The sequence below is a fragment of the Aquimarina addita genome (assembly GCF_039539305.1).
GTDB lineage: Bacteria > Bacteroidota > Bacteroidia > Flavobacteriales > Flavobacteriaceae > Aquimarina > Aquimarina addita.
On sequence record NZ_BAABCW010000004.1, the window covers coordinates 173,015 to 230,685 of the forward strand.

At 31.7% G+C, this 57,671-nt stretch carries 51 protein-coding genes (2 of these 51 running past the window's edge); 31 read left to right on the plus strand and 20 right to left on the minus strand.

Features of this window, described 5'->3' with window-relative positions; all coding sequences use genetic code 11:
- Nucleotides 1-1,365, plus strand: partial view of an alpha-ketoacid dehydrogenase subunit alpha/beta gene (locus ABD816_RS07340; RefSeq protein ID WP_344926033.1) — the 3' portion only. Its footprint begins 1,050 nt before the window's first position; 1,365 of the gene's 2,415 nt are visible here — the last part of the coding sequence; its start codon lies beyond the left edge, outside the window; its stop codon occupies nt 1,363-1,365.
- Nucleotides 1,366-1,531: 166 nt separating this feature from the next.
- On the opposite strand, the gene ABD816_RS07345 is transcribed toward ABD816_RS07340, so the two are convergent.
- From ABD816_RS07345 to ABD816_RS07355, 3 genes are all read right to left on the minus strand, one after another.
- Nucleotides 1,532-2,152 (minus strand): hypothetical protein, encoded by a 621-nt coding sequence (locus tag ABD816_RS07345; protein WP_344926034.1) that lies wholly within the window; start codon nt 2,150-2,152, stop codon nt 1,532-1,534.
- A 172-nt stretch (nt 2,153-2,324) separates the two neighbouring features.
- Complete coding sequence (locus tag ABD816_RS07350) at nt 2,325-3,128, minus strand: hypothetical protein (RefSeq protein ID WP_344926036.1); 804 nt, start codon at nt 3,126-3,128, stop codon at nt 2,325-2,327.
- Nucleotides 3,129-3,153: 25 nt separating this feature from the next.
- Nucleotides 3,154-3,996 carry a 1,4-dihydroxy-2-naphthoyl-CoA synthase gene (locus ABD816_RS07355; protein WP_344926038.1) on the minus strand — a complete coding sequence of 281 codons (843 nt, stop codon included), beginning with the start codon at nt 3,994-3,996 and terminating at the stop codon, nt 3,154-3,156.
- A gap of 250 nt (nt 3,997-4,246) precedes the next feature.
- Between ABD816_RS07355 and ABD816_RS07360 the strand changes: the two genes are divergently transcribed.
- Nucleotides 4,247-4,750 carry a hypothetical protein gene (locus ABD816_RS07360; protein WP_344926039.1) on the plus strand — a complete coding sequence of 168 codons (504 nt, stop codon included), beginning with the start codon at nt 4,247-4,249 and terminating at the stop codon, nt 4,748-4,750.
- A gap of 27 nt (nt 4,751-4,777) precedes the next feature.
- Here the strand turns inward: ABD816_RS07360 and ABD816_RS07365 are convergent, their stop codons facing one another.
- The 3 genes from ABD816_RS07365 to ABD816_RS07375 form a co-directional block, all read right to left on the minus strand.
- Entirely contained in the window at nt 4,778-5,617 is an 840-nt protein-coding gene (locus ABD816_RS07365) for a CvfB family protein (protein ID WP_344926040.1), read from the minus strand.
- A gap of 118 nt (nt 5,618-5,735) precedes the next feature.
- The gene (locus ABD816_RS07370) at nt 5,736-6,434 is read right to left on the minus strand and encodes a LytR/AlgR family response regulator transcription factor (RefSeq protein WP_344926041.1); all 699 of its coding nucleotides are present in this window, start codon (nt 6,432-6,434) and stop codon (nt 5,736-5,738) included.
- Entirely contained in the window at nt 6,431-7,240 is an 810-nt protein-coding gene (locus ABD816_RS07375) for a sensor histidine kinase (RefSeq protein WP_344926043.1), read from the minus strand. The genes ABD816_RS07370 and ABD816_RS07375 overlap by 4 nt, the downstream gene beginning before the upstream one ends.
- Before the next feature lie 463 nt (nt 7,241-7,703).
- Here ABD816_RS07375 and ABD816_RS07380 point away from each other — a divergent pair, with 463 nt between their 5' ends.
- On the plus strand, nt 7,704-10,094 hold the full coding sequence (locus ABD816_RS07380; RefSeq protein WP_344926045.1) for a TonB-dependent receptor domain-containing protein: 2,391 nt from the start codon (nt 7,704-7,706) through the stop codon (nt 10,092-10,094).
- Nucleotides 10,095-10,154: 60 nt separating this feature from the next.
- Here the strand turns inward: ABD816_RS07380 and ABD816_RS07385 are convergent, their stop codons facing one another.
- From ABD816_RS07385 to ABD816_RS07400, 4 genes are all read right to left on the minus strand, one after another.
- Entirely contained in the window at nt 10,155-10,496 is a 342-nt protein-coding gene (locus ABD816_RS07385) for a DUF2853 family protein (RefSeq protein ID WP_344926047.1), read from the minus strand.
- 98 nt (nt 10,497-10,594) lie between these two features.
- Entirely contained in the window at nt 10,595-12,319 is a 1,725-nt protein-coding gene (gene menD / locus ABD816_RS07390) for a 2-succinyl-5-enolpyruvyl-6-hydroxy-3-cyclohexene-1-carboxylic-acid synthase (RefSeq protein WP_344926048.1), read from the minus strand.
- A gap of 55 nt (nt 12,320-12,374) precedes the next feature.
- Nucleotides 12,375-13,469: a chorismate-binding protein gene (locus ABD816_RS07395; protein WP_344926050.1), complete on the minus strand. Its 1,095-nt coding sequence runs from the start codon at nt 13,467-13,469 to the stop codon at nt 12,375-12,377.
- A 1-nt stretch (nt 13,470) separates the two neighbouring features.
- Nucleotides 13,471-13,896 (minus strand): PaaI family thioesterase, encoded by a 426-nt coding sequence (locus ABD816_RS07400; RefSeq protein ID WP_344926052.1) that lies wholly within the window; start codon nt 13,894-13,896, stop codon nt 13,471-13,473.
- Between the two features lie 85 nt (nt 13,897-13,981).
- On the opposite strand from ABD816_RS07400, the gene ABD816_RS07405 reads away from it, so the two are divergent.
- The 4 genes from ABD816_RS07405 (at nt 13,982) to ABD816_RS07420 (ending at nt 16,533) form a co-directional block, all read left to right on the plus strand.
- Complete coding sequence (locus tag ABD816_RS07405) at nt 13,982-14,542, plus strand: TetR/AcrR family transcriptional regulator (RefSeq protein ID WP_344926053.1); 561 nt, start codon at nt 13,982-13,984, stop codon at nt 14,540-14,542.
- A gap of 3 nt (nt 14,543-14,545) precedes the next feature.
- Nucleotides 14,546-15,394 (plus strand): alpha/beta hydrolase family protein, encoded by an 849-nt coding sequence (locus ABD816_RS07410; protein WP_344926055.1) that lies wholly within the window; start codon nt 14,546-14,548, stop codon nt 15,392-15,394.
- Between the two features lie 12 nt (nt 15,395-15,406).
- Nucleotides 15,407-16,033, plus strand: coding sequence for an alpha/beta hydrolase (locus ABD816_RS07415; protein WP_344926057.1), 627 nt, complete (start codon nt 15,407-15,409; stop codon nt 16,031-16,033).
- 146 nt (nt 16,034-16,179) lie between these two features.
- A complete protein-coding gene (locus tag ABD816_RS07420; RefSeq protein ID WP_344926058.1) occupies nt 16,180-16,533 on the plus strand; it encodes a 7(1) septoil knot domain-containing protein in 354 nt (117 codons plus the stop codon).
- Nucleotides 16,534-16,682: 149 nt separating this feature from the next.
- Here the strand turns inward: ABD816_RS07420 and ABD816_RS07425 are convergent, their stop codons facing one another.
- Both ABD816_RS07425 and ABD816_RS07430 read right to left on the minus strand, forming a co-directional pair.
- Nucleotides 16,683-18,536, minus strand: a complete 1,854-nt coding sequence (locus ABD816_RS07425; RefSeq protein WP_344926059.1) for a toxin-antitoxin system YwqK family antitoxin — start codon at nt 18,534-18,536, stop codon at nt 16,683-16,685.
- A 78-nt stretch (nt 18,537-18,614) separates the two neighbouring features.
- Complete coding sequence (locus ABD816_RS07430; protein ID WP_344926061.1) at nt 18,615-19,262, minus strand: DUF2459 domain-containing protein; 648 nt, start codon at nt 19,260-19,262, stop codon at nt 18,615-18,617.
- A 334-nt stretch (nt 19,263-19,596) separates the two neighbouring features.
- On the opposite strand from ABD816_RS07430, the gene ABD816_RS07435 reads away from it, so the two are divergent.
- The gene (locus ABD816_RS07435; RefSeq protein WP_344926063.1) at nt 19,597-20,424 is read left to right on the plus strand and encodes an energy transducer TonB; all 828 of its coding nucleotides are present in this window, start codon (nt 19,597-19,599) and stop codon (nt 20,422-20,424) included.
- A 72-nt stretch (nt 20,425-20,496) separates the two neighbouring features.
- On the opposite strand, the gene ABD816_RS07440 is transcribed toward ABD816_RS07435, so the two are convergent.
- Both ABD816_RS07440 and ABD816_RS07445 read right to left on the minus strand, forming a co-directional pair.
- Nucleotides 20,497-21,192, minus strand: a complete 696-nt coding sequence (locus ABD816_RS07440) for a cyclase family protein (RefSeq protein WP_344926065.1) — start codon at nt 21,190-21,192, stop codon at nt 20,497-20,499.
- Between the two features lie 28 nt (nt 21,193-21,220).
- Complete coding sequence (locus ABD816_RS07445) at nt 21,221-24,223, minus strand: hypothetical protein (protein ID WP_344926067.1); 3,003 nt, start codon at nt 24,221-24,223, stop codon at nt 21,221-21,223.
- Between the two features lie 222 nt (nt 24,224-24,445).
- Here ABD816_RS07445 and ABD816_RS07450 point away from each other — a divergent pair, with 222 nt between their 5' ends.
- Both ABD816_RS07450 and ABD816_RS07455 read left to right on the plus strand, forming a co-directional pair.
- Nucleotides 24,446-26,059, plus strand: a complete 1,614-nt coding sequence (locus ABD816_RS07450; RefSeq protein WP_344926069.1) for a PhoX family protein — start codon at nt 24,446-24,448, stop codon at nt 26,057-26,059.
- Between the two features lie 44 nt (nt 26,060-26,103).
- Nucleotides 26,104-27,987 carry a cytochrome-c peroxidase gene (locus tag ABD816_RS07455; RefSeq protein ID WP_344926070.1) on the plus strand — a complete coding sequence of 628 codons (1,884 nt, stop codon included), beginning with the start codon at nt 26,104-26,106 and terminating at the stop codon, nt 27,985-27,987.
- Nucleotides 27,988-28,050: 63 nt separating this feature from the next.
- On the opposite strand, the gene ABD816_RS07460 is transcribed toward ABD816_RS07455, so the two are convergent.
- Nucleotides 28,051-28,821 carry a T9SS type A sorting domain-containing protein gene (locus ABD816_RS07460; RefSeq protein ID WP_344926072.1) on the minus strand — a complete coding sequence of 257 codons (771 nt, stop codon included), beginning with the start codon at nt 28,819-28,821 and terminating at the stop codon, nt 28,051-28,053.
- Nucleotides 28,822-29,112: 291 nt separating this feature from the next.
- Here ABD816_RS07460 and ABD816_RS07465 point away from each other — a divergent pair, with 291 nt between their 5' ends.
- Complete coding sequence (locus ABD816_RS07465) at nt 29,113-30,315, plus strand: sensor histidine kinase (RefSeq protein ID WP_344926074.1); 1,203 nt, start codon at nt 29,113-29,115, stop codon at nt 30,313-30,315.
- A 139-nt stretch (nt 30,316-30,454) separates the two neighbouring features.
- On the opposite strand, the gene ABD816_RS07470 is transcribed toward ABD816_RS07465, so the two are convergent.
- Together ABD816_RS07470 and ABD816_RS07475 are read right to left on the minus strand one after the other, a co-directional pair.
- Entirely contained in the window at nt 30,455-32,005 is a 1,551-nt protein-coding gene (locus ABD816_RS07470; protein ID WP_344926077.1) for an NAD(P)/FAD-dependent oxidoreductase, read from the minus strand.
- A gap of 169 nt (nt 32,006-32,174) precedes the next feature.
- Complete coding sequence (locus ABD816_RS07475; RefSeq protein ID WP_344926184.1) at nt 32,175-32,903, minus strand: NYN domain-containing protein; 729 nt, start codon at nt 32,901-32,903, stop codon at nt 32,175-32,177.
- Between the two features lie 136 nt (nt 32,904-33,039).
- Between ABD816_RS07475 and ABD816_RS07480 the strand changes: the two genes are divergently transcribed.
- Nucleotides 33,040-33,555, plus strand: coding sequence for a porin family protein (locus ABD816_RS07480; protein WP_344926078.1), 516 nt, complete (start codon nt 33,040-33,042; stop codon nt 33,553-33,555).
- Between the two features lie 235 nt (nt 33,556-33,790).
- Here ABD816_RS07480 and ABD816_RS07485 read toward each other — a convergent pair whose 3' ends face one another.
- Nucleotides 33,791-35,035 (minus strand): DEAD/DEAH box helicase, encoded by a 1,245-nt coding sequence (locus ABD816_RS07485; protein WP_344926079.1) that lies wholly within the window; start codon nt 35,033-35,035, stop codon nt 33,791-33,793.
- A gap of 626 nt (nt 35,036-35,661) precedes the next feature.
- Between ABD816_RS07485 and ABD816_RS07490 the strand changes: the two genes are divergently transcribed.
- The 5 genes from ABD816_RS07490 (at nt 35,662) to ABD816_RS07510 (ending at nt 40,147) form a co-directional block, all read left to right on the plus strand.
- A complete protein-coding gene (locus tag ABD816_RS07490; protein WP_344926080.1) occupies nt 35,662-35,934 on the plus strand; it encodes a hypothetical protein in 273 nt (90 codons plus the stop codon).
- 153 nt (nt 35,935-36,087) lie between these two features.
- The gene (locus tag ABD816_RS07495; RefSeq protein ID WP_344926081.1) at nt 36,088-36,468 is read left to right on the plus strand and encodes a hypothetical protein; all 381 of its coding nucleotides are present in this window, start codon (nt 36,088-36,090) and stop codon (nt 36,466-36,468) included.
- A 152-nt stretch (nt 36,469-36,620) separates the two neighbouring features.
- Nucleotides 36,621-38,546, plus strand: coding sequence for a BatA domain-containing protein (locus tag ABD816_RS07500; protein WP_344926083.1), 1,926 nt, complete (start codon nt 36,621-36,623; stop codon nt 38,544-38,546).
- The gene (locus tag ABD816_RS07505) at nt 38,543-39,796 is read left to right on the plus strand and encodes a dihydroorotase (protein WP_344926085.1); all 1,254 of its coding nucleotides are present in this window, start codon (nt 38,543-38,545) and stop codon (nt 39,794-39,796) included. The genes ABD816_RS07500 and ABD816_RS07505 overlap by 4 nt, the downstream gene beginning before the upstream one ends.
- A gap of 15 nt (nt 39,797-39,811) precedes the next feature.
- The gene (locus ABD816_RS07510; RefSeq protein ID WP_344926087.1) at nt 39,812-40,147 is read left to right on the plus strand and encodes a magnetosome magnetite crystal formation protein family; all 336 of its coding nucleotides are present in this window, start codon (nt 39,812-39,814) and stop codon (nt 40,145-40,147) included.
- A 115-nt stretch (nt 40,148-40,262) separates the two neighbouring features.
- Here the strand turns inward: ABD816_RS07510 and ABD816_RS07515 are convergent, their stop codons facing one another.
- Both ABD816_RS07515 and ABD816_RS07520 read right to left on the minus strand, forming a co-directional pair.
- The gene (locus tag ABD816_RS07515; RefSeq protein WP_344926088.1) at nt 40,263-41,132 is read right to left on the minus strand and encodes a type IV pili methyl-accepting chemotaxis transducer N-terminal domain-containing protein; all 870 of its coding nucleotides are present in this window, start codon (nt 41,130-41,132) and stop codon (nt 40,263-40,265) included.
- A gap of 20 nt (nt 41,133-41,152) precedes the next feature.
- Nucleotides 41,153-41,509 carry a hypothetical protein gene (locus tag ABD816_RS07520; RefSeq protein ID WP_344926089.1) on the minus strand — a complete coding sequence of 119 codons (357 nt, stop codon included), beginning with the start codon at nt 41,507-41,509 and terminating at the stop codon, nt 41,153-41,155.
- 396 nt (nt 41,510-41,905) lie between these two features.
- Here ABD816_RS07520 and ABD816_RS07525 point away from each other — a divergent pair, with 396 nt between their 5' ends.
- The 14 genes from ABD816_RS07525 to ABD816_RS07590 all read left to right on the plus strand — a co-directional run.
- Nucleotides 41,906-42,700, plus strand: coding sequence for a hypothetical protein (locus tag ABD816_RS07525; protein WP_344926090.1), 795 nt, complete (start codon nt 41,906-41,908; stop codon nt 42,698-42,700).
- Between the two features lie 5 nt (nt 42,701-42,705).
- Nucleotides 42,706-43,365 (plus strand): alpha/beta hydrolase, encoded by a 660-nt coding sequence (locus tag ABD816_RS07530; RefSeq protein WP_344926091.1) that lies wholly within the window; start codon nt 42,706-42,708, stop codon nt 43,363-43,365.
- Between the two features lie 430 nt (nt 43,366-43,795).
- Nucleotides 43,796-47,992: a cellulase family glycosylhydrolase gene (locus tag ABD816_RS07535; RefSeq protein ID WP_344926093.1), complete on the plus strand. Its 4,197-nt coding sequence runs from the start codon at nt 43,796-43,798 to the stop codon at nt 47,990-47,992.
- A gap of 293 nt (nt 47,993-48,285) precedes the next feature.
- Nucleotides 48,286-50,202 (plus strand): polysaccharide lyase, encoded by a 1,917-nt coding sequence (locus ABD816_RS07540; RefSeq protein ID WP_344926096.1) that lies wholly within the window; start codon nt 48,286-48,288, stop codon nt 50,200-50,202.
- 91 nt (nt 50,203-50,293) lie between these two features.
- Complete coding sequence (locus tag ABD816_RS07545) at nt 50,294-52,105, plus strand: Ig-like domain-containing protein (protein WP_344926097.1); 1,812 nt, start codon at nt 50,294-50,296, stop codon at nt 52,103-52,105.
- Between the two features lie 385 nt (nt 52,106-52,490).
- The gene (locus ABD816_RS07550; protein WP_344926098.1) at nt 52,491-53,387 is read left to right on the plus strand and encodes a polysaccharide lyase family 7 protein; all 897 of its coding nucleotides are present in this window, start codon (nt 52,491-52,493) and stop codon (nt 53,385-53,387) included.
- 310 nt (nt 53,388-53,697) lie between these two features.
- Nucleotides 53,698-54,069 carry a hypothetical protein gene (locus tag ABD816_RS07555; RefSeq protein WP_344926099.1) on the plus strand — a complete coding sequence of 124 codons (372 nt, stop codon included), beginning with the start codon at nt 53,698-53,700 and terminating at the stop codon, nt 54,067-54,069.
- Nucleotides 54,070-54,245: 176 nt separating this feature from the next.
- On the plus strand, nt 54,246-54,659 hold the full coding sequence (locus tag ABD816_RS07560) for a DUF2071 domain-containing protein (protein WP_344926100.1): 414 nt from the start codon (nt 54,246-54,248) through the stop codon (nt 54,657-54,659).
- 53 nt (nt 54,660-54,712) lie between these two features.
- The gene (locus tag ABD816_RS07565; RefSeq protein ID WP_344926102.1) at nt 54,713-54,985 is read left to right on the plus strand and encodes a hypothetical protein; all 273 of its coding nucleotides are present in this window, start codon (nt 54,713-54,715) and stop codon (nt 54,983-54,985) included.
- A gap of 313 nt (nt 54,986-55,298) precedes the next feature.
- Nucleotides 55,299-56,024, plus strand: a complete 726-nt coding sequence (locus tag ABD816_RS07570) for an AraC family transcriptional regulator (protein WP_344926103.1) — start codon at nt 55,299-55,301, stop codon at nt 56,022-56,024.
- 173 nt (nt 56,025-56,197) lie between these two features.
- Nucleotides 56,198-56,602, plus strand: coding sequence for a VOC family protein (locus ABD816_RS07575; protein WP_344926105.1), 405 nt, complete (start codon nt 56,198-56,200; stop codon nt 56,600-56,602).
- Between the two features lie 260 nt (nt 56,603-56,862).
- Nucleotides 56,863-57,129, plus strand: coding sequence for a helix-turn-helix domain-containing protein (locus ABD816_RS07580; RefSeq protein WP_344926107.1), 267 nt, complete (start codon nt 56,863-56,865; stop codon nt 57,127-57,129).
- A 49-nt stretch (nt 57,130-57,178) separates the two neighbouring features.
- Nucleotides 57,179-57,340: an SRPBCC family protein gene (locus ABD816_RS07585; protein WP_344926109.1), complete on the plus strand. Its 162-nt coding sequence runs from the start codon at nt 57,179-57,181 to the stop codon at nt 57,338-57,340.
- A gap of 88 nt (nt 57,341-57,428) precedes the next feature.
- Nucleotides 57,429-57,671 carry the start of a DUF6503 family protein gene (locus ABD816_RS07590; protein WP_344926110.1) on the plus strand. The gene runs 489 nt beyond the window's last position, so the window shows 243 of its 732 coding nt (coding positions 1-243); the start codon lies at nt 57,429-57,431; its stop codon lies off the right edge, out of view.

Consider the following 57,671-nt stretch of genomic DNA (forward strand, 5'->3'; position numbering starts at 1 on the left):
AAAAATAACGCATGGAATGAGTATATAACAGAAATTAAGAAAGAGCAACAACAAGCACTTGCCATATTAAAAGAAGTAGAACGTAAAAGTGAGAATAAAAATTTTATAGCTACCTTAATTAAAACTCTGGCAGACAAAACAGAACCTATTCGCAAAGATATACTTGAAGCAACCAGAAAATCACTACGTTATATCACTAAAGAAAATTATCCAGAAAAAGTCGCATTGCAAAATTGGGTAAATGAATATATAGCTGAAGTACAACCAAAATATAGTGATCATTTGTATAATGATTTTGAAAATAAAGTCACAAATATTAAAGAGGTTTTACCAAAATATGAGCAACAGGCTGACATAGTAGATGGTCGTGTAATTCTTAGAGATAATTTTGAGCATATATTCAAAAGAATTCCTGAGTCCCTAATTTTTGGAGAAGATAGTGGTAAAATTGGTGATGTTAATCAAGGTCTAGAAGGTCTACAAGAAAAATTTGGAGATATCAGAGTTGCTGATACAGGTATTAGAGAAGCTACAATTATTGGACAAGGAATTGGACTAGCAATGCGTGGTCTAAGACCTATTGCAGAAATTCAGTATCTTGATTATATTTTATATTGCTTACAAGGGTTAAGCGATGATTTAGCTACCTTAAGATACAGAACTTTTGCCAAACAAAAAGCTCCCCTGATTATAAGAACAAGAGGACATCGATTAGAAGGTATCTGGCATTCTGGTTCACAGATGGGTGGTTTGATCCATTTATTAAGAGGAATTCATATTCTGGTTCCTAGAAATATGACAAAAGCAGCTGGGTTCTATAATACATTATTGGATAGTGATGAACCTGCGATTGTAGTTGAATGTCTTAACGGATATCGTCTAAAAGAAAAAATGCCTGTAAACCTATCAGAAATAAGAACTCCGGTAGGTGTAGTAGAAACCATAAAAGAAGGAAGCGATATTACACTTATTTCTTATGGATCTACACTACGTATAGTAGAGCAGGCTGCAATAGAATTATTATCTGTGGGTATTAAATCAGAAGTAATTGATATACAATCACTTATACCTTTTGATACACAACATGATATTGCTAGGAGTATTGCTAAAACAAATCGTGTATTAATTATTGATGAAGATGTTCCCGGAGGTGCTACAGGTTACATACTACATAAACTAATTGATGAACAAAACATATATAAACATCTTGATAGTGAACCACAAACTCTAAGTGCACAACCACACCGTCCGGCTTTTGGTACGGATGGAGATTACTTTAGCAAACCTTCTACGGAAGATGTTTTTGAAAAAGTTTATGAGATTATGCATGAAGTAAATCCTACAACTTATCCTAAACTTAGATAAACCAGGTCATTTAGAGATGGATCAATGATTGATTGTATTAATATGTACCAATCTTTTTATAATGTTAGATCTAATGGGTCAATTAAAAAGGTAGAATAAATATTAATAACTCATAATATGTTAAATCAATTATTATATACATCATATAGTTTAAAGATATTTGTCTCTAAAAGGGATCTTCAATTTTTATACGATTTCCATCTTTATAAGAAACAACAAAAATATTCTTATCAATAACTCCCGATCGAATAATTATTTTTCTGAATTCTTGTGCTTCTGGTAATGTTTCAAAAATACCTAAACTGAGCTTGTAATAAGATGAATCACTATAAATTCTTGTATTTGTAAATTTCTCAGAAATTAACGATATATTATCTTTACTAAACGACTGAATCTGAACTGAATACACAGTGTCTTTTTTGATTAGACTTCTATATAGATATAAGTCTTTAATTTCCTTAAGATTAATTTTATTTTTCTGTAAATCATTCAATTGAATTTTTAAAGTATCAATTTCTGATCTAAATAATTTACTTTTTTGACGTTCAAAGTTATATTGTTCTTTTAGGCTAGAATTTTGAGTATTAAATAGTATGTATCCTAAAAGAATAAGCGTACTAAGCAGCAAAAAGGAACTAAGAATCTTAAAAAAGAACTTAGATGCCCTATTCTTTTTTAAGTAATAGGATTTTTCATTCAGAATATTCTCTAACTTTATTTGCTCTGACTCTGCTTTCTCTATTTGCTCGTGTAATGATAAAAGATCTTCATTCTTAATATCAGGCATTTAAATAGATTTTTTTTAGATTATTTCCAGTTAATTACATTTTATTTGTGTTTCCTTAATTACTGAGTTTTCTCCTATTTCCCTTCTACTTTTAAAGATACTCTTTTAAACTATTATTTCACAACTTTAACAAACTTATAAATAGTAAAACCTAATAATAAATCAATAGAAATTATGGTAATTTTTGTTGTTTTATATGGTAGACAATTCCATTATGAATTCCTAGAACCATGACCGGATTATCAGCTATGATTTTTTGAAATGCTTTTAATGGAAATCCTTTGGAAATTTGGTTCACACCTTGAATTTTTACTTTATCGTCTAATTCTAAACGAACTATTTGTGAAGTAGGATTATGAATGAAATAATTATCGTATAAAAAATAAAGTGTATCTCCTTCTTTATCAATATCATACTCAGCTTTACCTAATTGTTTTGCTTTTTCCACAGCTTTTTTACCTTCAGCGTATTCTATCAAATCTGCCTCAATAAAGATTACATCACCAGATCTGAATACATTCTTTACATAGCTATGTGTTAGACTAAACTTTGTTTTCTTAGTATTTGTACCTGATGTGTCAGTAGTTATTGCATTTAGATTGTCATCAGATATTTTATTAGAAAGTGTATCACTGATCGTTATGAATTCATTTCTATAATTTTCGATATCTGATTTTAGCTTCGTTAATTCGTTTTGCAAAGAATCATTCATAGCTTTCATACGTGCTGCTTCGTCAATCGTTTCCTCATGTACATCAGTAGCAACAGCATCATTATTTTTATTCAAATAATACATGCCGCCTGCCATAGCAACAATAATGGTAATAAAAAAGATCATAAAAATAAGACTATTCCTCTTACTCTTTTTTAATTCTTTGGAGATAGAAACTAGATTTTGTTCCAGTTTTTGTTGTTTTATCCCGGATTTTTCAATCCTATATTGTACCGATACAAGTTCATCTTCTTTATTTTTCATGAGTACTTAATTTATTGATCTCATATTAAGGGATCCACTTTATATCCTTAAAATTAGGTTTCCTTTTTTCCAGAAAAGCATTTCTACCTTCTTTAGCTTCTTCTGTCATATATGCCAAGCGCGTGGCCTCTCCAGCAAAAACTTGTTGTCCCACCATACCATCATCTGTGAGATTCATAGAGAATTTCAGCATTTTTATTGAAGTAGGTGATTTTTCTAAGATTTCCTGTGCCCATTGATATGCAGTTTCTTCTAATTCTTCATGCGGAATTACAGCATTAACCATTCCCATCTCATACGCATCCTGAGCTGAGTAATTTCTACCCAAAAAGAAAATTTCACGAGCTTTTTTCTGCCCTACCATTTTAGCTAAATAAGCAGATCCATACCCACCATCAAAACTTGTAACATCTGCATCGGTTTGCTTAAAAATCGCATGCTCTTTACTAGCTAATGTGAGGTCACATACTACGTGCAAACTATGTCCTCCTCCTACCGCCCATCCGGGTACGACAGCTATTACAACCTTTGGCATAAACCTAATCAATCGTTGTACTTCTAAGATATTTAATCGATGCATCCCATCCTCACCTACATATCCCTGATGACCTCTTGCTTTCTGATCTCCACCACTACAAAAACTATATACACCATCTTTAGTAGATGGTCCTTCTCCGGTTAATATTACTACTCCTATAGAAGTATCCTCCTGTGCATCATAAAATGCTTCATACAACTCACTCGTTGTTCTTGGTCTAAATGCATTACGGACATTAGGTCTGTTAAAAGCGATACGAGCCACTCCATCAGATTTTTTATAAGTAATATCTTTATATTCTTTTACAGTTTTCCAGTTTATTGAACTCATTATATTTTATTTAGTCAATCAAAAATAATATAATATATGGAATCAACCTATAGCAAGCAGCATAGTTATAAGATTAAACAGACATTACTACAAATTGATCTAATCTGGAAAACTTCTTGTCAAAACAAAAATTTATATTGATTACTTCTTTATGTAAAGTTAATTGATGATACATTATTTACTATTTCATTTTATTTTAACGCTGCATTTGCACGATTTTTGATACTTTTATTGCAAATTGATTAAATATATGGGTAGATTTTTTTTTGGGATACTTGTTATAGGTTTAGTTTCTGTAAGTTTTGGGCAGGAAAAGTTTCAGAACACAATCGAAAATAAGGAAATAGATACAAATATATCTGATGACAATTTACAGTATTCTATACCTACTTTTGAAATTACTCCTTCTCTATCCTATCTTAGACAGATAACTCCTCAAAATTATCAATTAATGGAAATAAACCTTGATATTGATCTACGAAAAAAGGAACATCGAAATAATACACCCTTACTACAATTACCAGAAAATAAATTTGTGCAATCTGAGTATCCTAACACCTTAACTGTGGCGCCAAAAACAAAAAGCAGTAGTTTTCAGATTACTGGTCGTGGTGGTTACAGTAATAACATCTATTCTACAAGAAACAGATATAGCAACTCATCAACAAATAATAATGGTATACAAAATAATGCGTATCAAGATGCCAGTCTGCATACAAGATTTTACAATCCTTTTATAGGACTTCCTTATTAATAACCATAATAAAGACAAATCAAAAAGTTAATGATCATTTACTAATCTGATCCCATCTTGTTCTATAACAATCTTCTTCTCTTTATATAAAGAACCAATTGCTTTTTTGAAACTTTTCTTACTTAATTGAAAAACTTCTTTGATATCATCCGGGGCAGATTTATCATTAAGATCAATAAAGCCTCCATTAGCTTCTAATTCGTTTAAAATTTGCTGTGCATTTGGCTCTATACCTCTATAACCATGACGTTGTAAAGTAAGATCAATTTTACCGTCTGGTCGTACTTTTTTCACAAAGCCTTTTACCTTATCTCCAACTGTTATTTTCTGGAAAATCTCATCTTCATACACCAATCCAAGATACTTTTGGTTTACAATCATATTCCATCCAAAAGGAGATGGATGTGACGCTATTAACGCTACTTCATCATATGATGATAATAATACTAATGAATTATCAAGAAAAGTATTAGTTTTACTTGATGCTACAAGTCTATTTGTCTTTTCATCCACATAAATATATACCAGATACCAACTCCCTACCCTCATTTTTGAAGCTTGCTCCTTAAAAGGGACAAAAAGTTCTTTCTCTAATCCCCAATCTAAAAAAGCCCCTATATCAGAAACATTGGTACATTTTAAATAAGCAAAAGAATTGACAGTAGCATAAGGCTCCAGATTTGTTGCTACAATTCGTTCTTCACTATCGAGATATAAAAACACCTTTAAGAGATCTCTAATTTTAAATTCATCCGGAACGTATTTGTTGGGCAATAATACTTCATTACCATCCTCATCACTTAGATAGACCCCCTGATCTCTCTCTCTTACCACTTCTAACGTATTATATTCACCAAGCTTAAGCATTTCTTTTATTTTTTCGCAAAGATACTTCTTTACCTCGGTTTAATAAGATCGTTTTGCATTCTAAATTTTAATTTTGAAAAAATGCTTTCTCATTTTGTAAAAAACCCAAAATGCTTATTCAATTTAGTTTTTGCTCAATAAGAATTTTATACGACTCTCCGATAGGTATTTCTAATACTCCTATTTCAATATCATGCTTTGTGTAAGCAGTTATTTTATCCATATTAATTATATATGATCGATGTGTTCTTATAAATCTTTGATCAAGTATCTCCAGAAAATTAGTAAGACTGTATTTCACTACATGGATTTCATTTTCGGTAATAATCTTAATATAATCTTTCACGCTTTCTACATATAATATTTCATCATAAAAAACTTTTACCTGCTTTCTGTCTTTTCTAACAAAAATAAAATTGTTTTCAACTTCTTTGATCTTTTCATATACTTTTACTCCAACCTGCTTCTGTGCTACAAATTTTTCTATTGCCTTAAAGAAACGTGCAAAGGAAATAGGTTTTAAAAGGTAATCCACAGCATTCAATTCAAAACCTTCTAAAGCAAAGTCCCTATATGCTGTAATAAAAATAACTTTAGGTCTATTAATTAGGTTTTTGAAAAAATCAGTCCCTTTTAATACCGGCATTTCGATATCTAAGAAAAGTAAATCTATTTTTTCATTTTTTAATACTTTACTAGCTTCAATAGCACTCTCACAGGAGGCTACTAATTCAAAATCATCGAGTTGAGATAAATGATTTTCTATAAGCCCTCTTGCCAGCCCTTCATCATCAACAATTACACACTTATATTTCATGCATACCTTAATTTTAGCATTACTTCAAAACTATCTTCATTTTCAAGAACCTGTAAATCATAAGCATTAGAATACAATAACTCTAATTGCTGCTTCACATTTTTAATCCCTAAAGATGCATCTTTTTTTTGTTGATTCCCCACACCATTCTTTGGTTTTGAATTAAAGATAGAAAATACAATATATGAATCTTTTAATGTCATAGAAATAATAATGGTACATTGTTTCAATTCCTGACTAACCCCATGCTTAAATGCATTCTCTACAAAGGTCAATAAGATTAAAGGCGCTATTGTAACCTCTTGATCAATATGATGATCAAAGGTAATAAACGCTCTTTTCCCATACCTTACTTTTTCTAATGATAAATAATTCTCTATCAGCTGAATTTCTTTATGTATGGGTACATAAGTGTCATCACAACGATACAGCATATAATCCAAAATATCCGATAATCGCTCAATAACTTCTGGAGTTTTATCTGACTTATCCAATGCTAATGCATACAAATTATTTAATGTATTAAATAAAAAATGTGGATTCAATTGATTTTTTAATGCGGTAAGTTCTGCTACCTTTTTTTGCTCATTAAGTTTTAAAAAATTTTGTTGATTCTTATAAAATTGAAACATTAATAGTAATGCAGTAGGAGTGAGATATAGAATACATTTACTTAAAAAAACCGAAAATCGTGTGGTCCGTGTCCATAAAGAATCTTGCGCATACTGTTTTTGAGTATCATTATAAAAATCAAAGTATTGAATATCAAAATAATACATTTTTACAGTATTGTATAGGGTAAACATAATTATCAAAAGTATTACAAGCAAAAAGATAAAAAGAATTGGTTTCTTTTTATTAAAAAACATGGGTATTAATATATGAATACAGGTATATGCAGTAATTATCTGCACTATTACAATAAGTCCATAAGATTTAAATAAGTGCCAATAATCAGCATAAAACCTGGTATAATCATAAACCGACAACACAAAATACAAGAATACCAATATCCAAAAAGATAGGTGTTTAAAAAATGAGGATTTAAGATATTGAAGAATCATATAAGTCGCATCAAACGCTAAAAATAATCTATAAAATCTAACCTCTAATTTTTTATCGACTAAATCCGTAAAGCGGACTATGAATCCCTGAGAAACAAATGATAAATACATTAAAAGCTATCTGTATTCGTAAATATGGAGTTGGTCTACTTTCTTACAATCTTAGCATATTCAGAGATATTTTTGAAAAAAAATTAATCTATATATGTGTAGTCTAGTAAAGTTTATAATCACTGTTTTTCTTTTAATTATCTCACAAGTTTCTCATGGACAATCTATTCATTCAATTTCCGGACGTATTATCAATCATCAAAACGATCTCTTACCTGGTAATGCTCTTATTATTTCATCTAAAGATTCAACAATCACTAAAGGAACCAGTTTTTTTGAAGGAACCTTTAAGTTATCCAACTTAAAGCAAGAACAATTACTATTAAAACTAACTTCTATGGGATATAAGGATACTCTTATTAATATATCATACAAGGGAATTCCTGATATTGATTTGGGTACTATTAATATGGAGGTATCATCAGATCAACTTGAAGAAGTTATCTTAATTTCTAATACTCCATTATATAAAACAAAAACTGATGGTACTATAAAAGTCAATGTAGAAAACACAGTATTAGCTACCAGTAATTCTGTAGAAGAAATTCTATCTCGATCTCCCGGTCTTATAGTAGATGATGAAGGTATCTCTGTTATAGGAAAAGGAGTTGCTATTATATATGTAAACGGACAACGTATTCTGAATGAACAACTAGCTAATATACAAGCTTCAGAAATCAAAAATATTGAAATAATATCTAGTCCATCCGCAAAATATGATGCAGAAGGACAAGCTGTTATTAATATTAGCACCATCAAAACGGCTACTGAAGGCGTCAAAGGTATATTAAGTCAAAATATCAGTACTTCTGACTTTGCTCCTCCTGAGGCAAATACAGTTTTTAGTTTAGACTACAGAAAGCAAAACCTATCGCTAATGGGAAATTATGGGTTACAATTAGGAACCAATAGATTTATTCTAAATACAACTAGAAATCGTTCTGCAGAAGGAGATCTCTTCAATTCTGACATAACAACTGATTGGGAGCGAAAACGCACATATTTTGCAAACTATGGTACAGGTATACAGTATTATTTTGGAAAAGATAGTTATGTATCGATGGCATATAATGGAGTAACAAACGATTTAGGCGGGACAGAATCCAGCAATAATACAATCAATACCAATCAAGAATCAGAACAGTTCGCTAGTATCGTTCATAAAAATGATCTCACTACTCAACATGCATTCATCTTGAATTACTTACAAACTATCGACACACTTGGTTCTTCCCTATATGTTGGAGGTCAATATTCTCTTTATAACACAAAAACAGATGATTTTATTAACGAAACGTCTATAATAAATGATCAAACCTTTAACCGATCATTAAAAAATATTGTTGACCAAGATATTCCTATCCATAGTATACAATTGGATTACACCAAGGTATTTGCAAAACAAAATCAATTAGAAACAGGAATTAAATATGGACAGGTAAACAATACATCAGCTTCGCAATTTTTAATATCCGAAGATACCGATGGATTTATTATAAATGAAAATTTATCCAGAGATTTTGAATATAATGAAAAGATATATGCAGCATACATAAGTTATAAAAAGAATATTGCAGACAAAATTAATTACAATCTGGGGGTACGTAGCGAGTATACTAGCTATACATTGAATACAGGTTATACGAATCAAAATTTAATAGAAAATGATTATTTTAATATATTTCCAAATTTTTCTATGGGAATACCTCTAAAGGAAAATTATTCTTTATTTACCTCTTATTCTTCTAGAATTGCCAGACCTAGATATCAATCTTTAAATCCTTCCATTATTTATCAAGATGCTTTTACCTCTATACAGGGCAATCCGAATATTGTTCCTGAAAAGATTCACGCTTTAGAGATAGGAGTTAACCTGAAAAAATTGACGATAAAATTGGGATATAACCACACTATTGACCCTATTACCGGAGGAGCTGTGCAAGGAGAAGATCCTAAAAGCTATATTCTACAACGGCTAAACAGTGATAGAGAACACGATTATTATAGTAGTATACATATACCTTTTAAAACCAATTGGTGGACCTCAATGAACACGATAACCGCCAGCTATAAAAAACTAATCGACACCCAATCCTCATTTGGTTTCAAAGAAACAAAACCACAGGCATACGTATATACAAATAATAAATTTACAATATATAAAGATCTAAAATTACAGCTTATAGCCTGGTATCTTAGTAATCGGTATGATGGTATATATTTTAGAAAAAATCAAGGAGAAATTACTATAGGGCTGGAAAAAAACTTGTTACATAAAACTTTAAAACTTCAGGTAATTGCTAATGATATATTTCATACCAATAAGCCAGATGGCAACTATCAACTGGGAGAAACATCCATTCTCTTTGATAGAATTTATAACACACAATATTTTAGATTTGTGGCCACTTATAATTTTGGGAAGCTAAAAAAAACCAACTATCAGCATAAATCATCAGGAGCAGAAGAACAGGATCGGTTATAATAAAAAATGGTGTTTGCTTTAATATATAGCAAACACCATTTTTATGATACATTTTTAATCCTATTTATAAACAGATTCTTTCTTAAAATGCTTAGCTAAAAGGTAATATACAACAGCTCTATACTTACTGCGATTAGACTTACCATATTTTTCCATTACTGAAGATATTGCTTCATCTAGTTTTGGTCCATCAGAAAGCCCCAATTTTTTAATCAAAAAATTATTTTTTACTGTATCTAATTCTGCTTGATCACCTCCAGATACAGTGGAAGCATCTTTATTATAAATAGAGGGTCCGCAACCAATAGTAACCTTTGTTAAAAAGTCCATATCTGGTGTTTCACCTATCTTATCTTTGATATCAGCAGCATACTTGGTTATCAAATCATCTCTTTTGCTCATAATTTTTTTTAAGTTTTTAGTTAATTTTTTATTCTATCTCAAATATAACATATTTAATAATGAATATTTGACTTAAAAATTATATAATAATTGAATATTTAGACAAAATGTTTAAAATAATCGATCAAAACACTGTCGTTATCTTTTCTGGGTGTAAAAATCTCAACTAACTGTGGCGAATTACTATCAGAATATAATGCTGTAATAGCCATTTTTACTTGTTCTTCATTTTCTGCAGCAGTATATTTTATACCATACATTTCACATAATTGTATAGCCGTTAATGCATGTTTGGTTTCAAAGTAAGTACTAAACTTTTCGCTCTCTTCTTTGCCTGGTAAAATTCTAAAAATACCTCCACCTCTATTATTTATTACAATAATTTTAAAATTAGATGGAATATGATCATTCCATAATCCATTACTATCGTAAAAAAAACTTAAATCACCTGTAATCAATGTCGTTGGCAATCCCGAAGCGACTGCTGCACCTATAGCAGTAGATGTACTACCATCAATACCACTAGTACCTCTATTACAAAAAACACGAAAAGTAGCATTTAGAGAAAATAACTGCGCATAACGCACAGTAGAGCTATTACTCAACTGTATAGATTGATGATCTGGTATTAAACCAAAAATAATTTCAAATGCTTTTAAATCTGTAAACCCAATAGTTTCTACATACTGAGTATGCATTACTCTCCTTTGATCTCTTACTTCAATCCAATTAGTTTTATAATTAGTATTTATCTTTTTTGTATTTGGTAAAAATTCAGAAAAAAAAGAATTTGGTTTCATTTTTATATGTTCTGTTAGACAGAAATAAGTATCATAAGCTTTCTTTTCGTCAATATGCCAATGTGTAACGGGTCTGTATTTTCTTAAAAAAGATTTGATCCTTTTAGAAACCACCATTCCTCCCAGAGTTAATAAAATATCTGGTTGTAACTTATCAAACGCTGTATCTGATAATGGAGATATTAATTGGTCTATGCAGTTAATATGTGTACTATGATGAATATTAGAAGTGGTTTCTGTTAATACTAAAACTGAGGGATCTAATGCTAACTCATCTACCCACTTCTGATCAATGGTTTCTGGAAAATTGACTCCAATAAGAATTATTTTTCGAGTAGCCTGATTCCATTCTGCGATCATGCTATCATATAATTTATCAGAAATTCTATGCTCAATATATTCTACCGGAATATTTTTAGGAACCACTGTAGGCACTTCAACTTTATCATATAGTGGTTCATAAAAAGGAACATTAATATGTACCGGACCTTTTTGTTCTATTGCAGTATTCAATGCCAGATTAATTTCACGCTCATTATGCTTCTGTGATTCATGTTGTTTTTGTCTAACCTTATCATCTTCAATCGTTGATTGCGGAACCATTTCAGAATATAAGTTGGCAGAATATAAGATATGATTCTCAAACACATTTTTCTGACGAATTGTTTGTCCATCACCAATATCAATACGTTCTATAGGTCTGTCGGCACTTAGAACGACTATAGGAATATCGCTATAAAATGCTTCTGAAATAGCAGGGTAATAGTTTAATAAAGCACTACCTGATGTGCAGACAATGGCAACAGGTTGATGTAATTGTTGCGCAATGCCAAGTGCAAAAAACGCTGCACAGCGCTCATCAACAATGCTGTAACATTGCATATCCGGATGTTCACTAAAACCAATAGTCAAGGGTGCATTTCTGGATCCCGGGGATATTACTATATGATGAATTCCTTTTGCTTCGCAAAGTGCTACTAATGTCTGAGACAAAGGAATTTTAGAATATAAACGTTTCTTCATTTAGCTAGCTAAATTACAATATCGGTTCATTTAAAGCCAATATTTTAAAAGTAATTTATGATAACACTTTTTTCATGGTAGCTGTTTTTCTTACAGTTTCTTCCCATTCTTTCTCAGGGTCAGAATCTTTTGTGATTCCACCTCCTACGTATAAGACAGCGTACTCATTTCTAATTTGCATACATCGTAGATTTACAAATAAATCTGATGTAGTTTTTCCATCCGTATGGACATTCAATTCACCCAAAAAACCTGTGTAGTAACTTCTATCATACGTTTCGTTGTTTACAATAAAAGTAGTAGCTTCTTTTTTTGGTAATCCACAAACTGCAGGTGTAGGATGTAATACAGCAATTATATCTTTGATAACTGATGTACCTCCTTTCAATATTCCTTTAATATCTGTACGCAAATGCAATAATGTTCCGGCCTTGTGTGTATAAGTTTCAGAATGTGTAACATCCGTAACTACCTTAGATACTTGTTTTAGCACAAAATCAGTCACCATCGCCTGCTCTTCTATTTCTTTTCTTCCCCAGGCAACCTTCATTGAATCAACATAGGGTTGTGTGCCTGCTAGTGCCATTGTTACAAATTCATCTCCTTTGATTTTTACTAAAACCTCTGGTGTCGCACCAAGCCAGGTTCCTATTTTAGGGTGATACCAAAAATATACAAATGCAGTGGGATAGTTTGCTATCAATTGCCTAAAGATTTGTAATCTTTTTTTATCAGAAAAAGGAGTTTCTTCTTTACGGGAAAGAACTACTTTTTCAAACGTTCCTTTAGAAATTTCATGAATCCCATGTTTTACCAATTCCAAATGGAGTTTTTTTGATGAAGTATCCTCTTCTTCTATTAGATTAATACTATCTGTATGTTTATCAGCAATAATATCCTCTCCGTCATTGTACGCAATAGTAGTTTGATACTTAATGCTCTGGGTATCCGGAATTAATATTGCTCCTCTGGTAGTATCAAAAGGTGCAAAAATAAATCCACTATCGTCATAAGAATTGACGGTATGCAAGTCTGCATTATTCTGAAGGACTGAATATATAGTATTTTCTTCTGGTTTCCGGTATATCACAAATGGTAATTGCTGATCTAATTGTGATTGAATATGAGCATATAGTTCCTCTATATTCATATTATTTAGATTTTGGCAATGCCATTGTTGTTAGTTTTACAATAGAAATTAAAGCACCTTTTTCATCACGTATTTTGATGTCCCATAGCTGCGTAGTTCTTCCTTTGTGTACTATTTCTGCTCGTGCATACACAAATCCTTCCTTTATACTTTTTACATGGTTTGCAGAAATTTCTATACCACGTATATAAAATTCTTTAACATCTAAAAAAACGTAAGAAGCTGCGCTGCCAACGCTTTCTGCCAAAGCTACCATAGCACCTCCGTGTAAGACACCATCCGGTTGATGTACTCTTGGTGTTACAGGCATTTTTGCAACTAAATAATCTGCTCCTACCTCACAAAAAAAAATCTCCAGCGTCTGCATCAGTGTATTCTTACACATGGTATTACACATTCTTAAAATTTCTTCCTTGGTAGGTTGCATGATTTCTAATTTTAAGTAAAAATAAACAATGACTTTTAATAATTCTAACTATATTTATTTATTATTTTAACGAACGTTCAATAAAATGCCTAAATCAAAAACATCTAAGAAAGAGGTAATATCCAAAGTAATCCCAATACTTCGCTTACGTGGTATCAATAATAGTAGTATGAGTGAACTGGCTAAAGCTTGCGGTATACAGAAATCTCATTTTTATTATTATTTCAATAATAAAGAGGCCTTAGTAAAAGAGGTACTTGCCAGTATTCATAGTTATTTTAAATATAACTTTTTTAAAATAATTGAAAACAGAACCCTGAGTATTCAGGATAAAATAAAGAAAATTAATTTTCTGATTGATACTATGTTCAAAAATGCAGATGGTTGTATTATGGCAAATACAGCCTTAGAGACAGCACACCTCAACCCAACATATCAAGATGAAATTAAGCATTTCTTTACAGATTTTATTCTCGGCCTTAGTGTATTATTACAACCAAATTATTCTGAGGAAGAAACGCTTGTACTAGCAGAACAAATCGTTCAGGATCTGGAAGGCGGAATTCTACTAATGCGTATTTATGATGATCATAAATATGTGAATAATGCAATGAAACGAATGGAAAAAATAATTCTCAATTCTTAAACAATGAATTCACTTCATATACAGTCTACAGATGGATACCCTATTTCAATTCATGAATTCGAGCCATCTTTATCCAATAAGAAAACCATAGTCTTTGCTCCTGCTATTGCTGTACCACAGAAATTTTATTTTAAGATGGCCTCGTATCTCTCAGAACGTGGATGTCATGTATTTACTTTTGATTACCGCGGTATCGGCACTTCTACATCACAAAACATCAGGTTATTAAAAAAGCATGGGTTTTTTTCCTGGGCTGAGGATTTTAAATCTGTATCTAAATTTGTATATCAGAAATTTCCTGACAATAAACAGTATATGATTGGCCATAGTTATGGAGGTAATAGTCTAGGTTTTAGTGATGCGTTTCAATATTATGATGCCTATATAACTATAGGATCTCAGTATGGATTCTACAAATACTTTACTCCAAAAATGCAGGTATTAATTTACCTGAATTTTAAATTTTTTGTTCCTATCACAACATCTATTCTGGGATACTATCCTTCTTCTTGGTTCGGATTAGGTAGATCACTTCCTACAAAAGCAGCTAAAGATTGGGCAATTTACCTGTTACATCCGGATTCTATGTTAGATTTTACAAAAAGAACACAAAAAACATATTATCAGGATATTAAATCAACCATGTTATTAATTAGTATAGATGATGACCTTTTTGCTCCAAAGAAGTCTGTTGATATTTTGGGAGAGCTGGTATATAGCAATGCTCACATACAGAGAAAACATATAAAACCATCAGATTATAACTTAAAGACTATTGGGCACTTTGATTTTTTTAGACAGAAAAATCAAGATATCTTGTGGCCAATTATCAATGAATGGTTTGATTTATAAAAACACTTAATAATGGAAAAAGAAGTTACTTATCAATCTACAAATACATATGATACACTTAATACCTTAACCTCTAATACAAAAACTGTATGGTTAGTATTTCATGGGATTGGATATTTAAGTCGTTATTTTATTCGTTTGTTTCAAAGTTTAGATCCTACAGAAAATTATATCATAGCTCCGCAAGCTCCCTCTAAATATTATAAAAACAATGAATACAACCGTGTAGGTAGTAGTTGGCTTACTAAAGAAAATACGAGTATAGAAACTGATAATGTTTTAAGGTATATAGATGCTGTAGTTACAGAAGAAGACCTCCCGGGAAACATTAGATTTATAGTATTAGGATATTCTCAGGGCGTAAGTATTGCCAGTAGATGGATCGCAAGTAGAAAAGTCTATTGTGATGATTTTATCATGATCTCCGGGGGATTTCCTAAAGAATTAAGTAAAAATGACTTCTCTTTTCTTACCAAAAAGACAAAGGTCACCCATATTGTAGGAGAGAATGATCCTTATTTTGAAAAAGCAGTGGTAGCAAAAGAAATAATAAGAGTACAAGAAATTTTACCTCAAATTACTTTTAAAACCCATTCAGGTGGTCATGAATTAGATATTACAACCATAGAAAATATTTAATATTGTTCTAGTCTTAACGTTTAAAAACGTCTTATTAGCTGACTCGATACCTGAATCTTTGTTTTAGGCACTGTATTAAGAAATATCCGTATTAAAATAATTCAATTAAGGCAGGATTTTTGATCACTAATTTCAAAATTATGATTATGAAAACAGCTTTACTCAGTATATGTTTATTAGCATCTATGGCTTTTAAAATACCAAATAATAGTACTACTATTTCTTCAAACCTAAATCAACAAATAGATTCGTGTCATTTTAATGGCATACAACTGTATGGAAAAGTACAATTTGTAGAATATGAGTCTAATGCTGATATTACAGTACAAATAGTAAACAGCTTTCCTGATCTAAAAGTACAATTTGTGAATAGTTATCCTAATGACTGCGGAGAATGGCAGATTGTAGAATCTTATGGAGATATCAAAGTCTATGTTACTGAGAGCTTTCCCGATATCAAAATACAACCGGTAACCAGTTTTCCCGGAGTATCAAATTAATAATAGCGTGTTGCTATTGTCTGTATGGATCATCTCTTTTTAGAATACTGACCAATCAATTCATATAACCTATGATTATTATATAGGAAATGACTGACATAAAAAAATGGCTATGGTAATCGAAAAATAAAACATATAATCCTCTTATATCAATGAAAAACCTCCTCAAAATATGCTCTAATTGATGTTAAATTAATTCCTTCTTTGGTCGCTACCAGCTTTCCTTCTTTATAGACCTTAACTGTATGAGAATTTTTGATTTCTTCAATCAGCATCCCTTCCATAGGATTGCTATGTTCATCAAATTGAATAAATGATATGATTTGATCATCAGTAAATTCTAAAGAAACGTTTTCCTCTTCAAAAATATTATTTTCTAGTTTGTCAAAAATAGTATCTGCTTTATAATCATTTGCAGTTAATCTACCATACAACTCTATCAGAATACTACCTTGATAAGCATCTACCTGAGTCGTCTTTTGTTCAGAAAATGAAGGCATACGATATTCATATTTTTCTAATTTTCCTTCTTTTAGATAATATAATAGTCTTACATTACTTAAACTTTTTATATTTTTTTCCTTTCGGGAAATTTCATGATCCTCATCCATTAATAAAATATTCTCATTATCAGAAACTATCCTAAGATTGGGATGGGTTCCTTCTGTAATAATATATCCAGAGGTTGTTTTGACCGTGGTGATTACATTACCATAATGCATTGCAAAGACCCACAGAATTAACCCCTCTCGCTTTCCTTCATTGAATTTACGTATAGTCAGGCTATTTTTGCCCCATTCATAAGTTTCTCCATCATAAATCTCTCCTTTCTTATAAATAGATTTTGTAGATAATAATGGCTGCTCATAATCATTACTCATAATAGATTGAGGTGAATACTGATATTTTTTAATGCCTTTTTCATAATAATCTACCACCAATATTTCTTTAATATTTTTTATAAAATACCCCTGATAAGGGATTCCATCTTTGTATGCTCCTTTAGGATGTGTAACTCCTTCAATCCTGAATGATTGATAGTGCTCTTCAATAAGTTCTCCAGCCTTAAAAATTTTAATCTCTTCTCTGCCTTGTCTATCTTTTGATACTTGTTTTCCATCTAAAACCCCTTCTTTAAGTGATTCTATAGTTCCTTCTTTATCAATAAAAATCCCGGTATATGCTTTTCCGTCTTTATAAAACATCTTATAAAACTCCTGGCTTTTTTTATCATAGCTCATTCGTTCTCCTACCAATTGCTTATCTTTCATATGATAATAACCGATTTCCTTATTCTCTTCTTTACTAAAATATCGTTGTTTACCCTCTTCTTTACCTTTACTTAAATTAACAATCTTAATAACCCATTCGTCTCCATTCCATTCTGGCTTAGCAAAAGTACCATCTGACTTTTCATTATTAACATATACACCTTCTGCTATTAACTCATTTTTTGCAGTATACACCTTCTCCTCTCCTTCCTTATTGCCTTGTATATAAGTAGAAATAAATGTTAGCCCTTGTTGTTGTGTATAAAAACGTCCTTCATATGGCTGTCCTTTTTCATAGATTCCATCTGTAATTATAGTACCATCATTATTATAAGTTTTAGCTTCTCCAACTCTTAAATTATTTAGATAATTTTGCTCAGAACGTAGATTACCGTCTTCATAAAATGTAGTTTCTTTACCATTAAATTTACCTTGTGCATAATTCCGTACTATTGACAGGTTTCCATTCTTATAATACCATTCTATTTTCCCTTCATATACTTGTTGATCGTCTTTTCTAACCCAACCCTGCATCTGTAAATTTCCATTGATATAATAGTCTTTAATTAATATCAAATCTTCTTTTTCTTCTAATGGCAAGGGTCTAAAGAAATGAGCTTTAGCCTTTATAGTTTCTTTCCAATCAACATTGTAGTAAATAGTATCTTTTTCCTGAGCTTTTAATTGAAATATGAATACTAAGAAAAATAAAGTGTAGTAGTTAAATTTCATAAAGGATGTTTTTCTTTGCTAAAAGTTAAAGCTTTTTTGATAAATGATTAAAATTGTTTTTGATACCATATGATATGTTTATTCATACTTATGGATCAATCCAAAATCAAAGGGAGTCCAGAAACAAGCTTTCAAATTACTTTCCTTAAAGGCACTATTTGCCCAGGAATTACAGGTTTTAAAACATGAATAACTACCGTTAGCTTTATAAAAGGTATCTCTTCTTGAATATCCGCTATCCGGGACATGAAGAATATCATTTTGTGTATCCTTTTTAAATGAGGATAAGATATACGCATTTAACTTTTCTAATTGAGCAGAACTTACGTATACCTTACTCCAGGTTTTGTGCACCTGACTGTACCTTGTAACATGCATCAATGTTGTACTTTTTAAAAATAAGGCTCCAAAGGCATTATTAAAAGTTAAATCACCCCAGGTAGGAGTATGTATATAAAAGTTTTCATCTCCCCATCCAAAAGCTACATATGTATCTGTTTCTTTTACCTTTAATGGATTTTTTAGTTTTATCTCCAGAAGATCATAAGGAATAATAATATCAAGATGTACCCCATTTGTAGTAAGATAAACAGCTTTGTTTGATTGATTAACAACTTCATCATTATTGACAGTGATATATGTCATAAGCAATGAAACAACCATATAACTCGTTGGAATTAATAACAGATATAAAACCCATTTCAACGTTCTTTTTAGTATTTTCATATCAAAGTAGTCTTTAGCACGTTACTTTCTGTTAGTAAACAAAACGATCAAGAACTAAAAATACAGAGTTTTAACTAATATGAATTGTTTTCTTTAAGTTTCTCCTTATAAATTACCAATTAAGGTTAAGCAATAGAATATTTCTTATATATTTTATCTATACATTTATCCCAGTTTGTAATGAAATTATTGATTATATTTTTAATTTATATTTACAAACAGATTTACTACTCTAATGAAAATCAATTAAGAAGTAAAGAATATTTTTAATCCTATACTGCGAAGCTACTCACTGTTTCAACAATGTAATTATACTTTTTCCACCTTTTACAATATGAAAAATACAATTATCTTATTAACTTTAACCTTGGTTATTACTTATACTCAAAAAATTAATGCTCAGGTTACTTATCCTGATTGTGAAAAGGCTAAAGACCTAAACAAATGCTACGATAATAAAATACTGGCTTTTACGGATTCTCTATTGACCAAGACAATTAAAGAAAAAATTATCCGGTTCTCTAAAAAGGATACTATACAAATCTACTCTCGTATCAATTTTTTAAAAACAGGTGAGGCAACAAAATCTTTATCTGAGTTTACTATATCAATAGATAGTATTGATCATAGCGAGTTGGATTATTTAATTGGCAAATTACCAATAGTTAGTCCAGCTTTAAACTATGATGATGAACCTATGGATTATACAATGAGAGCTCCCATAAATTTTAAAATAGATAGGCTTACACAAGAACTTGTCCCTATAAAGGAACACGAAACAATTGAGTACGAAAAATCACCTGCTAAAATAGTGGTTAATGATCCAGATCAATTCCCTATTTATGAAGGTTGTGATAATAATTTAACACTTATAGAAGCCAAAAAATGCGTACAAACTATAATTTCAAAACATATTGGTGATAATTTTAATATGCAAATATTAAATGATAATGGGATTCCTTCATCTAAAGTATTTATTTTATTTAAGGTTAATAAAGAAGGAGAAATTATAGATTTTAAATCCAGAGGACCACATCCTGCCTTAGACATTGAAATTACTCGAGTAATAAAATTATTACCTAAATTTATTAAACCCGCCATGAAAGACGGAGAAGCTGTTTCCGTTCCATTTGGTATGGCTGTCAACCTTCAATTGAACTAAGTATTAATTATAAGCTGAATAATCAAACCAAAAAATGAATACTATCTCTAAAATATTAATTTTACAAAGATTCTAATTTTCAAAGACAGCCACTGCTCTTACGGGTGATCCCGTTCCTCCTCTAATTTTTAATGGTAAACCTATAAACCTAAAACGCCCTCTACCAACTAATAAATTTAAATTAATCATATTTTCGTAATGAGTAAAACCTAATTCACCGCAAATCCTATGTACTTCTTTATTAGAAACTTTAGGCACTCCCGGAGACATGGTTTCTACACCAAAAGCTGCAATCTCTTTTTCGCCAAACCATCGTGCTACTTCTGCTGTTATTCCCGGACCGTTTCCCCAATCATCACTACCAAAATTCTTTCTATAGTGATCCGTATATAGTAAGATAGTATCCCCTTTTTTGATATCAAGTTCATCATTTAAGCAGGCTTTTTTGATTTCATCTAATTCTATCAACTCCTTTAATCCTTTATATGATAAATCAAGACATATTCCTTCTGTATAAAACATTGATAATGGCATGGTATCAATAGACTTCTCTTTATATGCTTTGTCCATATGATTTAATGCATCCACATGGGTTCCTGTATGCTCGCCCATTTCTAATTTATAAACACTTGGTGTAACTGTAGTAGGGTTCTTGATACCTTCCCACTCTTCGTGGGTATTATGAATACTCATCTTTACTTGTGGTAAACTTTTATAAACAGGCATCCCTGTAAATATTTCCTGACTAAGGTCTATAATTTCACTCATTATCGTATTATTACTATTAATTGTAGTATCAATCAATAACCACTGTTAATATATTGTGCATTTCTTTATTATCCTCTAATGTTATCACTTTTGTTCTTGCAGATTCATTTTTCTTTCCCCAATTTTTATAAATAGTAGCGTAGACTTTTGTTCTTGTTGATGTTCTGTTTCTATTAGACGCAAAATATTTTACCTTTACTTCATATTCTCCTTTTTTAGCATCCTGTAGGATATACATTTCAGGGCCGTATCCCTGAGTTACATCTGCAGTCATATATCCACCTATTTTTGTAGTATTATTTTGATAATAGCATTCTTCTCCAGTAGGTTCAACCACATGTAAGTCGATATCGGTATTATCAGTATTCCATGAAATAACCAGCATTAAATCAGCGTATTCTTCTTTAAATTCGCTTCTCAATGTTTTGTAACGCGATGTTGCATATGTTGCTAAGGCAAAATTAGCTCTATCTTTTATCTGTCCTAACAAATTGAGGTATTCCAGTGCTACAATCCTCCTAAATTCTCCAAAACGAGGGTCCCATTTTGCAGTAATAGCAATCTCATAATACAATAAAGAGAGTTCATAATTCTCTATATTAGCTAATGATTTTGCTATTGCCTGATAAGTTTGAGGTTCATAAGGTCTCGTGGTCAATACTCTTTTAAATAAATAGTACGCTTGCTCATTGAGTCCCCAATCAAGAGCTGTAAATCCTACATCTCTTGCTAAAACAGTGTTTCCTGGATTTTTCTCAACTAAGGAACTTATTACTTTTAATGCATCTGATGCGCCATATTTTTCTAACCTTCTATTAGCTTCTTCAGAAACTACATCGTAATTAAGTTTTGGTTGTAATAAAGAGTCAGAAAATTGTGTCGGGATCTCCTTCTTATATATGGAGGCACACTCCAATTCTTTTTGAATAATAGAGAAATTGGCTTCTGGGGTTTTATCCACCAGAATCTCAAGAGAAGCAGGAATAGTAAAATCCATACCATCTGTATTAGCTAAATGTTCTATCCATTGCTTAAAAGTGTTTTTAGAGCTTCCCAGTAGTTCTTTAATATCCTTTAGCACTACTAATAATGTTTCCTGAACCGTAGTTGAAGCTACTACATACGCATCTTCTGTTGCTCTTATATTATATGCATTATAGTCTTCTTCTGTGTCCAACATAAGAAGCGAGCAAGTTTTACCTGGTATTTTAAAATGTTTAGCATAAGCGATAGACTTTTTTTCTGTAACATAATCGAATTCTTCAAGAATACCAGTAGCGATTTGACCGTATACTCTGGATGTCAATTCAGAATCGATGGATGTATTGATCTCCATTTCAATTTCTTTCATACTATTATTCTGAGAAACTTCTAAGTGTACTTTTGTCCCTTTGGAAATTGTTCCTCTTCCTGTGATCAATAATCTTTGACCTTCGTATATATAATCAGGTCTACCAGCAATCAAAATATCTTGTGTATCCGGAATACTAATCTGATCAATTCTCCAAGGTACTGTGGCAAAGGCTGTACTTACTTTTTGTATTTCATCTTCTCCAGTAACAGAAAACAAAGCTCCTCCACTAGATCTGGTTAAGTGATTTAATGTAGACAAACTTGTTCCGGACATTCCGGTATTGTACGCAAAAACACGTTCATTATTAGTAAGATGTCCAGCCATCTTATAAGCATCGCTTTCTCCCCAGGTATCCGCCCCATCACTCATCAAAAATATGGTATTACTAGTATTTTTTGTCCACTCTGCATTAGAAATAGTCGATAAGGCAAAATTGATGTCACTTGCGCCTTCGAGTGCTATCTGATGAGCATACTCCAGAAATGCTTTTACATTTTCTGGAGTATTTTCTACCAATTCCTTTTTCCACCAAAATGTTTCTATATTAAATAACATAACGGTAAATTTCTTAATAGTATTTGGGTTATTTACTAAAATTGCTTCTGTTAATTGAAGCCATACATTAAACTTATCTGGATTAGAACTTAAAGAAACATCCAATGCTATTATTGCATTATCACTAATTTCAACTTTTGAAGAAGGAGGCAATACAGGTGTTATGGAACTGGCAAAATAAGAAGGTTGACCTTCTATTTTAGGGCTTTGTAAAGCTATATTCTTACTATCTTGATATCTAATTTCAATTTCTTCCTCTTTTGGATTTACCATTCTAAAGGTTTCCGTTGATTTTTCAGATTGCATCTTTATATCCGGAGTAATTTTAAATGATACTTCTTTAATTTTAGCAACTTCAACATCTAAAACCAAGGGACAATCTACCTTCGGAATAGAAAAATTATATACCCAGTCGTCATCTATAGCGGTCAAATTAACATCATAACCAATCACTATACGATGTAATTTATTAGGCATTAATGGATACACCTTACAATTATATACATCAGCTCCAGCCCATTCTGCTAACGCTGGATCAACTCTTCTTCTCACCGTCTGTCCATAAGCAAAAGCTGCTTTTTCTTTTTCTACCACTCTGGCAACCTTTGGAACGCTCCAGGAGTTGGATCTCATCTCTCTAATCTTCTCTTCAGAAAAAACCAACGCTTCCTGATCAATAAACGGAATAGAATCCTTTCTTTTATCTCCATCTAAAAGTATTGATTCACCAAAGGCAAAATAATAAGGAGAAGCTCCTTGTGGTAATCTCATCTTAAATGTACCTTCTAATTGCTGATCATTATCATTATAAAAAAAACAATCAATCAAGACTCTTGCTCTAATCCCATCTACCTTAATGGCTATCTGAGAACCTTTAAGAGCCAACTGTTCATTATCACCTACAAACAATGTGGCAGTATTTACTATTTTATTTGATCTTTTCCAGGTTTTTGAACGATTCTTACCATCTTCTGAAGACTTCTGAGGTTCTGTAATTTCTTCATAATCGTCACTTGCCTCTTCTGACATCTCAGCGGCTACCATTCCCATTTCTCTATGGCTATTACTACATCCACTAAAAAACAAAACAGAAAGAAATAAAAAATAATAAATACTTTTCATAGGCTATTAGATTTAATTTTAAACTATATCAAAACGTATGGTTAACTAATACTATTAATGTCACAATATCCGAAAATGTTACCAATCAGCATGTGGTTTACAATAAATTTACACTCAAAACAATAACATAATGATATTGTAATATATATAAAACGCGGACATAAGACTAACATAACAAACTGTATATACTTTTGGAGTCTAACACTAATTAATTAAAAACTCATGAAAAGGAATATTGTAAGTACATTTTTTTTACGCTCAACAATGCTATTAGTTTTGGCTACTGGTTATATAAGTTGCAATGTAGAAGATGGGGTAGATGGACAAAATGGCGTTGACGGTGTCGATGGAGAAGATGGTACGGATGGAGAAGACGGAGCAGATGGGGAGGATTTTGTTACAGAAGAAACTATGTTTAGTCATAAATCTCCCGTAACACCTTTAATCCAGATGTCTCCTCAATTTGGGTATGTAGATGCATATACATTAATGACCACTACTGATGCACCATTAGGAGATAATGGTTTTAAACTGGCAGGATCCGCTGATGGAGCGGGCTTCTTAAAAAATGAATCAGGAGACGGTTATATCTATATTGTTAATTGTGAAGATAGTTATGCTGTTGCACGTATTTATTTAGATGAAAATTTAAATCCAGTATCAGGAGACTACTTACTAAACTCAGAAGTAGCTGATTATGCACGTCAATGTTCAGGTACCATGTGGGAAAAAGAAATACATGGAGGTTCTAATGATTTATTTTTATCCGCCTCAGAAGATTATCATTATACTGTAAAAGGAATTGACCCAAGAGTCACTACTCCAACACCATCAGCAGATTTTGGTCTGGATGCACTAGGTCAGTTTCAATGGGAGAATGCGGTACCACTTCCTAAAGAAACATATTCTGGTGCTACGGTAATTATAGGTGGTGATGATAACAGAGATCCTGCTACAGCGATGGGACAATTAATTTTATATTATTCTCAAAATGGAGACGACGATCTACAGAATGGAAAAATTTATGTATTGAGACTGAAGCAAGTATCAGATGGTTCTGGAGGAATTGTAGATGTTACACCTGATACTATGTATGATGAAGGGGATATTGATTACCAAACAGAATATGAAGTAGAATTCGTAGAAATTGAAGATGGTAAAAATAAAACATATGAGGAAATGGGAACTGCCTGCCTTGATAACTTTGCATCACAATTTATGAGAATAGAAGATGTGGACTATCAAAAAGGAGCTGATGAGAATGCCAGAAACATATTTTTTGCTGTAACAGGCAGAGGCCCTAATAGTGGAGTTACTATGAATAATTGGGGGACTGTATATAAATTGGTTCTTGATGATATAAACCCATTAGAAGGAAAACTTACTCAAATTGTAAGTGGCAATGTAAGTACCGAAGACTCTTTTAAGGGAGATGGTGAATTATCTATCTTACAAAGCCCCGATAACTTATGTGTTACAGAAAACTTTGTGTATATACAAGAAGACCCTAATAGTGAGAATCGTGGACATACTGCTTATATTTATCAAACCAATCTTAATGGTTATCAGCCCAGAGTTGTCATGGAAGCTGTGGTTCGTCAAGATCTGGATCCTACAAATGATGCACGTTTAAGAGATATTGAATATGGAGCTCTGACAGATATATCGGATAAAATAGGGGTTCCTGATACTTTTATTCTAGCTGTACAACCTCACTATTGGCAGGATGAATCTTTTCTCTCTTTAGACGGTCATTTTTTTCCTGATGTAGGTGATGGACAGGATGAAGATTTTCAGGCTTCTCAGCTCCTTATATTAAAAGGATTACCAAGATAGTTTTCACCCAATATAAATTTTATCAATAAGGTAAAAAGTTTTCCATGAACATATGGGAAGCTTTTTACTTTTTTCTAAAAATGGATATGAAAAAACAACATGTTACAATTTTGTTACTCCTGATATCTGGTATCGTATTATATTCTTGTCATGAAAGACAAAAAAAGTCTCTAAATGATGCTTATGAAGATTTAGAAACTGTTAGTTGGATTAGGGTTCAAGAATATTATAAAAATCATATTAAAGAAGCTATTATAATGCTAGATTCTGTGCAATTAGCAATACCGAATCAAGAAAAAACGACCTATTTTTTTAAAAAAGCAAGAATTGCATTTAAAAAAGCTGAGCCCTACGCATCATATCTAAATCCTGACGTAGGTCATAAAGTTAACGGTCCTGCATTGCCTACATATAAGGAAGACAGTGGTAGAATTATGGATCCAATAGGATTGCAAACAATGGAGGAATACATATATGATGGAGATATTAATAATCCAGACTTTAAAAAAATTACAAGTATTACCAAAGGCATGTTTGCAATTTTAAAAAAAGATCTTGACAAAAGAAAGTTAAACCCTGAGCGATTTTTTGTTTCTACACATCAGCAATTATTCAGATTGGTAAGTTTAGCCATGGCTGGATTTGATACTCCCATAAGCCAACTTAGTATCCAAGAAACATCAATTTCGTTACAGAGTCTACAATATGTATATGAACATAGCATACAACCAATCATACTGAAAAAAAAGCCTGTTTTAAACGCTTCTTTTATCAAAAGTATCAATAAAGCGGTTCAGTATATCGGCGAGCATGATGATTTTATAAATTTTGATCGCTTCACATTTATAAGAGATTATCTTAATCCTATTACCAGAGATTGGGTAGCTATAAGAAAGGAAAGTGATCTATGGAAAGGATCTTCGTCATTTGCCATGAATTTTGATGCTCCTACCTTTTTTGAAGAGAACTCTTTCAATATGGATTTTTTTAAATCTGCCAAAAATAGAAAACCTTCTAAAGATCAGATTGAATTAGGTAACAAACTATTTTTTGATCCTAAAATTTCAAAAAACAAAACTATTTCTTGTGCTACATGTCATCTGCCAGAAAAAGCATATGCAGATGATGTTGCATTGAGCAGTGATAACTCTGGTATCCGATTACAGAGAAATACGCCTACACTTATGAATGCTGCATTTCAAAAAGCTTTTTTTTGGGATGGAAGATCTGCTACCCTAACGGATCAGGTCAATGCTGTTTTCAAAAATAAAAAAGAGTTTGACACAGAAATCCATCAATTCTCAGGAGAGATACTACAAGACACCACTTATTATTCTTTATTACAGAAGGCTTATGGAAAATTACCAAAAGGAAATCAAGAAATCATACGTGCCATTTCATCTTATGTTGCCACATTAAAAGGTTTTAATTCAAAGTTTGATCAGAATATCCGTGGAGAAATAGATACTTTTTCTGATTCAGAAAAAAGAGGATTCAATTTATACATGGGCAAAGCGTTATGTGCTACCTGCCATTTTATACCCTTGACTAATGGAACCGTTCCTCCTTTTTTTAAAGAAACAGAAAAAGAGGTAATTGGTGTTCCTGCAACAACTTCAAATAAAAAACTAGACGACGATGTTGGATTTTATACAATGTTTGAAGAAGAAATTCATAAGGGAATGTTTAAAACTCCTACTATACGAAACGCATCACTAACAGCTCCTTATATGCATAATGGTGTATATAATACTTTAGAACAAGTATTAGAATTTTATAACCTTGGAGGGGGTGGCGGATTAGGTTTTGATTTAGAATATCAAACGCTTCCTTTTGATAACTTAGAATTGTCTGATCAAGAACAAAAAGATATAATTGCTTTTATACATACTCTGGAAGATGTAACTATAGATACCAAAAATTATTAAAATCAAAAGGCTAGGTGAAAATACCTAACCTTATGATTTTATTTTTGATTTATTAAGCGAATTTTATTCTTTAACGATTTTTAAAGTCATATCTCCTTTATTTGTATTGATTGCAAGTAGATAAATCCCACGAGAAAGATTAGAAATATTTAACTGATTAAAATTAGCCTGTGCTATATCTGATTTTACTCCTTTAATATCGTAAATGGATACTTGTTTTATATCAATATCAGCATCTGCATCGATATTTATAAAATCTGTCGCAACTGTAGGAAAAACATTGACTTTATTTTTTAATATTGCAGCAACTTCTGTAACTGATAAAGCCACTGGCTCAATTACTCTAATGTCATCTATTAGTACATTAAAAGGATCATCATCAAAAGTTCCTAAAGAAATGGACAAGTCATAATCACCATCTATATCTGGAGTAAATGTATTTTCTACTTCTGTCCAATCATTATTTTGAGCAAACCGATTAGAAGACAATGTGGATGCACTTCCGGCTCTTGAAATTTGTAACGATATCGGATGAGAACCATTAAAATTAGCGTCTATATATCTATATTTATAAAGTATAGTATACTCTATATTAGCTTTCATAGGTACCTGACTTATAATCTTAGGCCGCATAGTATTATCTGTGATTGCAAATAAGCCGCTTGATGTACCTTCTTCAAAATCCATGGTGTTTTGAGTAACACTATTTTCGGTTACCCAAGAATCTACCAAACCTTCTGTCCAGTTTTCTAATCCTCCATTTATGATTACATCAGTTTGAGATAATAGTGTGCCCCCTGATAACAGGACAATAAAAAATAAAATTTTTTTCATCTTTATATTGTTTAAATTAATAGATATTTTAATGATTTCAAAATTATGAATTATTTAGAAGTTTTTAATAGTGATGCTAATAACAATCACTTTTTTTAACTTATTGTTTATTTTTATTAACTTATCGTAATACTTCAATAAACTTACACTACTATTTTTATGCTCCATACGTAAAATTTATACTTTTTTAGAATTATTATAAAAATTGTTCGTGATAAACCTTCTTTTTCTAATATATTTTTGTTAATTTTATTAACAATTGAAGCATAAACCCGACTCAGGAAAAAGAAGATGATTGCACCGACCCTCCCCACTAATGAAGAGTTCAGACTAGACGCTCTTAAATCCCTTAATATATTAGATACTGAAGCAGAAAAAGAATTTGATGATATTACAAATTTAGCAGCTTATGTATGTAATACAGAGATTGCTTTGATTACTTTAATTGATACGAATAGACAATGGTTTAAATCTAAACATGGTCTGGATGTTTGCGAGACTCCTAGAGAACACTCATTCTGCGCACATGCAATTTTAGAACCAGAACAGCCTTTTATAGTCACAGATGCAAGAAATGACCCAAGATTTGAAAAGAATCCATTGACAGCTAATGATAAAATCGTAGTTTTTTATGCCGGAATTCCTTTAATAGACAAGGATGGTTTTGCCTTAGGAACCCTGTGCGTTATAGACAGTACTTCTAAAAATCTAAATGAAAAACAATTACAATCTCTTACATCTCTTGCGAATCAAGTAGTATTACTTTTTGAACTTAAAAGAAAAAACAAAGATTTAGAAGAAATTCAGGATACACTAAAACAACGTAATGAATCTCTCAAAGAATTCGCTCGTGTAATTTCTCATGATCTTAAAATGCCATTGGCTAATGTGATTACTACCTGTGATCTTCTTAAGCTAAAACTAGGTGATCAATTAGATGAAGAAACACTGGAATATTTTGGTTATATCAAACAATCCTCTTTTTCAATGAGTGATTATATAAATGATATTTTAGACCATTATGAAAGTGATAGCCTGGTTCAAAATGCTCCAGAAACCTTCTTATTAAATGATTTATTGGATGAAATTTGTGACTTATTGGGTCTTAAAACTGATAATGCCATATTTTTTCCTTCAAATAACCCTACAATCGTATGTAATAAATCTGCATTAAAGCAGATATTTTTTAATTTAATAGGAAATAGTATTAAATATAATGATAAAGATTATATCAAAATACATATTGAGAGTACAGAAGATGATGTTTTTTACTATTTCAAAATTACAGATAATGGAATGGGAATTCCTAAAAATGAAATCAAAACTATTTTTGAACTATTCGCTACTGTTAATGGAGTAGACAGAAATGGAAATAAAGGAAATGGAATTGGATTATCAACTGTAAAAAAATTAATACAAAATCTAGGAGGATGTATTAAAGTAAAATCCACATTAGGTGTATTTACCACTTTCAACTTCTCTATTAAAAAATAACTAGACTTTATCATCTCTATTTTAAAATAAAGACTTTGGCTCTAGTTTTCTCTAAACGAGCAGAATATAGATGTTTTTTTTCTAAATCAATAAGCAACTGCCTTTTTAAGTTTCTGAATGCCTTTGATATTATGGTAAACTATTTTTTAACGCAAGCCTCTGCACATTTTTCTCCATCAATAGCTGCAGAAATAATACCACCTGCATAACCTGCACCTTCGCCACAAGGGTACAGTCCTTTAACCTGAGTATGTTCTAAAGTTTTCCAATCTCTGGGAATTCTCACTGGAGATGAAGTTCTGGATTCTGGTGCATGTACAACCGCTTCATTAGTTAAATATCCTCGCATACTTTTATCAAAAGCTTTAAACCCATATTGTAAAGTTTTATGTATAAACTCAGGAAATACAGTTGACATATCCGCGCTGGTAAGCCCAGGTTTATAAGATGTATCTGGCAAATGAGTAGAAACTTTGCCTTGTGTCATATCCAGAAGTCGTTGCGCAGGTACTTTTTGTGTCTCACCTCCTACCCTCCAAGCCTGTTGTTCAATGTTTTTCTGAAAATACATAGCTGCTAATGGTCCATACTTAGCGTACTCCTTAAAATCATCTAGGCGTAACTCAACCACAATACCACTATTAGAAGTGGGTTGATCCCTTTTTGAAGGTGACCACCCATTAGTTACAACTTCTCCGGGCTTGGTTGCACAAGGAGCTATCACACCACCTGGACACATACAGAAAGAATACATCCCTCTACCTCCCACTTGTTTTACAATACTATAAGGAGATGGAGGTAGATAAGGGCCACGCACTTCACATTTATATTGAATCTGATCAATCAATTGCTGTGAGTGCTCTACCCTTACTCCTAGTGCAAAAGGTTTTGCCTCTATAGCAACCTTCTTTTTATATAATAATTCAAAAATATCTCTAGCAGAATGTCCAGTTGCTAAAATTACTTTATTAGTCAGAATCTTACTTCCATCTTGCAAAGTGACACCGTTTATTTCATTATTCTTTATTTCAAAATCGGTTACCCGTGTTTCAAAATGTATTACACCTCCACATTCAATAATTTTTTTTCTAATAGATGCAATAATGTCGGGTAATTTATTAGTCCCAATATGTGGATGTGCTTCTACCAAAATTTGATCCGTAGCACCAAAACCCACTAATAATTTCAGAATTCTATGGACATCCCCTCTTTTTTTGGATCTGGTATATAATTTACCATCGCTATAGGTACCTGCACCCCCTTCTCCAAAACAATAATTAGAATCTTCATTAACTATGTGATCTCTATTAATTGCTTTAAGATCTCTTCTTCTTGCTCTTACATCTTTACCACGTTCTAAAACAATAGGTTTAAAGCCTAATTCTATGCTTCTTAATGCTGCAAAAAGTCCTGCAGGGCCAGCTCCCACAATAATAATTTCTGATGCATTTGATACATCCGGATATATAGGTAATTGGATAGGGGCTTCTGCATAAACTTCATTTACAAATACATTTATCTTTAAGTTTATCTTAATCGCTCTTTGACGTGCATCTATGGATCTCTTAAGAATTTGTATATGTTTGATTTCCTCTAATGGAATCTTATTTTTTTTAGAAACCTGATACTTTAATTGGTTGGGATTCGCAGCAGTTTCTGGCGATACTTGTATGGTAAATTCGTGTTGCAATTATAAATCTTCTAATTTTTGCGAAGATACAATACTTAAGTGAACTGTATAAGGTACTAAATACGAAATCAGACATCAGAACTTTTCTAATGTGAAAAAATAATCAAACAAAAACGTAAAGGTATTTAAAAACATAAACCTCTAAAATCTAATAATCAACGTATGTAAATTATACATTACGAACATAAACCAATTTAAACTTTTTATTATTTTGAGTTCGTTTTTCGATTTCGAATTGATCTAGTGAATTGAATAAGGGAGTCAATTTTTCAAATCCAAAATTCCTGGAATCAAAATTCGCTTGTTTTTTAAGAATTAGAGACCCTACATCTCCCAAAAATGCCCATCCGTCCTCATCTGCAGCATCAGAGACAGAATTTTTTAATAATCTAATTACTTTTGGAGTTATTTTATCCAGATTAGACTTAGTTGATTTTCCTTTTTCATCTTTCTTTTCAGTGTCTGTTTGAAGAATTTCCAGGTAAATAAATTTATCACACGCTACAATAAACGGATCCGGAGTTTTCTTTTCTCCGATACCATACACCACCATACCTGCTTCTCGCAATCGCATTGCCAATTTGGTAAAATCACTATCAGAAGAAACCAGACAGAAACCATTCACCTTTTCTGAATACAGAATATCCATAGCATCAATAATCATAGCAGAATCTGTTGCATTTTTACCTGTAGTATAGCTATATTGCTGAATTGGATTTATTGCATTTTCCAATAATACATTCTTCCATTTTGCGAGATAAGGTTGTGTCCAATCCCCATAAATTCTTTTAATGGTTGGTGTACCATATTTAGTAATCTCTTCCATCATCACTTTGATGTATTTTGCCGGTATGTTATCGCCATCGATTAAAACGGCTAATTTTGTATCTTTTATCATCATGTTTTTAAAGGTACGAAACCCTCCTGGATGATCATCAAAAAATCTGAAGACCCTTACAATTAAAACGGAATCTTTACCTTTATTATTGAGAATTAAGATTATATTTGATATAAATAAACAATCTATTATACACATGAAAAAACTTATTTTAGTAGCCATAGCGCTTATCGGATTTACTACAACATCTCATGCTCAGTCTTTTAAATTTGGTTTTAAAGGAGGTTTAAATTTTGCAACTATCAATGGTGATGGCATTGATGCTGATTCCAGAACAGGATATCATTTAGGAGCTGTTGGACAAATTGGTGTCGGTCCATTATTTGCCATCCAACCTGAGATTTTATATTCTGCACAAGGAGCTAAGGATTTTGATATTGACTATCTTAACGTACCTATTTTAGTAAAATTAAAATTTGCCAAATTTCTTAGTGTAGAAGCAGGTCCTCAATTTGGTTTTGTCGTAAATGATGATATCAAAAGCGGAGGAGAACCAGAAAGTTTTGATATGAGTGCCGCTATCGGAGCGGGAGTAGAATTCAGTAAATTCTTTGCCCAACTGAGATATAATATTGGTCTCACTGATGTTACAGATGGTGGGGATATTAAAAACTCAGCCTTTCAGGTATCGGTAGGTTATTATATTTTTTAAAAACTAATAATACTAATACAGTTTTAAAACAATACCCCATTGGATTCTAGAATCCAATGGGGTATTGTTTTAAATAGTTCTTTAAGCAGAAAGTAACGACAAAATCATATTATTATATGATATAAGAAGAAAAGACTTCTTTTTACTCATTCTTGCGTCTAAATATTCTGGTTCTTCACCTTAAGACCCAAGGAAGAGCCTCGAGTAAATACTATGGTAAACTCTAGTCATCACTTCAATTAGAACTCCTTCGCTTTCTACTGTAATTTCTATTATTTCGATTCGAATTAGAATTCCCTCTGGATTTTGCTTTTTTCTTAGAAGCTCCCCTGCTGTTATCAAAAGTAAAACTTGGTTCATATCCCTCAATACTATCCTTTGGTAAAGTCATACCTAATAACTTTTCGATACCTATAACATAGTCAACTTCTTCATCAGAAACTAAGGAGATGGCTTCCCCACTGGCTCCTGCTCTACCTGTACGTCCGATTCTGTGGACATAATCTTCAGAAATGTTAGGTAATTCATAATTAATAACATGAGGTAATAATGGAATATCCAATCCACGGGCGGCGATATCTGTAGCAACTAATACTCTGATTTTATTCTTTTTAAATCCATCTAATGCCTTTGTCCTTGCCCCTTGGCTTTTATTGCCATGTATTGCAGCAGAGGTAATCCCGTTTTTTACTAACTTTTCGCTCAATCGATTAGCACCATGTTTCGTTCTGGTAAATATAAGTACCTGTTTCCAGTTACCATCGGCAATTAATTGAACCGTTAATGCGGTTTTTTTTGTTTTATCGACTAAATACATTTTTTGATCTACCTTTTCTGCAGTTGTATTCTCAGGAGCTGCTTCTACTGATACTGGATGGTGTAAAATACCACTTGCCAATTTTTTAATTTCTTTAGAGAAAGTAGCAGAAAAAAGTAAATTCTGACGTTTCTGAGGTAATAATGCCAGAATTTTATTAATATCCCTCTGGAAACCCATGTCCAACATACGATCTGCTTCATCTAATACTAAAATATCGACCTGAGATAGTGATAAAGCCTTTTGATTATGTAAATCTAATAATCGTCCCGGAGTAGCCACTAATACGTCCACCCCGTTTCGTAAAGCTCTAATCTGTGGATTGGCATTCACACCCCCAAAAATCACCAGAGATCTAATATCTACAAATTCACTATATGCTCTTACATTATCTAATATCTGAGCAGCTAATTCTCTTGTTGGCGTTAATATTAGTGAGCGAATGGGTCGTTTTCTCCTCTGTTCTCCCTCAGATAAAATTTGAAGAATCGGTAACGTAAAACCAGCAGTTTTACCAGTTCCTGTTTGGGCAGATGCTAAAACATCTTTTCTTTCTAAAATAAAAGGGATTGCTTTTTCTTGAATTGGTGAAGGCTCAGTATACCCTTTTTTATCGATTGCTTTCAATAAAGCATCAGATAATCCTAATGATCTAAATGACATAAACATTGTTTAAGAAATACAACCTATACAATGATTTAAAATTCAAAAGGAATTGGTATACCTGTAATTTCTAATTATGGCGTAAAGGTACATTTAATTTTAGGATATATAGAACCCTCTTTTTCTTCTCCTGTTTATTCTTTGTTTTTTCACTAAAAACGACATCATAATAAATAACGAATATATAATTAGGAACCGCAGATATGGCTTATTCTTTTATACTACCTTAAGAATCTTATATTTTTGAATTCAAACTTATATAGTGAATACAAATGAAATATTAAAACCAAAAAAACATAGCATATATCTAGAAGCTGGGATTAGTAGTCGAATTTTAGGTATGGAATTTTTGTTTAAAAAACCAGTCACAGATACCAAAAAAACGAGGTTTAAAAAATACCTATCAGAAATAGAACCTAACTAACATGACACTTTTGTACATGAAGATCAAGCGCAAAAATTCATAAAAATAGTCAAAGAAATACTTCAGGATAAAATTAAAAAAGAGACACTACATTGGTACATAACCAAGTAGATGCAGGGAATTAACAGGTAAAACCCTAAATCATTATTTTTAATGTATTCTTTATACAATAAAGAATTTACCTTTTTAAAAATAATGCTACATGAAGCACAAATATATTTTCAACCCAGTTTTTATTAGTTCTTTATTGACCCTTTTGTTAAATGATCAATATCTCAAATACGCTTATCACAACTGGGTAACTGGCAAATTATCGGATGTTTTTGGTATTATCGTTTTTGCTTTGTTCTTCACTGTTTTTGCTCATAATTATAAAAAAAGTATTTTTATTGGTACAGCGATTTTATTTAGTTTTTGGAAAACACCCTATAGTCAACCGATCATTGATTTCTGGAATAGTCAAGGAATTATATAATTTCAAAGAACAATAGACTATACAGACATTCTTTGTATAGTAATTTTATTTCCGGCATATAAATATACACCTTCAGCTCATTATTTAGGGCTAAAAGTTAAACGAACTAACCTTTTGATCTATCCATTATGTTGCATTACCTTTTTTGCAATCATGAGCACATCACAACGATTTAACTTTATACCTACAGTTAATAAAATTGACAAATATATAACAGTAAAAATACCTAAAGATTCTTTTTTTAATAAGTTAAGTATTGATAATATTGAATATAATAAAAGCTCTTTTTTAGTTGTTAAAAAAGATACTTTAGAAGGGTATACACTACAAAATATTGTGATCGCAAATGATACTATTAAAAGAGCAACCATAGGAGTTCTTGATAAAGGGATGCGCACAGAAATATATATCGATAGCATCTTTTTTAAAGAGAATAGTCAATTTAAAGGATTTCGTTTATATTCTGGCGATAAATCATACAAAAAGCAATTAAAAAAATATAAGGTGGATATGATAGACCTTTTAAAAAAATGATAGTAATTAAAAAATCTTCATACATACCCTTATTCCTAATTATCTACTCTATACTATAGAAATCTACCTGAAAGAAAATTAAGTTTTTTTTATTTCCGTAAACTTTTATTGATACCTGTGATTATAGTATATTTGATAAACGATACGTACGAATGCAATTTAAACATCCGGAATTTCTTTATGCACTATGCGCTCTTATTATTCCTATTATAATTCATTTATTTCAATTACGACGTTTTAAAAAAGTATCATTTACTAATGTACAGTTTCTAAAGGCTGTAACGATACAAACGCGTAAAAGTTCACAGATTAAAAAGTGGTTAACTTTAATAACCAGATTATTAATACTAACAGCACTTATTATTGCCTTTGCACAACCTTTTTTAGCTTCACAGCATGCTATTGGAAAAAAAAGCGAAACTGCTATTTACCTGGATAACTCTTTTAGTATGCAGGCCAAGGGTGCCAAAGGACCCCTCCTACAACGTGCCGTTCAGGAATTATTAAATTCATTGCCAGAAGATGAAATAGTATCTGTTTTTACAAATACGGAAATGTTTAAAGAGGTTACTAAAAAGGATATTCAGAATGACTTACTGCAACTGGAATATACGTCTTCTCAATTACCTTATAATGCTGTATATTTAAAAGCAAAGGAATTATTAAGTACTTCTCCAGAAACAACAAAACGAATAGTGATGGTTTCTGATTTTCAACAAAAAGCAACTGCTTTTACCTTACCAAAAGATGCTGATACAGAAACTAACTTAGTGCAATTACAACCAGTTAGTAATCAAAACATAGCCATTGACAGCCTTTATTTAGGTAAAAATGACAACAATGAACTCATACTTAATGTACTAGTCAGTAATACTAATAGCGATACAAAGGAAACATCGTTAGCACTATATAATGATGAAAAATTAATTGCAAAAACTTCTGTATCTATTCCTAAAAATGGCACGAAAATAACTCAATTTAGAATCGATGAAAATATTAAAGTGAATGGACGTGTTATGCTAGAGGATCCTTCATTGGTTTTTGATAACACCAGGTATTTTACAATCAATACACCTGAAAAAATAAATGTAGTTGCTATTAATGAAGCTTCTGACCGCTTTATTAAAAATATCTACACTACTGATGAATTCTCTCTTATCAGCAGTGCATCTGATGCCCTAAATTATAACGATATTAGCAATGCCAATTTGGTCATTATTAATGAAGTCCAACAAATTCCAATTTCATTGATCAATACCCTAAAATCTTTTACAGAACAAGGAGGAATTATATGTTTTATTCCTAATACCGATGGAAATTTAGTGTCTTATCAGCAATTTATCAATAATTTTTCTACAGAAGAACTATTGCCAGTAAAAACCAGAGAAAAACAAATCACAACGATTCATTTTTCGCATCCACTATATCAAGGAGTTTTTGATAAAAAAATTACTAATTTTCAGTATCCTAAAGTAAATTCATATTATGGGACTAATGGCACTAATCCTATCATATCATATGCTGATAACACTCCTTTCTTATATAAGACAAACGCACTATACATTTTTACCGCAGCCATTAATACTCAAAACTCTAATTTTCAGAACTCACCATTGATAGTACCTACTTTATATAATATAGGTAAACAAAGCTTACAACTTTCTGACATTTCATATACCATAGGACAAACAAACACCTATGACATTGCTACTTCGTTAAGTCAAGATGGGATATTATCTCTGGAATCTGATGAAGAAAGTGTCATTCCATTACAACAAAGTTTTGCTACTAAAGTTAAAATAACAACAGATGAAGTACCTACAAAAGCAGGTATTTATGAACTAAAGGATAAAGAACAGATTATCCAACATGTAAGTTATAATTACGATACTGCAGAAAGTACATTGACTTATTATCCTCTTAAAACTTCTGAAAGTTATACGGTAAGTGAATCTATCACGACCCTGTATGATAAAATAAAAGAAGACACAACTATCGAAGAACTTTGGAAATGGTTTATTATTTTTGCATTGATATTCTTGTTAATTGAAATCTTATTATTAAAATATCTAAAATGAACTTCATCTTAAAGGCTGCAACGGTAATAGATCCCTTATCACCTTTTCATAATCAGACTGTTGATATTTTTATTAAAAACGGTGTCATCGCAGCAATTGATTCGTTAATAGATGCCAGTAATGATGTTGAAGAAATTAAATTAGATACATTGCACGTATCTCAGGGATGGTTTGATAGCAGCGTTAGCTTTGGTGAGCCTGGATATGAAGAACGTGAAACGATAGCAAATGGACTGGAAGTGGCTGCAAAAAGTGGTTTTACCAGTGTTGCTCTTAATCCCAACAATCTACCTATTACAGATACCAGCTCTTCTGTAGGTTTTTTAAAGGGGAAGGCTAATGATCATGCTGTTACATTATATCCTATCGGAGCATTAACATCAAAATCAGAAGGTGTTGATCTTGCAGAATTATACGATATGAAACAATCTGGTGCGATTGGTTTTGGTGATTATAAAAGACCTATTAAAAACCCAAACCTTCTTAAAATCGCATTATTATACGCACAGAATTTTAATGGATTGATTCTTTCTTTTCCTCAGGACTATCAGATTGCAGGAAAAGGAATTGTTAATGAAGAAGAGCAAAGCACATTACTAGGACTCAAAGGAATTCCTGCATTAGCAGAAGAATTACAAATCTCCAGAGATATTTTTTTATTAGAATATACTGGAGGGAGATTACACATCCCAACCATATCAACCTCAAAATCTGTTGATTTAATCAGAGAAGCTAAAGCCAAAGGGTTATCAATAAGCTGCAGTGTCTCTGTACACCATCTATTACTCACGGATACTGAATTAGATAATTATGATGCCAATCATAAAGTATTACCTCCTCTAAGAACTCAACGCGACGTCAACTCTTTATTAAAAGGTATAGAAGATGGTACGATTGATATGATTACTAGTGATCACCAACCTATTGACATAGAGCATAAAAAAGTAGAATTTGATCACGCTACATATGGTACGATTGGTATGGAAAGCGCCTTTAGTATCTTAAATAATTTTATAGTAACAGAAAAAGTGATCACCATGTTTACTAAAGGAAAATCAATTTTTGGTGTTGAGAATATTCCTATTGCTATTGGTAACAAAGCAGATTTAACGTTATTTACACCGCGAGGAGACTCTACTTTCACACAAAACGATATATTATCTACTTCTAAGAACAGTGCCTTCTTAGGAAAAGCCACAAAAGGAAAAGTATATGGTATTATAGGAAATGGAAAAATTATTTTAAAATAATAGAATACCTACAAAATGGAATCCCACGAAGGTACAAAACAGGAAAAAACTACTGCAATCATTGCGTACGTTACCATTATTGGAACAATAGCAGCATTATTCATGAATCAGAAAAAAGAAACTCCTTTTATTTCTTTTCATATTCGTCAGGCTCTGGGATTATGGATTATCTTTTTTGTGTTGGGTGCCTTTACCAGTATGTTTTTTAACTCTCTACTAATAAGCACACCTTTTTATATTTCAATATTTGCATTAATATCATTTGGGCTTATAACCGCTGCTAATGGAGAAGAAAAACCAGTTCCTATTTTGGGAGGTCTTCTTCAAAAAGTATTTGCTTTTATAAAATAGCACTCATTCAGTGATTCTAATTCAAAAAATAAGAGTGAAGAAAAAAGATTTAAATTATTCTTTTTTCTTCACTCTTATTTTTATAACCGATAAAGATGATTAATTAAGGAACATTTTAAACCTTAACTTTTTCATATAAAATAGTAACGGCATTAAATGCTTTAGTTAAATCATTCGTGATTTTATACATTTCTACAGACTTGAATCCTTGATTCATTAATTTGTCTTGATTATTTCTTATCTGTTCCCACTTAGACATAGCAATTGCTAATTTTTCATCAATCTTAGAATTATTAAAATCAGAAATTAATAGCATTGTGATAGCACCATCTAATTCATGATAAACATTCTTAAGCATCTGTTCCGTATTTTTATCTTTTAATGTAGATTGGTTTGCGAAATAGTACAGTCCTAATCTTTGCGCAAGCATTCGCTGTCTCCCTGCAATATTAATAGTCTCTTTAAGCTCCAAACTTGATTCTCCAGAATCAGCATCCTCTAATACATTAGCGTCATTCTGAACAACACCTTTAGATTCCATGATCACAGCAGATACAACATCGTTAGTGGATTTTAGTAAATCTGTATTTAGATCAATAATCTTTTTAGCGTTATCATAACTTGGATTACTCTCTATGAGTTTTTTAAAACTTACCCAAATTCCATCTACTTTAGCCAATCTGTCCTTTGTTAATTTATAACTAGAATTTTGAGCTATGATACCATTTTGTTTTTCAAAAATAATCTTACTAGTTAAGAGATCTCTTTTAGCATTCATATCATTAGGGTTCTCCACAAGATACAAATAGGATTTAGCCATTTTCTGACATAACATACGCTGTTTTCCTGAAACGTTTACCGCTTTATTAAATGTTAGCATACCATACTTAATATTCTGCTGAGCTATTAGCTCTGATGAACCGCATACTAACATACTTACTAAAAAAAGTAAGAAAGTATATTTTAAAGTAAAATTGTTTTTCATTTTGTAGTTTTTAAAATTATTTAATATTCCTCTAATGATAATTTGTTAATTTTATTATCTGACGATAAACCTATAACTAGAATAGTAGAAGTGTTGTCAAACTCTAGTAGATAATGCCTGGTTGTTTCTTCCTCGACCAGAAAGGAAGATTCTCCAATCATCCCTTTGTCCATTTGATTATCCTGAATAAAACTTTCAACCTTTTCTAACGTAAAAGTTGACTGTAATTCTGCAGAAAACAAATCAAAAATAGCTTTCGCGTCCTTAGCATTATAGCTTTCAGATATTTTAACAACCGTCGTTTTATAACTATCCTCGGTTTGAGTAAAGCTTGCCATAGCTATAAAAAGTAAAAATAAAATAGTAATTTTTTTCATATGTATTTGGGTTTATATTTTTAAATATACCCCAAATTACGGTTTAACAGTAATTTAACGGTATCAAATTAACAATATCTTAACATATGTTTATGCTTTTTATTTCTAATTATAGTTGAAAAGAACAAAAGAAAAGCATTAAACACCTTAATAACAAAGGAAAATAAGTAAGTTAAGTATCAAAAAAAACATTTAATATTTCGTTTGTTTATTAAACGATAGAACTTCTTTACCTAACCAATTCAAAAAAACTTATTTTTTATTTTCTCGAACTAAAACTTTTACTAAGTATTCAAATCATCTGAACAAAGAAAATGATGACATAAACTCCCATATTTTTTTGATATTTTTGAATACACAATATTGAAAATATATGAAGTATCTATGAAGAAAAGTATGAAAATAATATTTAAAATTATTATCACGCTGCTTTTAACAATATTCACCCAAATTGGTGGAATTATCTATATAATTACCGAAAGTATTTTTTTAAAGATAAAAGTAAAAAACAGGTTAAAAAAAGTAACCGTATATATCGTAATTTATGTATTCACTACATTTTTAATGGTTCCTCACCTCGCCCCAGTATTTGGTAGAGTTAAAATAACAGAAAACCATCATATTAAAGCACTTACGTTTTTTACTAAGCTTTGTAATAGAAATTATGTAACTCCGCAACTGAATGATGCTTTACAAAACATTGCATTAGAAATGAATACTAAATATCCAAATTTAAAACTAACATATTTAGATGCTAATTTTCCATTTGTAAAAAAGTTTCCTTTGCTTCCGCATCTTAGTCATAGTGATGGTAAGAAAGTTGATATTTCTTTTGTCTATGAATACCAGAATGGAGTACCAAGTAATGATCATCCTTCTATTTTTGGTTATGGAGTCTACGAATTACCAAAACAAAATGAATACAATCAAACCTTGTTTTGTAAAGAAAAAGGATATTGGCAATATGATTTTGCAAAATATTTAACTTTTGGTTTTACAAATAAAGAGTTGAGATTTTCACAAAAAGCTACAAAAGATTTACTTTTGACGATCATTGCTCAAAAACATATAGGTAAGGTTTTTATTGAACCTCACATCAAGAAACGACTTCATTTAGAAAATGCTAAAATTCGTTTTCATGGATGTCAAGCAGTGAGACATGATGACCATATACACATACAACTCAAATAAAAAAGATGCAAACTAAAACATTATCACTACATCATATTATTAAAGAAGCTACGATTAAAAAAGATAAAACTCCAGTTTTATTTATGTTTCATGGATATGGGAGTGATGAAAATGATCTCTTTTCTTTTGCTACAGAACTACAAGAAGAATTATGCATTATCTCAGTTAGAGCGCCATACCCTATGCAACCTTATGGAAATGCCTGGTATGCTATCCACTTCGATAATAACCAAGGAAAGTTTAGTGATGACAAGCAAGCAATAGAATCGCGAGATAAAATAGCCATTTTTATTGATGAAGCTATTGCTGCCTACGACTTAGATGCTACTAATGTTACATTGTTAGGTTTTAGTCAGGGAACAATCCTAAGTTATTCTGTAGCCCTCACCTATCCTGAAAAAATAAAAAATGTAATCGCGTTAAGTGGTTATTTAAATGAAGAAATTATAGGGCCTAACTATAAAGACAAAGATTTTTCTAATCTTGACATTTATTGTTCTCACGGCAGTGTTGATCAGGTGATTCCTATAGAATGGGCACGTCAAGCCCCAGTCAAATTGGCTACAATAGGTATCAAAACTACGCTACATGAATTTCCTGTTGGTCATGGAGTTGCTCCCCAGAATTTTTATCAATTAAAAGAATGGTTAAGTAAACGCATATAAGCAGATCCTTTATTCTTCACGAACCATATTTTGAGCTTACTTCTGTTCAGAATTATTGAGGTATCAGAAACAAAATCATATCTACCTGCATATCATAAAAAGTCACAAGGATAAAATTTTCTTAGACCTAATTCATGCATTAGTAAAGAGTTATCAATGGGTCCTTATTTTAATTGTTTCTCCTCCATTTTTCATATTCAAAATACTGTACTTGTTTATTGGATATTAGAGAGTTATTTAAAATATACTATTTCACAGGTGATTTCTCTACACCTTCTTTACAAACCGTTTCTGTACTTTTGTTACCCCTTCATTGTATCTTTAGATGATCATATCATATTAATTTAGTCCTGTTCAGATAGATCTATTTTTTTTAGATTTTTGATCATTATAAAAAAGATATTACACAAATCACACAAACTCAACTAACATGAAAAATTACACTTATTATTCAATAAGGGGCATTCAATTATTTTTAATAGTTCTTTTATTATTATTTTCTATCCATCTTCATTCTCAATCCATTGTACAAGAACATGGCAGGCTCAGAGTTTCAGGAAATCAGGTTGTTGATAAAAACAATCAACCTTTAAGCTTGGCTGGTAATAGTCTCTTCTGGAGTAATGCGGGAGATACTTCTGATTTTTACGATGGAGAAACAGTCACACATTTAGCAAGTGACTGGAATAGTTCTATCATTCGGGTTGCAATGGGGGTTAAAGAAACTTGGGATGATGGAAACGGCTATATTGATAGTCCTAATGCACAAAAAACAAAAATTCGTAAAGTAATTGACCAGGCTATTGCAACTGGTATGTATGTTATTATTGATTGGCATACTCATGATGCGGAACAATATACCACAGAAGCTGCAGATTTTTTTAAAGAAATGGCACAATTATACGGAGACAAACCTAATGTAATCTATGAAATATATAATGAGCCTATTTTTCAATCCTGGTCTACGGTAAAAAATTATGCAGATACGGTAATTGCAGCGATTAGATCAGAAGATCAGGATAATCTAATCATAGTAGGCTCTCCTACTTGGTCCCAGGATGTGGATGTAGCATCGGCTGACCCCATTGATGACATAAATACGGCATATACCTTGCATTTTTATGCTGGAACTCATAGAGATGGTTTGAGAGATAAAGCAACCACTGCAATGAATAATGGTATAGCATTATTTGTTACAGAATGGGGAGCTGTTGATGCAAGTGGAGATGGGGATTTAGACATTGAAGAAACAGCAAAGTGGATGCAATTTTTCAAAGATAACTACATTAGTCACGTAAACTGGTCTGTTAGCGATAAACCAAGTAATACTGATCCTACAAGAACGGAAACATCTTCGATAGTTCAGTTAGGTAAAGGAATTGATGGGTTAAAAAACAATCAATTAACAGAAACCGGAGTTTACATTAAGGATATTATAGAAAATTGGTCTGATGATGGAGGTGATTCTGGTAGCCAAAATGGTATTATTAGTTGTAATACTGTAGACTGTATTAGAAATGCAATGGAAAATGCACAAGCAGGAGATGAAATTATAGTAGCCTCAGGCACATACACTGCAACTGATAAATTTAATTTTGGCAACAAGGCAACTAGATTTGGCTCAGATAAAAACGGTACTGCATTACAACCAATCACTATCAGAGCTGAAAACCCTTCAAATCCTCCCGTTCTTAAAGGAACTGATGGGGACTATGATGGATATGTAATGTTTATTTTGGGTGATTATTGGATACTTAAAGATTTGATATTAGAAGAAGGGTCTAAAGGCCTTGTTTTTGATAATGCTAACCATGGTGTCATAGAAAACGTAATAGTACGGGAATTGGGAGAAGAAGGAATTCATCTAAGAGATGGGTCCAGCAATAATCTGGTTAAAGATTGTCGAGTTTACAATGTGGGAATTAAAAAACCAGGGATTGGAGAAGGTCTATATGTAGGATCTGATAAGGGGCAGCATGAGAACCCTAGTAATGGTGGAAACCTTTTTGATAATGAATACAGCCCTAGTTGTGATAACAATGTAATAGACGGATGTATTGTTGGTCCTAATGTAACTGCAGAAGGTGTAGATGTAAAAGAAGGCACAGAAAATACGATTATACGTAATTGTACTTTTTCTGCCGATGGTATCTCGGGAGAAAATAGCGCAGATGCGTTTATTGATCTTAAAGGAGCATATGGTTTTGTGTATAATAACACTTTTAATCTGGAAGGGTCTACCATAATTAATGCAGGAATAGATTTCTTAGATAGAGGCACGGGTTTTAATACTGGTTATAGAAATGCAATTTTTAATAACACCTTTAATTTAGAAGGAAGAGGTGATGAAATTCAAACTGCCAGAAAAAAACAAGGTGATCCATCAGAAATTCATGTATGGAATAATACAAGAAACCCGAATACTCAAGATTTTCCTATTAGTGACGGAACAACAAATTTTGTAACACAATCCTGCCCTAGTTGGAATATTATTCCTTGTGATGATAGTGTAGAAAATCAAAACCCAAGTGTAAGCATTACATCTCCTAATAATGGACAATCCTATCAGGAAGGAGATAATATCATTATAAACACAAACGCATCAGATCCGGATGGAAGCATAACAAAAGTTGAATTCTATAACGGTTCTGTAAAATTGGGAGAAGATTCTTCATCTCCATATCAATATAATATTAATAATGCACAAGCTGGTACTTACAATTTAACCGTAAAAGCAATTGATAATGATGGTGCCTCAACAACTTCAGATAGCACAAATGTAATAGTATCTAGTAATACCGGAGGAGAAAATCAAGCTCCCGTAGTTTCTTTTGAAACACCAAGTGGCGACTCCACTGTCAATGAAGGTTATAGTCTATATGTTAAAGTAAATGCATCAGATAGTGACGGGAGTATTGCAAACGTAAAATTATATATCGATGATAACTTAGTAAGACAAGAAAGCTTCGATCCATATGAGTGGGGACATGCAACTTCGCCAAATCCAAATGAAGTAAATAATGTAGGTATGGGCACACATGTTTTTAAAGCCATTGCAACAGATAATCAAGGAGCAACTTCAGAGACTACTTTTACATTAACAGTAGAAAGTGCAAATACAGGAGGAGGTAATAATTGTTCATATAATACACCAAGAACGAGTTCTTTACCAGCAGTGGATCAATCAACCTATGAATATGTGTATGTATTAGGCAATAATGGACCCAACTTTGATAATTTTGAAAAATTCAGAATTAACTGGAATTTAAATAATAACGGATTATATCAATTTTCGATCAATACTACAGATGGAGTTCCTGACTATTACATAGACCTAAGAGATGTCATGACTTACCAACTCAACACAACCGAGCCAGAAGTAACCATTAGCAATTCTGGAATTACTGGTCTAGACGGATCTTACTGGGTAACTACAGATAACGGTAACTTTGTGATGGTTTCTAAAAATAATGATTTTACCCTTTATTTTAGTACTACAGACCAATCTCCTGACTGTGAGAGTGCTGATACTACTAATCCCGTTTCGAATCCAACTCCTACCGGAGATGAATATGTCTATTATGAAGATTTTAATGATTTTTCTACAGGATCCTATAACGAAGATCAGATAGAAGATGCTCTTAATGTAAAGTTTTGCAACGGTGCAGATGAAGGACGTGTATTTATTACATCTGTAAATAATCAAGGGAATTCATTAGATGTCAAATACCCAAAAAATCAGGTAAAAACTGCCAATAGCGGTATGCATACTAAAGTATATTTTAATGACAATGAGAATCACGATGAATTATATTTTAGTTATTGGATCTACATTCCTGCTGATTTTGAATTCAGGGCGGGAGGAAAATTACCCGGATTATCCTATCAGACTGAAGACAGAAATATGTCACTTAGATTGATGTGGAGAAATGATGGCTTAGTTGAATACTATGTGCATTACAATACAGAGCCTTCATGGGACGGATGGCATGCATCCATCAATTGGAGTTTAACAGATCCATATGAAGAACCCAACGGACAGCCACAATCAGATCAGGTAAAATTCAAAAAAGGGCAATGGAATCATGTAGAAATGTACAATAAGCTTAATACTCCTGGTCAGGATGATGGTATTATGAGAGCTTGGTTAGATGGTGAGTTGGCTATTGATATTACTAATAATGAAGATTACAGACAAGCGGATGAAGGGGATATACATCTCAATGGCATATATCTTTCTACATTTTTTGGAGGAAGTGATGAAACATTTCAACCTACTAAAGATGTATACCTTTATTTTGATGATTTAATTGTATCAAAAACCAGAATAGGTAATTATGAAGCTACAAATAAGAATTCGCTCTCTGACCCTTTATCTCTAAAAGATCAAAATGTAATATTCTTAAGTCCAAACCCTGGTACTAATAGTATAACGCTTACCGGGTATAATGATAGTTCTATAGATAATACTACTATAAAAATTGTAGATAATTCTGGGAGAGTTATAATGACTAAAAGTTTGACAGACAATCACATTATAGATATACAAGCGCTGGATGCAGGATATTATTTCTTAATTCTTAATGATCTGAATACAAAAAAGACAATTCCTTTTATTAAAAAATAAAAATGGAATTAGCCAATAGTGTGAATACTATTATTTCACTAAAAACTAAGCATATTCCACAAAACACTTAGTTAAATAGAGATAGCTATGTTTAGCCAAATCTTCGCATAGCTATACTTTATTTTATTCAGAAATCAGAAAAGAAAATTCAATCTCTTTTTATATTAAATTTTTAAACAAAAGAGCTTTATTTCATTGAACTACAGTTTTTTAAAATTGACTCTAAAAGATATTGACAAATAAAAATTAAACATACAAACTTAACTTATTACCTAATTAGAAATTTTATAATCATGAAAGAAAGGATGCTTTGTAAACGGAACATAAATAAGAATGTTTTTACACTATTAGTATTGATGGTAATTTCACTTCTTTTTAATAATCAACATATTTTTGCTCAATGTAATACTATTATTGATGTCGATTTCAATAATTGGAATGACAGACGATACTCTATAGCAGATATAAAAAGTGATTTTAATAATAAAGTAAAACCCTGGACTGGATCTACCTATAGAGGAGTAGAAGGTCCTGGTGCTGCTAATAATTTAATAGAAAACACTCCACAAGAAACCAGAATTGTCAATGGGACTTTACGAGCACAATACTTAAAAAATGATGCCTCGGGTAGATCAGGTGGTTTCCTGTTTGACCCTTATTTTGATGGTGTAGAGGAAGCATATTTGGAGTATAAAATAAAATTTGACGATAATTTTTTCTGGGCTACCGGTGGAAAACTACCTGGCCTGGGAGGTTCTACAAGTGGAATTAATAGTGAGAGTACCGGTCGTGGAACCATTCCATCTGGGTGTAGATATAATACCAATGGGTGGTCAGCACGTTTAATGTGGAGAAGAAACAGAGCGCAAACTAATGCACCTTATTTTATCCTTTACAGTTACTTTGCTGATAAAGAAAATGGAGATCCCAGAGTAGATGGAGATTGTGGAGATGGAAAAAGGATTTATACTGACCTGAAAGATGACAAGTGGTATACTATTCGTCAATATATAAAAATGAATACGCCAGGACAAAGAAACGGTACCGTGATTATGTGGATCGATGGAGAAGAAACATATCGTGATGACAATGCCAAAATTCGTAACTCAGGAAAAAGTAATCTAAAAATCAATGCCTTGATTATGAATACCTATCGAGGAGGAAGCAGAACAGATGAAGTTTGGCATTCTCCAAGAACAGAATATACATTTTTTGATGATTTTAAAGTTTGGACGGGATGTTCCAATACAGATAATAATCCTAATCAACTACCCACAGTAGCGTTAACCAATCCATCTCAGAATAATCAAACTTTCACGTTAGGTGAAACGATTACACTAAGAGCAAATGCAGCAGATCCAGATGGAGATGTAGATCGGGTTAATTTTAAAATCAATGGTAGTTATTACAAATTAGATAAGACATCACCTTATAGCGTAACCTGGACACCTACAGAAGCAGGAACCTATACTATAGGTGCCAGAGCTTTTGAAGAAGGGCAAGAAGGACTTTCTACAGAAGTAATCAGAACAATAATCGTTACTACAGACACTAACAATAATACTTCTTGCTCTTATGGAACTCCGGTTGCCAGTGGTATTGGTGCCATGGATAAAATCTCTTATAGCAACACATATGTAGTAGGAAATGGAGGTCCTAACCTTAGTAATATCAAAGAATTTTCAATCAATTGGAATCCGCAATATAATGGATTATACCAATTTGCTTTTAATACTAAGAACGGAACTCCCGATTGGTATATTGATTACAAGAATAGTATGTCTTATCAATTAAAAAATGCTAAGCCAGAAGTTACCTTATCAAATACCGGAATTGCAAATCTGGATGGTTCTTATTGGGTAACTAAAAATGGAAATGATTTTGTAATGGTGTCTAAAACTAAAGCGTTCTCCATCTATTTTAGTAATTCATCTTCTACTCCGGCATGTAATAAAGCTTCTGTTAATCAGAAAATTGAAGAAAAAATGATAGTATATCCTAATCCAATAAAGGGTGAAGTAATCCATGTTGGAGGATTATCTACTACAACCAAATCATTGCAGATTGTAGATCTTCGAGGAAGAATAATAAAAGAGATATCCTCAGAAAATACGTCAGAAACAATCGATGTATCTGATATCCCAGCAGGTTCGTATTTATTAATTAATAAAAGTAAGCATTCACGACAATCTATTTTATTTATAAAATAAAGAATAAAAATAACTCACAAAATCAGTCAAGTATACATAGGTTGATCTCCTCAGATTATCAGCCTATGTATCACAATACATACAAAAAATTATGAAAAAACATGAAATTAAAAAAATTGCTTTTCTAATAACATTTTTATTAGTTGGGATGTATACTCATAGCCAAGTGCTTTGGTATGGAGATCCTGATAATAATGTGACGAGCAGTTTCAGAAGATTTGATTCTGGTAATGCAGGTGATGACTGTAGTAATCAATCCAATAATTCGTCCACAGCTACCACCACATTCGATTCTGAATATGGAAAAGTTTGGGAGGTTCGTAAACCAAAAGGTCAGAAAAGAGGCGAGTTTGCCAGAACTACAGGTACAATTAATAATTATGTACCCAAAGATGGCGATGTATTATATTACGGATGGCGTTGGAAAATAAATTCAACACCTAATATTACCAGCGGAATTGCTGTATGGCAATGGAAAACTGATGCAGGTAATCAAAATAACACACAAAATTATCCGCTTAACATGGGATATGAAAATGGGAATATAAGTCTGAATGCCTGGGGACCTTGCTACCCATCCTGGAATTCTTGTAGTGGATCTATTAGCAAACGTAAAACTACTTTGTGGAATCAATCTATTCCAGAAAACACCTGGGTTAGTTTCGTAATAAAAATAAAGCTATCTAGAAATGAAGATGTTGGATATATAGAATTTTGGTATAATGGTGAGAAACAAACTTTAATAAATTCTGAATTTCAGGAATACAAAGTAACACTATCATCTGATGGTAAGAGAGCATATCACAAGACATTTGATGGAACCGTTGTTTATCCAAAATGGGGGTCATATAACGCTAATGCTTGCAACTTTGACGTAAGTACTTACTACGATGAAATGAGAATTGCTACAACTTTAGCAGCAGCAACTCCCTCTGGTACTTCTTCTGATCCTAATAAACCACCCACAGTAGCATTAACCAATCCATCTCAGAATAATCAAACTTTCACGTTAGGTGAAACGATTACGCTAAGAGCAGATGCAGCAGATCCAGACGGAGATGTAGATCGGGTTAACTTTAAAATAAATGGTAGTTATTACAAATTAGATAAGACATCACCTTATAGTGTAACCTGGACACCTACAGAAGCAGGAACTTATACTATAGGTGCCAGAGCTTTTGAAGAAGGGCAAGAAGGACTTTCTACAGAAGTAATCAGAACAATAATCGTTACTACAGACACTAACAATAATACTTCTTGCTCTTATGGAACTCCGATTGCCAGTGGTATTGGTGCCATGGATAAAATCTCTTATAGCAACACATATGTAGTAGGAAATGGAGGTCCTAACCTTAGTAATATCAAAGAATTTTCAATCAATTGGAACCCACAATATAATGGATTGTACCAATTTGCTTTTAATACTAAGAACGGAACTCCGGATTGGTATATTGATTACAAGAATAGTATGTCTTATCAATTAAAAAACGCTAAACCAGAAGTTACCTTATCAAATACCGGAATTGCAAATCTGGATGGTTCTTATTGGGTAACTAAAAATGGAAATGATTTTATAATGGTGTCTAAAACTAAAGGATTCTCCATCTATTTTAGTAATTCATCTTCTACTCCGGCATGTAATAAAGCTTTTGATAACTCAAAATCTTTGGAAAATATTATGTTATATCCTAACCCTGTACACACTAATCATCTGACCATTCAGGGGGTTAATATCAAAAATACAATCATAGAAATAGTTGATATTCAAGGAAAAGTAATAACAACTATTCATCCAGAAACCACTACTACGCTAATAGATGTATCTAACTTAGAAACTGGGTTATACATTGCTTCAATAAAAGCTTCAGATAGTAAGAAATCTATCTTATTTGCCAAAAAGTAAGTAAAAATTAGCAACTAAAATCACGCTATTACTATTATTATTGATATAAGATACTGTCGTACAGAAGAAATTAAAATCAAAATAACAATACATAAAACACTTAAAAAGAACTACCTCAACCCATGAATACTTGCTATCAAACAAGACCGCGTCAATACAAGAATCAAAACTCCTTTATCCTGATTCTATACGCTACACTCAATGCAGAGCCTTGATAAATCCTATTGATTAAAGCCTCTTTAAACCTTATGTATCGACTCCAAGACACAATAGTACAAGAAGAGGCATATGATTGTTCTTACATCAAACCAAGCACTCATATTGTGATAATTATACAATAAATTAACTAAAAATTTATTGATTAGTTAATTTAAAATTAAATAAAATGTCAAATCATCACCACACTTCCTTTTTATCTTTTTCCTGTATAAAGTTTATCAGTATAGGACTCCTCTCCTCTTGTGCAACAGATGCACTTGAGTCTTATGATAGTGAACCAAAAGCTATAGAAGCAACCGCTGTCAAAGCAAGTAATAATCCTTACCAACTTTTAGAATTAAATGATTCTGACTGGAAGCTACAAGTACCTATTGCCAGTAACAGTTATAGTTGTAGTGGTAAAAGCTTTAACGCCGGAGTGCTTAATATCTCTAATACTTCATTAAAAACGTATAGCCATAGTAGTTATTTTAAAGCCTATGATAGTAATAGTGTAGAATTTACAACACCTGGTAATGCTAATACAACTTCTTGTAATACTACAGGCACAAGAACAGAATTAAGACAAAATACAGAATGGAATACTAATGGAGGAAATACACGTACCTTAAAAATCAAAATGAGGATTACACAATTTTCAGATTCTAAACAAATAGGGTTTACGCAGATACATACCGGTAATGATGACTTATTCCTTATACTAGCTCAGAGAATAACCAGTAACAGTAGCCAATTCTATCTCAGAATGCGCGGAGATGCAGTAAAATTAGGAGCAGATAAATTAGATAGTAACGGATATGTTCTTAATAGTAATGGAGATCGTTTAAAATATTCTATGAATACTGCTTATGAATTAAAAGTTTCTTCTGGAAATAACAGAATAAAAGTACAAATCAAAAACAGTGCAGGTAGTTTTTATAGCTTGTATGACGAACCTACCTTAAAAGATTCTTCAACGGCACACTTCAAAGCCGGATGCTATATTCTTAATAACGCCGATGGATCAGGACAAAAAGGAGGAACTGCAAAAATCCGTTTCTACACAGTAGATTATGATAGTTAACAGGCCACAATTATCTGTTTTCTTATTCTTAGGCAATTTTAAATTGTCAAGATTTATGATAGGAACAAAGGACACATATCCTTTGTTTCTTTGTTATCTAATTATTAAGAAACTATATAAAATGAAAATTAGCAATCAAACATTATCAAAATACAAATTGGAAGAAAAAGAAATTTTATTGAGTTAGACCTTATTTAGATAAGGCTTACGTGTGTTTAGTAGGTTAATAAATTTTCAATTTAGCTTTATCAAAAAATAAGGACAAAAGATGTACATTAGTGCTATGTTTCATACACAAGTTGTAAAATTTATGAAAAAAATAATTGCAATACTATTACTTTTAACTTTAAACTCATGTTTCTTGTTTGAAGAAAATGGGATTCAAATTAAAATTAAAAATCACTCAAGTCAAGAAATTAGCAACGTAAAATTTACAACAACAGAAAAACTGGAAGTAATTGAAATTAATAGCATCGCACCAAACGAAACTGTCACTAAATTCCTATCCATGAAACATAATAAATTTGATGGAGGATATGTATTATATGTTACCCGTTCAAATGGGAAAGCTGAAATAAGTGAGTGCGGGTATTATACAAATGGAAGTTCACTAAACAAGTGGATAGATTTTACTGTAGAAAATGACACTACTATTGTAAAATTTGATGCTACCCAATTTTGAAAAAAATTTTTCTAAAATAAATACATTATTGATCAAATTGTATATAAAATCAAAATAAGGTTTAGCTCCAATCGTAAAACAATCATCTTATAGGATTAGACTAAATTTTTATTAATTAAAGTGTAACTGCCCCTACCTTGCTTTATAAATATGGCGTTATTGATAATTAGCTAAAAATGAAAATACCTAAAATAAAAGGAATAATTGACAGACGAATTCTTATCAATTACCAAGTTGATAGCAAAGTTTTAGAAAATTATTTACCCAAACCATTTAAACCTAAGTTAGTCAATGGAAAAGGAATTGCTGGAATATGCTTAATTAGACTTAAAGAAATCAGACCTAAAGGCCTACCAAAACAAATCGGAATTTCTTCTGAGAATGGGGCTCACAGGATTGCGGTAGAATGGACAGAAAACGGAAAATTAAAAGAAGGAGTTTACATTCCCAGAAGAGATACTTCTTCGAAACTAAACTCTTTAGCCGGTGGAACTATCTTTCCGGGAATTCATAATCATGCTAAATTTGAAGTTATGAATCTGGTGGAAACTACGATGTATCGTTTATTAGTGATGATGAGACTTCTTTAGCAATTGAGGCTAGTGAAACCTCTAATTGGAATGAAGAAAGTGTATTTGAAAACATGAATTGTGTTTCTGATTTTTTTGAAAACGGTTCTATTGGATATTCTCCCGACAAAAATCATTTTGATGGATTAGAACTCAAAGCTTATAACTGGAGGGTGTCACTTTTAGACGTAAAAAAAGTTAAGTCTAGTTTTTTTGAGAATACTGATATTTTCCCAAAAGGTTCTGTAAAATTTGACAATGCGCTTCTAATGAAAGATATTAAGCATGAATGGATTGGACTAAAAAAAATAAAAACCAATACTGATAGATTAATTAATGTAAAATAAAATTCCTTTATTTTTAACATTCGAGTTAAATATAGATTCTAAAAACTATATAATAAAGTGTATATGATAAGTGGTTAAGAGCGTGCATTAAATGCTAGTTCTTTTCTACTATCTTTGTTTATAAACTGAAAGTAATCGCATTATCTTGTCTCCTATTTTTGTAAATCAAATACTTGTGTGTCATTCACCGTGCAAAAAGCGTTATTAATTTCTTATAGTAATGTATCTTTTATAGCTTTTTCAAAAAAAAAACAGAGTTTCCAATTAAGGTAAACCTGATAAATAAAGAAATTTTGAATAGAATTTAAAAATAATGTACCAAAAGATAAAACCAGCCGCAGAAGTTTATCATATAATAGACTCTTTTTGGACATTCTCCAATAATGAAGTTTTTGAAAACTTTAAGTTATTACCTGATACGTGTACAGATTTGATATTTGACCTGACTCACGATCAAGGGTTTATTTCAGGAGTTATGACAAATTTCCAGCATAGGGAATTACCTGCTAAATCAGACTTACTTGGAATACGTTTTAAAACTGAAAACTTTGGTTCATTATCTAAAATTCCACTAAATGAAATTAAAAATTCACGAGTCGAATGGTCACAAATATTTCTGGCTCACAATCTGGATAGATTGAAACAATTAAGCGATTTAGCAACAATACCAGCTAAGATAAGCTTTCTTGAAAATTTTATTTCAATAACATTAAGAGAAAACTATGAAAAACAAGATAAAATGGTACTATCTGTTGCAGAAAATATAAGATTGCTAAAGGGGAACATGAGTATTAGAAATTTAGCAACTTTAAACCACATAAGTTTGAGACAATTAGAGAGACGTTTTAAAAATTATATGGGCCTGACCATAAAAGAGTTCGCAAGCATTGTTCGTTTCAGTACTACAAAAAAAGCAATAGCATCTTTCTCAGAAACAAGTCTTTTATCAATTGCATTTGATATGGGTTTTTATGACCATTCTCATATGAACTATGAGTTCAATCGCATTACGGGTGAAAATCCTGGTTTCTTTAGATAATGTCGCTTTTTTACAAAGTATACATCTAATAGTAGACTAACTTTGTAATCGAACTAAAAACTTAAAATTTCAGCTTTTATCAATTAGCAACAACATTGCTAACTTACTCTCAAAGCAAGAAAATAAGGTGATATTAGATAACATTAATCTCCATCAATAAAAAAATATAAAAAATGGAAATACAGTATGCCTATACCATCCTTTATGTGAATGATGTTCCAAAAACAATAGAATTTTATAACAATGCTTTTGGCTTCAAACAAAAATTCCTGACACCAGAAAATGATTATGGAGAAATCATATCAGGAACTACAACAATTGCATTTGCAAACCTTGAGCTGGGAAGATCAAATTTTAAAAAGGGATTTACAGAAAGTACCTTAAAAGAAAAACCGTTTGGAATCGAATTAGCTTTTACAACTAACGAAGTAGAAAAAGTGATGAAAAATGCAATTGAAAATGGAGCTGTACTTTTAGAAGACATCGTAACAAAGCCCTGGGAACAGAAAGTGGGTTACGTCAGAGATTTAAACGGATTTATAATTGAAATATGCACACCTATTCTTAATCAGGAATAGAAGCTTAAGAATTGGGAATCAAAAAATAACGATTAGACAGTTATTATTTATTTCTTAACTATACTGTAGAGGGTTGTAATACATATTTAGATTAAAACAGAGGTTTCTTCTTATGCTACAAAGTGTGGTCAAAAAAATAAAAGTTACCAGTAGTGCCTTTTGTCAATGTTGGTTCTATGTGAATGAAATAAGCTAATAAACTACATCGACTCAAGGGTACAAAGTATCAAAAACAAATAATAAATCACGAAAATGCAATTTTGAGCGAACTTTCAAGGTTAGTAGTATTAAACGAGTACAAATTGAAAAGAGGGTTTAAAGAACTATTCGGCACTCCCGTATTTGGTTATATACATCAAACCCGAATGGACCTGGCCAAAAGATTATTGCTTGACACCTCTAAAACGGCAAAAGAAATTGCTTATGAAATAGGCTATTGCTCTCCACAACATTTTTCAAAGGCATTTAAAGAACAATTTGTAATTTCGCCAAATAGCATAAGGAATACTCCGGATCCTATAATCTAAAATGATAAATATCTATCAAATTTGGGTCTTTAATTAGAACTATATAAAGATGAAACAATCAATGATTATTAGAAAAGTAGTAGTATTTAATACTAATAAAAAACAGGTTTGGGATTTACTTACTAATCCTGAAAAAACAAAACAATATATGTTTGGTTGCAAGGTGTTATCCGAATGGGCTCTTGGTAGTGAAATAATCTGGAAACATTAAAACGATTCTATAAACACTACAAATTCGTTTATAATTCATTAAATTTAAACAGGAAAACGAGTTGACAATACGTTAGAAAATAAATGCTATGAGACTAATAATCTTAGTACTACTATCTCTTCTTTTAGTAAGATGCAATCAAGAAAAAGAAATTAATGGGAAACTTATTTTAGAAAAAACAATACGTCAACACGATTCTTTAGATCTCTGGAGTACTACTCATCTGAATATCCATATTCAGGAACCAAGGATTTCTAATCCACAACGGTATTCTATTTTAAAACTTAATAATGCTACAAATGCTTTTAGTTTATCAAGAAATAAGGAACAG

What these genes read in the sequence shown, in the direction of transcription:
- ABD816_RS07530 (WP_344926091.1), top strand. Translation starts at nt 42,706, where the DNA reads ATGCAAACTAAAACATTATCACTACATCATATTATTAAAGAAGCTACG.
- ABD816_RS07535 (WP_344926093.1), top strand. Translation starts at nt 43,796, where the DNA reads ATGAAAAATTACACTTATTATTCAATAAGGGGCATTCAATTATTTTTA.
- ABD816_RS07575 (WP_344926105.1), top strand. Translation starts at nt 56,198, where the DNA reads ATGGAAATACAGTATGCCTATACCATCCTTTATGTGAATGATGTTCCA.
- ABD816_RS07455 (WP_344926070.1), top strand. Translation starts at nt 26,104, where the DNA reads ATGAACATATGGGAAGCTTTTTACTTTTTTCTAAAAATGGATATGAAA.
- ABD816_RS07565 (WP_344926102.1), top strand. Translation starts at nt 54,713, where the DNA reads ATGAATTGTGTTTCTGATTTTTTTGAAAACGGTTCTATTGGATATTCT.
- ABD816_RS07540 (WP_344926096.1), top strand. Translation starts at nt 48,286, where the DNA reads ATGAAAGAAAGGATGCTTTGTAAACGGAACATAAATAAGAATGTTTTT.
- ABD816_RS07435 (WP_344926063.1), top strand. Translation starts at nt 19,597, where the DNA reads ATGAAAAATACAATTATCTTATTAACTTTAACCTTGGTTATTACTTAT.
- ABD816_RS07400 (WP_344926052.1), bottom strand. Translation starts at nt 13,896, where the DNA reads ATGCAACCTACCAAGGAAGAAATTTTAAGAATGTGTAATACCATGTGT.
- ABD816_RS07550 (WP_344926098.1), top strand. Translation starts at nt 52,491, where the DNA reads ATGTCAAATCATCACCACACTTCCTTTTTATCTTTTTCCTGTATAAAG.
- menD (WP_344926048.1), bottom strand. Translation starts at nt 12,319, where the DNA reads ATGAAGAAACGTTTATATTCTAAAATTCCTTTGTCTCAGACATTAGTA.
- ABD816_RS07570 (WP_344926103.1), top strand. Translation starts at nt 55,299, where the DNA reads ATGTACCAAAAGATAAAACCAGCCGCAGAAGTTTATCATATAATAGAC.
- ABD816_RS07505 (WP_344926085.1), top strand. Translation starts at nt 38,543, where the DNA reads ATGAACTTCATCTTAAAGGCTGCAACGGTAATAGATCCCTTATCACCT.
- ABD816_RS07355 (WP_344926038.1), bottom strand. Translation starts at nt 3,996, where the DNA reads ATGAGTTCAATAAACTGGAAAACTGTAAAAGAATATAAAGATATTACT.
- ABD816_RS07495 (WP_344926081.1), top strand. Translation starts at nt 36,088, where the DNA reads ATGAGCACATCACAACGATTTAACTTTATACCTACAGTTAATAAAATT.
- ABD816_RS07365 (WP_344926040.1), bottom strand. Translation starts at nt 5,617, where the DNA reads ATGCTTAAGCTTGGTGAATATAATACGTTAGAAGTGGTAAGAGAGAGA.
- ABD816_RS07480 (WP_344926078.1), top strand. Translation starts at nt 33,040, where the DNA reads ATGAAAAAACTTATTTTAGTAGCCATAGCGCTTATCGGATTTACTACA.
- ABD816_RS07420 (WP_344926058.1), top strand. Translation starts at nt 16,180, where the DNA reads ATGAAAACAGCTTTACTCAGTATATGTTTATTAGCATCTATGGCTTTT.
- ABD816_RS07465 (WP_344926074.1), top strand. Translation starts at nt 29,113, where the DNA reads ATGATTGCACCGACCCTCCCCACTAATGAAGAGTTCAGACTAGACGCT.
- ABD816_RS07425 (WP_344926059.1), bottom strand. Translation starts at nt 18,536, where the DNA reads ATGAAATTTAACTACTACACTTTATTTTTCTTAGTATTCATATTTCAA.
- ABD816_RS07430 (WP_344926061.1), bottom strand. Translation starts at nt 19,262, where the DNA reads ATGAAAATACTAAAAAGAACGTTGAAATGGGTTTTATATCTGTTATTA.
- ABD816_RS07350 (WP_344926036.1), bottom strand. Translation starts at nt 3,128, where the DNA reads ATGAAAAATAAAGAAGATGAACTTGTATCGGTACAATATAGGATTGAA.
- ABD816_RS07385 (WP_344926047.1), bottom strand. Translation starts at nt 10,496, where the DNA reads ATGAGCAAAAGAGATGATTTGATAACCAAGTATGCTGCTGATATCAAA.
- ABD816_RS07510 (WP_344926087.1), top strand. Translation starts at nt 39,812, where the DNA reads ATGGAATCCCACGAAGGTACAAAACAGGAAAAAACTACTGCAATCATT.
- ABD816_RS07410 (WP_344926055.1), top strand. Translation starts at nt 14,546, where the DNA reads ATGAATTCACTTCATATACAGTCTACAGATGGATACCCTATTTCAATT.
- ABD816_RS07450 (WP_344926069.1), top strand. Translation starts at nt 24,446, where the DNA reads ATGAAAAGGAATATTGTAAGTACATTTTTTTTACGCTCAACAATGCTA.
- ABD816_RS07445 (WP_344926067.1), bottom strand. Translation starts at nt 24,223, where the DNA reads ATGAAAAGTATTTATTATTTTTTATTTCTTTCTGTTTTGTTTTTTAGT.
- ABD816_RS07520 (WP_344926089.1), bottom strand. Translation starts at nt 41,509, where the DNA reads ATGAAAAAAATTACTATTTTATTTTTACTTTTTATAGCTATGGCAAGC.
- ABD816_RS07360 (WP_344926039.1), top strand. Translation starts at nt 4,247, where the DNA reads ATGGGTAGATTTTTTTTTGGGATACTTGTTATAGGTTTAGTTTCTGTA.
- ABD816_RS07525 (WP_344926090.1), top strand. Translation starts at nt 41,906, where the DNA reads ATGAAAATAATATTTAAAATTATTATCACGCTGCTTTTAACAATATTC.
- ABD816_RS07405 (WP_344926053.1), top strand. Translation starts at nt 13,982, where the DNA reads ATGCCTAAATCAAAAACATCTAAGAAAGAGGTAATATCCAAAGTAATC.
- ABD816_RS07440 (WP_344926065.1), bottom strand. Translation starts at nt 21,192, where the DNA reads ATGAGTGAAATTATAGACCTTAGTCAGGAAATATTTACAGGGATGCCT.
- ABD816_RS07345 (WP_344926034.1), bottom strand. Translation starts at nt 2,152, where the DNA reads ATGCCTGATATTAAGAATGAAGATCTTTTATCATTACACGAGCAAATA.
- ABD816_RS07370 (WP_344926041.1), bottom strand. Translation starts at nt 6,434, where the DNA reads ATGAAATATAAGTGTGTAATTGTTGATGATGAAGGGCTGGCAAGAGGG.
- ABD816_RS07380 (WP_344926045.1), top strand. Translation starts at nt 7,704, where the DNA reads ATGTGTAGTCTAGTAAAGTTTATAATCACTGTTTTTCTTTTAATTATC.
- ABD816_RS07375 (WP_344926043.1), bottom strand. Translation starts at nt 7,240, where the DNA reads ATGTTTACCCTATACAATACTGTAAAAATGTATTATTTTGATATTCAA.
- ABD816_RS07560 (WP_344926100.1), top strand. Translation starts at nt 54,246, where the DNA reads ATGAAAATACCTAAAATAAAAGGAATAATTGACAGACGAATTCTTATC.
- ABD816_RS07485 (WP_344926079.1), bottom strand. Translation starts at nt 35,035, where the DNA reads ATGTCATTTAGATCATTAGGATTATCTGATGCTTTATTGAAAGCAATC.
- ABD816_RS07555 (WP_344926099.1), top strand. Translation starts at nt 53,698, where the DNA reads ATGAAAAAAATAATTGCAATACTATTACTTTTAACTTTAAACTCATGT.
- ABD816_RS07490 (WP_344926080.1), top strand. Translation starts at nt 35,662, where the DNA reads ATGAAGCACAAATATATTTTCAACCCAGTTTTTATTAGTTCTTTATTG.
- ABD816_RS07475 (WP_344926184.1), bottom strand. Translation starts at nt 32,903, where the DNA reads ATGATAAAAGATACAAAATTAGCCGTTTTAATCGATGGCGATAACATA.
- ABD816_RS07460 (WP_344926072.1), bottom strand. Translation starts at nt 28,821, where the DNA reads ATGAAAAAAATTTTATTTTTTATTGTCCTGTTATCAGGGGGCACACTA.
- ABD816_RS07415 (WP_344926057.1), top strand. Translation starts at nt 15,407, where the DNA reads ATGGAAAAAGAAGTTACTTATCAATCTACAAATACATATGATACACTT.
- ABD816_RS07500 (WP_344926083.1), top strand. Translation starts at nt 36,621, where the DNA reads ATGCAATTTAAACATCCGGAATTTCTTTATGCACTATGCGCTCTTATT.
- ABD816_RS07515 (WP_344926088.1), bottom strand. Translation starts at nt 41,132, where the DNA reads ATGAAAAACAATTTTACTTTAAAATATACTTTCTTACTTTTTTTAGTA.
- ABD816_RS07585 (WP_344926109.1), top strand. Translation starts at nt 57,179, where the DNA reads ATGAAACAATCAATGATTATTAGAAAAGTAGTAGTATTTAATACTAAT.
- ABD816_RS07395 (WP_344926050.1), bottom strand. Translation starts at nt 13,469, where the DNA reads ATGAATATAGAGGAACTATATGCTCATATTCAATCACAATTAGATCAG.
- ABD816_RS07545 (WP_344926097.1), top strand. Translation starts at nt 50,294, where the DNA reads ATGAAAAAACATGAAATTAAAAAAATTGCTTTTCTAATAACATTTTTA.